Annotated in this window: 57 protein-coding genes and 1 tRNA gene (1 of these 58 cut by a window edge); 40 read left to right on the top strand and 18 right to left on the bottom strand. The window is 62.8% G+C overall.

Annotation, left to right across the window (positions count from 1 at the left end; genetic code table 11):
- The 3 genes in view from ectB to thpD are tightly spaced (at most 17 nt apart) and all read left to right on the top strand, a layout consistent with a single transcriptional unit that may run on beyond the window.
- Positions 1 to 936, top strand: partial view of a diaminobutyrate--2-oxoglutarate transaminase gene (ectB, locus tag BUB23_RS02920; protein WP_073101661.1) — the 3' portion only. The gene continues 372 nt to the left of window position 1, outside the view; only the last 936 of its 1,308 coding nucleotides appear in the window; its start codon lies beyond the left edge, outside the window; it ends in the stop codon at positions 934 to 936.
- Positions 933 to 1,328 (top strand): ectoine synthase, encoded by a 396-nt coding sequence (locus BUB23_RS02915; protein WP_073101541.1) that lies wholly within the window; start codon positions 933 to 935, stop codon positions 1,326 to 1,328. The genes ectB and BUB23_RS02915 overlap by 4 nt, the downstream gene beginning before the upstream one ends.
- 17 nt (positions 1,329 to 1,345) lie before the next feature.
- On the top strand, positions 1,346 to 2,269 hold the full coding sequence (thpD, locus tag BUB23_RS02910) for an ectoine hydroxylase (RefSeq protein ID WP_073101540.1): 924 nt from the start codon (positions 1,346 to 1,348) through the stop codon (positions 2,267 to 2,269).
- Positions 2,270 to 2,372: 103 nt separating this feature from the next.
- On the opposite strand, the gene ehuA is transcribed toward thpD, so the two are convergent.
- From ehuA to ehuB, 4 genes are read right to left on the bottom strand one after another with little or no spacing between them, the layout of a single operon-like run.
- On the bottom strand, positions 2,373 to 3,149 hold the full coding sequence (gene ehuA, locus BUB23_RS02905) for an ectoine/hydroxyectoine ABC transporter ATP-binding protein EhuA (protein WP_073101539.1): 777 nt from the start codon (positions 3,147 to 3,149) through the stop codon (positions 2,373 to 2,375).
- Complete coding sequence (ehuD, locus tag BUB23_RS02900) at positions 3,146 to 3,838, bottom strand: ectoine/hydroxyectoine ABC transporter permease subunit EhuD (protein WP_073101538.1); 693 nt, start codon at positions 3,836 to 3,838, stop codon at positions 3,146 to 3,148. The genes ehuA and ehuD overlap by 4 nt, the downstream gene beginning before the upstream one ends.
- Positions 3,839 to 3,840: 2 nt before the next feature.
- On the bottom strand, positions 3,841 to 4,512 hold the full coding sequence (gene ehuC, locus BUB23_RS02895; RefSeq protein WP_073101537.1) for an ectoine/hydroxyectoine ABC transporter permease subunit EhuC: 672 nt from the start codon (positions 4,510 to 4,512) through the stop codon (positions 3,841 to 3,843).
- A gap of 40 nt (positions 4,513 to 4,552) precedes the next feature.
- Positions 4,553 to 5,410, bottom strand: a complete 858-nt coding sequence (gene ehuB, locus BUB23_RS02890) for an ectoine/hydroxyectoine ABC transporter substrate-binding protein EhuB (protein ID WP_073101660.1) — start codon at positions 5,408 to 5,410, stop codon at positions 4,553 to 4,555.
- A gap of 27 nt (positions 5,411 to 5,437) precedes the next feature.
- Here ehuB and BUB23_RS26600 point away from each other — a divergent pair, with 27 nt between their 5' ends.
- The 8 genes from BUB23_RS26600 to BUB23_RS02855 all read left to right on the top strand — a co-directional run bounded on the left by BUB23_RS26600 (position 5,438) and on the right by BUB23_RS02855 (position 14,270).
- Complete coding sequence (locus BUB23_RS26600; protein WP_143160850.1) at positions 5,438 to 5,788, top strand: hypothetical protein; 351 nt, start codon at positions 5,438 to 5,440, stop codon at positions 5,786 to 5,788.
- Complete coding sequence (gene aroG / locus BUB23_RS02885; RefSeq protein WP_073101536.1) at positions 5,772 to 6,866, top strand: 3-deoxy-7-phosphoheptulonate synthase AroG; 1,095 nt, start codon at positions 5,772 to 5,774, stop codon at positions 6,864 to 6,866. Before BUB23_RS26600 ends, aroG begins: the two co-directional genes overlap by 17 nt.
- Before the next feature lie 53 nt (positions 6,867 to 6,919).
- On the top strand, positions 6,920 to 8,332 hold the full coding sequence (locus BUB23_RS02880; protein ID WP_073101535.1) for an FAD-binding oxidoreductase: 1,413 nt from the start codon (positions 6,920 to 6,922) through the stop codon (positions 8,330 to 8,332).
- Positions 8,333 to 8,378: 46 nt separating this feature from the next.
- Positions 8,379 to 9,872, top strand: coding sequence for an FAD-linked oxidase C-terminal domain-containing protein (locus BUB23_RS02875; protein WP_073101534.1), 1,494 nt, complete (start codon positions 8,379 to 8,381; stop codon positions 9,870 to 9,872).
- A 9-nt stretch (positions 9,873 to 9,881) separates the two neighbouring features.
- On the top strand, positions 9,882 to 10,982 hold the full coding sequence (gene glcE / locus BUB23_RS02870; RefSeq protein ID WP_073101533.1) for a glycolate oxidase subunit GlcE: 1,101 nt from the start codon (positions 9,882 to 9,884) through the stop codon (positions 10,980 to 10,982).
- 9 nt (positions 10,983 to 10,991) lie between these two features.
- Positions 10,992 to 12,242: a glycolate oxidase subunit GlcF gene (gene glcF / locus BUB23_RS02865; protein ID WP_073101532.1), complete on the top strand. Its 1,251-nt coding sequence runs from the start codon at positions 10,992 to 10,994 to the stop codon at positions 12,240 to 12,242.
- A gap of 26 nt (positions 12,243 to 12,268) precedes the next feature.
- A complete protein-coding gene (gene mnmA, locus BUB23_RS02860; protein WP_073101531.1) occupies positions 12,269 to 13,384 on the top strand; it encodes a tRNA 2-thiouridine(34) synthase MnmA in 1,116 nt (371 codons plus the stop codon).
- 67 nt (positions 13,385 to 13,451) lie between these two features.
- On the top strand, positions 13,452 to 14,270 hold the full coding sequence (locus BUB23_RS02855; RefSeq protein ID WP_073101530.1) for a sulfite exporter TauE/SafE family protein: 819 nt from the start codon (positions 13,452 to 13,454) through the stop codon (positions 14,268 to 14,270).
- Positions 14,271 to 14,276: 6 nt separating this feature from the next.
- Here the strand turns inward: BUB23_RS02855 and BUB23_RS02850 are convergent, their stop codons facing one another.
- The gene (locus BUB23_RS02850) at positions 14,277 to 14,891 is read right to left on the bottom strand and encodes a glutathione S-transferase N-terminal domain-containing protein (RefSeq protein WP_073101529.1); all 615 of its coding nucleotides are present in this window, start codon (positions 14,889 to 14,891) and stop codon (positions 14,277 to 14,279) included.
- Positions 14,892 to 15,143: 252 nt separating this feature from the next.
- Between BUB23_RS02850 and purB the strand changes: the two genes are divergently transcribed.
- The 7 genes from purB (at position 15,144) to BUB23_RS02815 (ending at position 19,927) form a co-directional block, all read left to right on the top strand.
- Positions 15,144 to 16,520, top strand: a complete 1,377-nt coding sequence (gene purB / locus BUB23_RS02845) for an adenylosuccinate lyase (protein ID WP_073101528.1) — start codon at positions 15,144 to 15,146, stop codon at positions 16,518 to 16,520.
- A gap of 135 nt (positions 16,521 to 16,655) precedes the next feature.
- Positions 16,656 to 17,108 (top strand): c-type cytochrome, encoded by a 453-nt coding sequence (locus tag BUB23_RS02840; protein ID WP_073101527.1) that lies wholly within the window; start codon positions 16,656 to 16,658, stop codon positions 17,106 to 17,108.
- A 122-nt stretch (positions 17,109 to 17,230) separates the two neighbouring features.
- Positions 17,231 to 17,306, top strand: a tRNA-Lys gene (locus BUB23_RS02835).
- 230 nt (positions 17,307 to 17,536) lie between these two features.
- The gene (locus BUB23_RS02830; RefSeq protein ID WP_073101526.1) at positions 17,537 to 17,746 is read left to right on the top strand and encodes a cold-shock protein; all 210 of its coding nucleotides are present in this window, start codon (positions 17,537 to 17,539) and stop codon (positions 17,744 to 17,746) included.
- A gap of 233 nt (positions 17,747 to 17,979) precedes the next feature.
- On the top strand, positions 17,980 to 18,345 hold the full coding sequence (locus tag BUB23_RS02825) for a YgiW/YdeI family stress tolerance OB fold protein (RefSeq protein ID WP_073101525.1): 366 nt from the start codon (positions 17,980 to 17,982) through the stop codon (positions 18,343 to 18,345).
- Between the two features lie 439 nt (positions 18,346 to 18,784).
- Positions 18,785 to 19,018: a hypothetical protein gene (locus BUB23_RS02820; RefSeq protein WP_073101524.1), complete on the top strand. Its 234-nt coding sequence runs from the start codon at positions 18,785 to 18,787 to the stop codon at positions 19,016 to 19,018.
- A 192-nt stretch (positions 19,019 to 19,210) separates the two neighbouring features.
- A complete protein-coding gene (locus BUB23_RS02815) occupies positions 19,211 to 19,927 on the top strand; it encodes a TerC family protein (protein ID WP_073101523.1) in 717 nt (238 codons plus the stop codon).
- Between the two features lie 8 nt (positions 19,928 to 19,935).
- Here BUB23_RS02815 and BUB23_RS02810 read toward each other — a convergent pair whose 3' ends face one another.
- Complete coding sequence (locus BUB23_RS02810; RefSeq protein ID WP_218598830.1) at positions 19,936 to 20,667, bottom strand: sulfite exporter TauE/SafE family protein; 732 nt, start codon at positions 20,665 to 20,667, stop codon at positions 19,936 to 19,938.
- 146 nt (positions 20,668 to 20,813) lie between these two features.
- Positions 20,814 to 20,996: a CsbD family protein gene (locus BUB23_RS02805; RefSeq protein WP_073101522.1), complete on the bottom strand. Its 183-nt coding sequence runs from the start codon at positions 20,994 to 20,996 to the stop codon at positions 20,814 to 20,816.
- 171 nt (positions 20,997 to 21,167) lie between these two features.
- On the opposite strand from BUB23_RS02805, the gene BUB23_RS02800 reads away from it, so the two are divergent.
- The 9 genes from BUB23_RS02800 to BUB23_RS02760 all read left to right on the top strand — a co-directional run bounded on the left by BUB23_RS02800 (position 21,168) and on the right by BUB23_RS02760 (position 31,567).
- Complete coding sequence (locus tag BUB23_RS02800) at positions 21,168 to 21,416, top strand: hypothetical protein (protein WP_073101521.1); 249 nt, start codon at positions 21,168 to 21,170, stop codon at positions 21,414 to 21,416.
- A gap of 307 nt (positions 21,417 to 21,723) precedes the next feature.
- Positions 21,724 to 21,954 carry a hypothetical protein gene (locus tag BUB23_RS02795; RefSeq protein ID WP_073101520.1) on the top strand — a complete coding sequence of 77 codons (231 nt, stop codon included), beginning with the start codon at positions 21,724 to 21,726 and terminating at the stop codon, positions 21,952 to 21,954.
- A gap of 285 nt (positions 21,955 to 22,239) precedes the next feature.
- Complete coding sequence (locus BUB23_RS02790; RefSeq protein ID WP_245801138.1) at positions 22,240 to 24,351, top strand: hydantoinase/oxoprolinase family protein; 2,112 nt, start codon at positions 22,240 to 22,242, stop codon at positions 24,349 to 24,351.
- Positions 24,351 to 25,337 (top strand): ABC transporter permease, encoded by a 987-nt coding sequence (locus BUB23_RS02785; protein WP_073101518.1) that lies wholly within the window; start codon positions 24,351 to 24,353, stop codon positions 25,335 to 25,337. The genes BUB23_RS02790 and BUB23_RS02785 overlap by 1 nt, the downstream gene beginning before the upstream one ends.
- A 2-nt stretch (positions 25,338 to 25,339) precedes the next feature.
- Positions 25,340 to 26,209: an ABC transporter permease gene (locus tag BUB23_RS02780; RefSeq protein ID WP_073101517.1), complete on the top strand. Its 870-nt coding sequence runs from the start codon at positions 25,340 to 25,342 to the stop codon at positions 26,207 to 26,209.
- Positions 26,206 to 27,255: an ABC transporter ATP-binding protein gene (locus BUB23_RS02775; protein WP_425439514.1), complete on the top strand. Its 1,050-nt coding sequence runs from the start codon at positions 26,206 to 26,208 to the stop codon at positions 27,253 to 27,255. The genes BUB23_RS02780 and BUB23_RS02775 overlap by 4 nt, the downstream gene beginning before the upstream one ends.
- Positions 27,236 to 28,174 (top strand): ABC transporter ATP-binding protein, encoded by a 939-nt coding sequence (locus BUB23_RS02770; protein WP_073101516.1) that lies wholly within the window; start codon positions 27,236 to 27,238, stop codon positions 28,172 to 28,174. The genes BUB23_RS02775 and BUB23_RS02770 overlap by 20 nt, the downstream gene beginning before the upstream one ends.
- Before the next feature lie 61 nt (positions 28,175 to 28,235).
- Positions 28,236 to 29,969 carry a hydantoinase B/oxoprolinase family protein gene (locus tag BUB23_RS02765; protein WP_073101515.1) on the top strand — a complete coding sequence of 578 codons (1,734 nt, stop codon included), beginning with the start codon at positions 28,236 to 28,238 and terminating at the stop codon, positions 29,967 to 29,969.
- Positions 29,966 to 31,567, top strand: a complete 1,602-nt coding sequence (locus BUB23_RS02760) for an ABC transporter substrate-binding protein (RefSeq protein ID WP_084135649.1) — start codon at positions 29,966 to 29,968, stop codon at positions 31,565 to 31,567. The genes BUB23_RS02765 and BUB23_RS02760 overlap by 4 nt, the downstream gene beginning before the upstream one ends.
- A gap of 74 nt (positions 31,568 to 31,641) precedes the next feature.
- On the opposite strand, the gene BUB23_RS02755 is transcribed toward BUB23_RS02760, so the two are convergent.
- The 3 genes from BUB23_RS02755 to BUB23_RS02745 are packed head-to-tail and all read right to left on the bottom strand — an operon-like array spanning position 31,642 to position 34,549.
- A complete protein-coding gene (locus tag BUB23_RS02755; RefSeq protein WP_073101514.1) occupies positions 31,642 to 33,222 on the bottom strand; it encodes a rhodanese-like domain-containing protein in 1,581 nt (526 codons plus the stop codon).
- A complete protein-coding gene (locus BUB23_RS02750) occupies positions 33,206 to 33,448 on the bottom strand; it encodes a TOBE domain-containing protein (protein ID WP_073101513.1) in 243 nt (80 codons plus the stop codon). The genes BUB23_RS02755 and BUB23_RS02750 overlap by 17 nt, the downstream gene beginning before the upstream one ends.
- A gap of 60 nt (positions 33,449 to 33,508) precedes the next feature.
- On the bottom strand, positions 33,509 to 34,549 hold the full coding sequence (locus tag BUB23_RS02745; protein ID WP_073101512.1) for a succinylglutamate desuccinylase/aspartoacylase family protein: 1,041 nt from the start codon (positions 34,547 to 34,549) through the stop codon (positions 33,509 to 33,511).
- Positions 34,550 to 34,728: 179 nt separating this feature from the next.
- Here BUB23_RS02745 and BUB23_RS02740 point away from each other — a divergent pair, with 179 nt between their 5' ends.
- From BUB23_RS02740 to BUB23_RS02695, 10 genes are all read left to right on the top strand, one after another.
- On the top strand, positions 34,729 to 35,568 hold the full coding sequence (locus BUB23_RS02740; protein WP_073101511.1) for a transporter substrate-binding domain-containing protein: 840 nt from the start codon (positions 34,729 to 34,731) through the stop codon (positions 35,566 to 35,568).
- Positions 35,569 to 35,645: 77 nt separating this feature from the next.
- Positions 35,646 to 36,473: a transporter substrate-binding domain-containing protein gene (locus BUB23_RS02735; protein WP_084135675.1), complete on the top strand. Its 828-nt coding sequence runs from the start codon at positions 35,646 to 35,648 to the stop codon at positions 36,471 to 36,473.
- Positions 36,474 to 36,494: 21 nt separating this feature from the next.
- A complete protein-coding gene (locus BUB23_RS02730; RefSeq protein ID WP_073101509.1) occupies positions 36,495 to 37,238 on the top strand; it encodes an amino acid ABC transporter permease in 744 nt (247 codons plus the stop codon).
- Complete coding sequence (locus tag BUB23_RS02725; RefSeq protein WP_073101508.1) at positions 37,228 to 38,028, top strand: amino acid ABC transporter permease; 801 nt, start codon at positions 37,228 to 37,230, stop codon at positions 38,026 to 38,028. The genes BUB23_RS02730 and BUB23_RS02725 overlap by 11 nt, the downstream gene beginning before the upstream one ends.
- Positions 38,015 to 38,872: an amino acid ABC transporter ATP-binding protein gene (locus tag BUB23_RS02720; protein ID WP_073101507.1), complete on the top strand. Its 858-nt coding sequence runs from the start codon at positions 38,015 to 38,017 to the stop codon at positions 38,870 to 38,872. The genes BUB23_RS02725 and BUB23_RS02720 overlap by 14 nt, the downstream gene beginning before the upstream one ends.
- Positions 38,873 to 38,908: 36 nt before the next feature.
- Complete coding sequence (locus BUB23_RS02715; protein WP_073101506.1) at positions 38,909 to 39,517, top strand: cysteine dioxygenase family protein; 609 nt, start codon at positions 38,909 to 38,911, stop codon at positions 39,515 to 39,517.
- 45 nt (positions 39,518 to 39,562) lie between these two features.
- On the top strand, positions 39,563 to 40,768 hold the full coding sequence (gene metC / locus BUB23_RS02710) for a cystathionine beta-lyase (RefSeq protein ID WP_073101505.1): 1,206 nt from the start codon (positions 39,563 to 39,565) through the stop codon (positions 40,766 to 40,768).
- Positions 40,765 to 41,751 (top strand): Bug family tripartite tricarboxylate transporter substrate binding protein, encoded by a 987-nt coding sequence (locus BUB23_RS02705; protein WP_073101504.1) that lies wholly within the window; start codon positions 40,765 to 40,767, stop codon positions 41,749 to 41,751. Before metC ends, BUB23_RS02705 begins: the two co-directional genes overlap by 4 nt.
- Before the next feature lie 16 nt (positions 41,752 to 41,767).
- Positions 41,768 to 42,229, top strand: a complete 462-nt coding sequence (locus BUB23_RS02700) for a tripartite tricarboxylate transporter TctB family protein (protein ID WP_073101656.1) — start codon at positions 41,768 to 41,770, stop codon at positions 42,227 to 42,229.
- 18 nt (positions 42,230 to 42,247) lie between these two features.
- A complete protein-coding gene (locus tag BUB23_RS02695) occupies positions 42,248 to 43,753 on the top strand; it encodes a tripartite tricarboxylate transporter permease (RefSeq protein WP_073101503.1) in 1,506 nt (501 codons plus the stop codon).
- Positions 43,754 to 43,778: 25 nt separating this feature from the next.
- On the opposite strand, the gene BUB23_RS02690 is transcribed toward BUB23_RS02695, so the two are convergent.
- The 6 genes from BUB23_RS02690 to BUB23_RS02665 form a co-directional block, all read right to left on the bottom strand.
- Entirely contained in the window at positions 43,779 to 45,398 is a 1,620-nt protein-coding gene (locus tag BUB23_RS02690; protein WP_073101502.1) for a rhodanese-like domain-containing protein, read from the bottom strand.
- A gap of 112 nt (positions 45,399 to 45,510) precedes the next feature.
- A complete protein-coding gene (locus BUB23_RS02685; RefSeq protein ID WP_073101501.1) occupies positions 45,511 to 46,446 on the bottom strand; it encodes a CysB family HTH-type transcriptional regulator in 936 nt (311 codons plus the stop codon).
- Between the two features lie 5 nt (positions 46,447 to 46,451).
- Positions 46,452 to 46,802, bottom strand: a complete 351-nt coding sequence (locus tag BUB23_RS02680) for a VOC family protein (protein WP_073101500.1) — start codon at positions 46,800 to 46,802, stop codon at positions 46,452 to 46,454.
- Between the two features lie 152 nt (positions 46,803 to 46,954).
- Positions 46,955 to 48,124 carry a YbfB/YjiJ family MFS transporter gene (locus tag BUB23_RS02675; protein ID WP_073101499.1) on the bottom strand — a complete coding sequence of 390 codons (1,170 nt, stop codon included), beginning with the start codon at positions 48,122 to 48,124 and terminating at the stop codon, positions 46,955 to 46,957.
- The gene (locus BUB23_RS02670; protein ID WP_073101498.1) at positions 48,121 to 48,699 is read right to left on the bottom strand and encodes a TetR/AcrR family transcriptional regulator; all 579 of its coding nucleotides are present in this window, start codon (positions 48,697 to 48,699) and stop codon (positions 48,121 to 48,123) included. Before BUB23_RS02670 ends, BUB23_RS02675 begins: the two co-directional genes overlap by 4 nt.
- 140 nt (positions 48,700 to 48,839) lie before the next feature.
- Entirely contained in the window at positions 48,840 to 49,607 is a 768-nt protein-coding gene (locus tag BUB23_RS02665; RefSeq protein ID WP_073101497.1) for an AraC family transcriptional regulator, read from the bottom strand.
- A gap of 114 nt (positions 49,608 to 49,721) precedes the next feature.
- Here BUB23_RS02665 and BUB23_RS02660 point away from each other — a divergent pair, with 114 nt between their 5' ends.
- Positions 49,722 to 50,930, top strand: a complete 1,209-nt coding sequence (locus tag BUB23_RS02660; RefSeq protein WP_073101496.1) for an MFS transporter — start codon at positions 49,722 to 49,724, stop codon at positions 50,928 to 50,930.
- A gap of 97 nt (positions 50,931 to 51,027) precedes the next feature.
- On the top strand, positions 51,028 to 51,366 hold the full coding sequence (locus tag BUB23_RS02655; protein ID WP_073101495.1) for a single-stranded DNA-binding protein: 339 nt from the start codon (positions 51,028 to 51,030) through the stop codon (positions 51,364 to 51,366).
- Positions 51,367 to 51,387: 21 nt separating this feature from the next.
- Here the strand turns inward: BUB23_RS02655 and BUB23_RS02650 are convergent, their stop codons facing one another.
- A complete protein-coding gene (locus BUB23_RS02650; RefSeq protein ID WP_073101655.1) occupies positions 51,388 to 53,034 on the bottom strand; it encodes a thiamine pyrophosphate-dependent enzyme in 1,647 nt (548 codons plus the stop codon).
- A gap of 224 nt (positions 53,035 to 53,258) precedes the next feature.
- Here BUB23_RS02650 and BUB23_RS02645 point away from each other — a divergent pair, with 224 nt between their 5' ends.
- Complete coding sequence (locus BUB23_RS02645) at positions 53,259 to 54,200, top strand: LysR family transcriptional regulator (protein ID WP_073101494.1); 942 nt, start codon at positions 53,259 to 53,261, stop codon at positions 54,198 to 54,200.
- Between the two features lie 193 nt (positions 54,201 to 54,393).
- On the opposite strand, the gene BUB23_RS02640 is transcribed toward BUB23_RS02645, so the two are convergent.
- A complete protein-coding gene (locus BUB23_RS02640) occupies positions 54,394 to 55,236 on the bottom strand; it encodes an IclR family transcriptional regulator (protein ID WP_073101493.1) in 843 nt (280 codons plus the stop codon).
- Between the last annotated feature and the right edge of the window lie 90 nt (positions 55,237 to 55,326).

Below are 55,326 nucleotides of genomic sequence, written 5' to 3'. Positions count from 1 at the left end.
GTAAAAGGCCGGCAGAACATCATTTCATTCACCCACGGCTTTCACGGCGTCAGCGGCGGGTCGCTGGCGGTCACCGCCAACTCCAAGTTCCGCAATGCCGCGGGAGTGGCCCTGGGCAATACCTCCTTCATGCCCTTCGACGGCTATTTCGGCCCCGACGCGAATACCATGGACTATCTGGAACGCATGCTGGATGATTCCAGCAGCGGCATTGATCATCCCGCCGCTGTCATCGTCGAAACGGTGCAGGGCGAAGGCGGCGTGAACGTCGCGACGTGGCGCTGGCTCAAGGACCTGGAAAAACTGTGCCGGCAGCACGATATGCTGCTCATCGTGGACGATATCCAGGTGGGCTGCGGCCGCACGGGCAGTTTCTTCAGCTTCGAATCGGCTGGCATCCAGCCGGACATCATCACGCTGTCCAAATCCCTGTCGGGGTTCGGCCTGCCCATGTCGCTGGTGCTGATCAAGCCCGAGCTCGACATCTGGAAGCCCGGCGCCCACAGCGGCACTTTCCGCGGCAATAACCTGGCCTTCGTCACGGCCGCCCAGGCCTTGGAAAGCTATTGGCGCGACGGCGCCTTCGCCAACGATACCCGGCGCAAAGAGCGCCTGGTGCGCGACTGGCTGGAAAACCTGGTGCACAGCTACCCCATGGCCGGCATGAGCGTGCGCGGCCGCGGCCTGATCCAGGGCCTGGTCACTCCTGGCGACGACGACATCGCGGCCCGCATAGCGAAAAAGGCTTTCGAGCACGGCGTGGTGATAGAGACTTCCGGCGCGAACGATGAAGTGCTCAAGGTATTGCCGGCGCTGACCATCGAGGACGACCTGTTGCTGCGCGGGCTCGAAATCATCGAACGCAGCGTTGGAGAGGTATTGGCGGGCAAGGGCGTGAGCGCCCATGTATTGAAATTTGGAGGGCAGGCGCGATGATAGTCAGGAATGTCAACGAAGTAATCGGCACTGAACACGAAGTCAAGACGGACACCTGGCTCAGCCGCCGGGTATTGCTGGAAAAAGACGGCATGGGCTTCTCTTTTCACGAGACCGTGATTTTTCCCGGAACCGAAACCCACATCCACTACCAGAACCACCTCGAAGCGGTATGGTGCGTGGAGGGCGACGGGGAAATCGAAACCGTCGCCGACGGCAAGAAATACGCGCTGGGGCCAGGGGTCGTCTATGCGCTCAATGAGAACGATGAGCACTGGCTGCGCGGCGGCAAGAAGCCTCTGCGCGTGATCTGCGTCTTCAATCCGCCTTTGACCGGCTTCGAGGTGCACGATGAAAAAGGCGTGTATCCGCTGGAATCGACTGCCGCTTGAACTGTAGGGAGCACGATATGAATACAGCGATGAAAGATTTGTATGTTTCACGCACGGACCGGACCTCCGCCATTATCGCGCGGCAGGACCCGGTCGTGTACGAGGGCGCGGCGTACGCCGACGCCCTGGCGCCCGGGCAGGTGGCCGACTATGAGCGCAATGGATTCCTGATGCTGGAGAACGTATTCAGCGACCAGGAAGTCAAGGCGCTGCTCGATGAAGTCGGGCGCATGAGCGCCGACCCATCCATCGTGGGCCTGGAGGAAGCCATCACCGAGCCGGGCAGCGACGCGGTGAGGTCCATATTCAGGGTGCACCAGCTCAGCGATATGCTGGCGCAGCTGGCGCGCGACCCGCGCCTGATCAATGTGGCGCGGCAAATCCTGGGGTCGGAAGTCTATATGCACCAGTCCCGCGCCAACATGAAGCCCGGCTTCAAAGGCAAGGAATTCTATTGGCATTCCGACTTTGAAACCTGGCATGTCGAAGACGGCATGCCGCGCATGCGGGCGCTGAGCTGCTCGGTGCTGCTGACCGAGAACAACGCCTGCAATGGCCCCTTGATGCTGCTGCCCGGCTCGCACCAGCATTTCATTTCCTGCCAGGGCCGCACGCCCGACAACCACTACAAGCGCTCGCTCAAGCAGCAGGAGTACGGCGTGCCCGACCCCTTGAGCCTGCAGCTGCTGGCCGAGCAGGGCGGCATCCAGGCCATGACGGCGCGCCCGGGTTCCGTGGTGTTCTTCGACTGCAACACCATGCACGGTTCGAACGGCAATATCTCCCCATGGCCGCGAGCCAATGTGTTCATGGTCTACAACAGCGTGGAGAACGCCCTGGCGCCGCCCAAGTATGGCCTGCGGCCGCGGCCGGAGCATATCGCCGCGCGCGGCAGCTTTGAGCCGCTGGCTCCGCTGGAAAGCGCGCTGGCGCTGGGCTAGCCTGGCCGCCGGCCGCGGCGGCGCGCCGGTCGCGCGTTCCGCAGCCTCCGGGCGGCCGCAGCGCGGGGGCCGCCGGCCCCGCATCCGGCGGCCATGCGCCCGCTCAGGCCGGGTTGAGGAAAGCCTTCAGGAATTCCTGGGTGCGTTCCTCGCGCGGTTCGGTAAAGACCTGTTCCGGCGGGCCTTCCTCGACTATCCGCCCCTTGTCGAAAAAACACACCCTGTCCGAGATCTGCTTGGCGAACTGCATTTCGTGCGTGACGAGCAGCATGGTCAGGTCGTGCTCCTGGGCCAGACGCTGGATCACCGTCAGCACTTCGCCCACCAATTCCGGGTCGAGCGCGGATGTGGGCTCGTCGAACAGCATGATATTGGGCCGCATGGCCAGCGCCCGGGCAATGGCCACGCGCTGCTGCTGGCCGCCCGACAGCTTGCTGGGGAATTTGTCGGCCTGGTCCGATAGCCCGACGAGCTCCAGGTATTCTTCCGCGCGCTGGTTGGCCTTTTCCTTGGACAAGCCCAGCACATGGATGGGCGCTTCCGTGACATTGCGGCGCACCGTCATGTGCGGAAAGAGATTGAACTGCTGGAACACCATCCCCATTTCCTTGCGCATCTCGCGCAGATGTTCCTGGCTCGCCGGCACCAGCGCGTCATCCTTGTACTGGTGCCATAGCGGCTTGCCCGCCACGTGTATGACGCCCTCGTTGATGGTCTCCAGCGTCATCAGGATGCGCAGCACGGTCGATTTTCCGGAGCCGGACGGACCGATGATGGTGACTTTCTCGCCTTTGCCGACCTCGAAATCGAGGGCGTCCAGGACGGTGACATCGCCAAAACGCTTGACGACCTTGTCGAATTTGATGATGGGTTCATTCATCTCAGGGGCAATCCTTGCTTGGGCAGGCGGGTGTCGAGGTACCGTATGGCCGCCGAGGCGAACAGGGTGAGCACCAGGTACAGTCCGCCCACCATAGAGAGCGGAATCAGGTAATTGAAGGTCCGGTCGCCGATGATCTTGGCCACGCTGAGCATTTCCAGGACCGACACCACCGAGAGCACGGGCACGTCCTTCATGATCGAGACCAGATAGTTTCCCAGGGCCGGGATGATGCGCGGAATCGCCTGGGGCACGATGATGATGAAGAAAGTGCGCAGCGCCGACAGGTCCAGGGCGCGGGCCGCCTCGGTCTGGCCGCGCGCGATGGACTCGATGCCCGCCCGGTACACCTCGGACATATAGGCGCTGTATTGCACGCCCAGGGCCAGGGCGCCCGTCAGGAAGGCCGGCAGCACGATGCCATAGTCCGGCAGCACGTAGTACAGGAAAAACAGCTGGATCAGCAGCGGCGTATCGCGCAGGAATTCGGTGATCAGCCGGGCGGGCCAGGAAATGATCCGCAGCCGGGCCGATTTGAGCGCGGCCAGCAGCAGGCCCAGCACGGCGGCGACCGCGAAGCCCACGACGGTCGCCTGGATGGTGGTCACCAGGCCGCGCAGCAAAATGGGCAGGATGGAACTGGCGAACAGCCAGTTGCTGGTGGTGTCCCACTCTATGCCGAATAGCATGCTCAGGCCCTCCCCGCGCGCCAGCGCCCGATGGAGCGCTCCAGCAGCTTCATGATGGCGGTCAGGACCAGGGCCATGCCAAAGTACATGAACAGCAGCAGGGTATAGACCGTGGTGCTGTCTTGCGTGAAATTGCGGATCTGTTCGGCGCGAAAGGCGAGGTCTCCCAGGCTGATCAAGGAAACCAGCGCCGTATCCTTGAGGTTTTGCACGGCAAGGTTGCCGAAGCTGGGCATCATCTCGGGAATGGCTTGCGGCAGGGCGATGCGCCACAGCACCTGCCTGGGGGTGAAGTCCAGCGACTTCGCGGCCTCGTGCTGCGAACGCGGCACGGCCTGGATGGCCCCGCGCACCACCTCGGCCCCGTAGGCGCCGATATTCAGCGCCAGCGCCAGGGTGCCGGCAACCACGGGCGGCAGGCGCAGGTCGACGCCTATGGCCTGGCCCACGACCGGCAGGGCGAAATACAGCCAGAACAGCTGGACCAGCAGAGACGTGCCGCGGAACACTTCAATGAAGAAGACCGAGATCGCTTTCGCCAGCCAGTTGCCGGACAATTTTCCTATGCCGAATGCGAAAGCGAAAAACGCCCCGAGCAGGGTGGAATACAGGGTCAGCTGTATCGTTACCCAGGCGCCCTCCAGCAGCGGTTTGCTGTAACTGATCCATTCCATCGGCGCTATGGTCCTGTTTCGTGGGAGAGGGCTTTACCGCTCATTCAGCGCAAAGCTGCGCGCTGGTTTTGCTGAAGGATGCCTTGGCGTCCTCCGGGCTGAAGCCGTATTGGGCCATGGTTTTTTCCCAGCCCTCGGTTTTCTTGTACTTTGCCAATTCGGCGCTGACGGCGTCGCGCAATTCCTTGGACTCCGGCGTGAACGTGAAGGCGCCCCAGCTGCGCACCGGCTGGCCACCGATGACCGGGTCGGTGAAGTCCTGCGCGGCCTCCACCTTGCCGGTCTTGCTGGCCAGCTGGCCCACTGTGGGGCTGGTTGCGGCATAGGCGGCGGCGCGGCCGGTCGATACGGTCGAGATGGCGTCCGCATTGGTCGCGATGGTCACCATCCGGTCGGCCGGCACGCCCAGGGCCTGGAGCATTTCCAGCTGGTCGGCGCCCGCCATGATGGCGATTTTCTTGTCGGATTTGGCAAAGGCTTCGAAACTGTGGAGATTGTCCGGGTTGCCCTTGGCCACCAGCAGCCCTTCGCCGTATGAGCTATTGGGTTCAGAAAACAGCACTTCTTTGCAGCGCTGCGGCAGTATGGCCATTTCGGCCGCCACCATGTCGAAGCGATCCGCCCTCAGGCCGGGAATCAGCGAGCCGAAATTGGTGGTCACCCATTTGATCTCGGGGATGCCCAGCTGCTCCATCACATGCCTGGCGACATCCGGCCCTATGCCTTTGACCTGGCCGTCGAGGTCCGTGTAGCCATAGGGAATTTCATTGGCGACGGCGACGCGTATGTGGCCGCGATCCTTGATTTCCTTGAGGCTGGCCGCGCCGGCCTGGCTGGCCAGGCCCAGGACCATGGCCGCTGCGAGGGCGCCCAGGGCGGTGCTATGGATTTTGTTCATGTGCATGTCCTTTTCTGAAGATGAGGTATGACGAGGACTCGCTTACGAAAGATATCTGCAAAAATCATACACTATAAAATCATTTCAACTCAAATCGATATGGCGCGACAGATGGGATGCTGTGCCGCAACATTCTGGGCAATTTCTTATTGGCAGGATAAGAACTCTGTGCTAGGATTGGTCCATGTCTCGCGTACCTTTCTTCGCTTCCTTTTATTTTTTTATTTTTCCAAAGCCGCCGGTGGAGGAAGGGAAGCGTTGTACGCAGTAAAAAAGAACCAAATTCCCAAAAAGCCGCCAGCGACGCTAGGCGGCTTTTTTTGTACCGCCTGCCAAGCTGAAATTACTCTGGAGTCAAGCTGTGTCGCACAATACTGATGATTTACGTATCCGGGAAATCAAGGAACTCAGCCCGCCGGCTCACGTCATGCGCGAGTTTCCCTGCACCACCGGCATCTCGGCAACGGTTTATGGCGCCCGCCAGGCGCTGCACAATATTTTGCATGGTTCGGACGACCGCCTCGCGGTGGTGATCGGGCCTTGTTCCATCCACAACACGGCGGGCGCGCTGGAATACGCCCAGCGCCTGCTGGGGCAGCGCGAGCGCTTCAAGGGCGAACTCGAAATCATTATGCGCGTCTACTTCGAGAAGCCGCGCACGACGGTGGGCTGGAAAGGGCTGATCAATGATCCCGGCCTGGATGGCAGCTTCAATATCAACCAGGGCTTGCGCACGGCGCGCGAATTATTGATAGACGTCAATGAACTGGGCATGCCCGCGGGCTGTGAATTCCTGGACATGATCACCCCCCAGTACATTGCCGACCTGGTTTCCTGGGGCGCCATCGGCGCGCGCACGACGGAAAGCCAGGTGCACAGGGAATTGGCCTCGGGGCTGTCCTGCCCGGTCGGCTTCAAGAACGGCACGGACGGCAATGTCAAGATCGCCATCGACGCCATCAAGGCGGCTTCGCAGCCCCATCATTTCCTTTCCGTCACCAAGGGCGGCCATTCCGCCATCGTTTCGACCGTCGGCAACAATGACTGCCACGCCATTCTGCGCGGCGGCAAGGCGCCCAACTACGATGCCGAAAACGTCGAGTCCGCCTGCCAGACCCTCAGCAAGGCGGGCCTGCGGCCGCGCCTGATGATAGACGCCAGCCATGCCAACAGCAATAAGGATTACCGCAACCAGCCGCTGGTGATCGACGATGTCGCAGCCCAAATGGAAGCCGGCGACGAGCGCATCTTCGGCGTCATGGTGGAAAGCCACCTGGTCGGCGGCCGCCAGGACCTGGTTCCCGGACAGCCGCTGGTTTACGGGCAGAGCATCACCGACGGCTGCATCGATTGGGAAGCCTCGGTCAAGGTGCTCGAGCGCCTGTCGCAGGCCGTGAAAAACCGCCGCCAGCTGCTCGCGCAATCGGCAAATGCCCTGATCGGCAGCCAGGCGTAAAAGTCGTAGTATCGTAGCGGTCAACATACCGACCCGGTATAAGGAGTTATTGCATGAATGCCCCCGCTCTCGCCCAGAATCTGCGCCGCGCGATTCCGGCTGGTTTTCTCGACGCGCTCAAGCAACGCTTCGGCGACCGATTCTCGACGGCCCTTGCGGTTTGCGAGCATCATGGCCGCGATGAATCGCCATATCCGCCCATGCTGCCCGACGGCGTGGTGTTCGCGCTGAGCACGGACGATGTCGCCTGGGTCGCGCGGCATTGCCACCAGCACAAGGTGGCCCTGATCCCTTATGGCGTCGGCTCGTCGCTGGAAGGGCACTTGCTGGCCATCCAGGGCGGCATCAGCCTGGATCTGTCGGGCATGAACAAGCTGGTGTCGGTCCACGCCGAGGACTTCACCGCCACGGTGCAGGCGGGGGTGACCCGCAAGCAGCTCAACGAAGAAATCCGCAATACCGGCCTGTTCTTTCCCATCGATCCCGGCGCTGACGCCAGCCTGGGCGGCATGGCGGCCACCCGGGCGTCGGGCACCAATGCCGTGCGTTACGGCACCATGCGCGAGAACGTCATGTCGCTGAAGGTCGTGACCGCCGATGGGCGCGTCATCGAAACCGCCAACCGCGCCCGCAAATCCGCGGCCGGCTACGACCTGACCCGTATTTTCGTGGGCAGCGAAGGCACGCTGGGCATCATTACCGAAGTCACCATACGCCTGTACCCCCAGCCCGAAGCCATTTCGGCGGCCATCTGCAACTTCGGCACCCTCGATGCCGCGGTGCAAAGCGTGATCGAGGTCATCCAGATGGGGGTGCCGGTGGCCCGCGTCGAATTCATGGACAGCGCCGCCGTAAAGGCCACCAATGCCTACAGCAAATTGAGCCTGAAGGAATCGCCTTTGCTGCTGTTCGAATTCCATGGCAGCCCGGCGGGCGTGAAAGAGCAGGCCGAGATCGTGCAGGGCATCACGCGCGACAACGGCGGCATGGACTTCGAATGGGCCGAGCAGCCGGAGGATCGCAGCCGACTGTGGACGGCGCGCCATAACGCCTATTTCGCCGGCCTGCAGTTGCGCCCGGGCTGCCGCTCCAGCACCACCGACGTGTGCGTGCCCATTTCACGGCTGGCCGAATGCGTGTCCCAGACCGCCGCCGAACTGGACCAGGCCAGCTTTCCCTACACCATCGTGGGCCATGTCGGCGACGGCAATTTCCACGTGCTGATGCTGCTGGACCCCGACAACCCGCAGGAATGGGAAGAGTCCGAGGCGCTGAACCACAGGCTGGTCGAGCGCGCCATTCAGATGGACGGCACCTGCACCGGGGAACATGGCGTGGGCCTGCACAAAATGGAATTCATGCTGGCCGAGCACGGCCGCGACGCGCTGGACCTGATGGCCAGCCTGAAGAAGGCTTTTGATCCGCACAATATCCTGAACCCGGGGAAAATCATTCCCCTGCCTTGAAAGCCGGACGCCGCCAGGCGGCGTGAAAATATAATAAAGAGAGACAATGAACCATTCCACGATAAGTCCGGCGCCGGTGTCGGCGCCGGATTTCGCAGGGCTGCTGGCGCGGCTGCGGCCGGCCATTCCGGAGCACTGCATTCTGTCCAAGGTCGAGGATACCCGCCCCTACGAATGCGACGGCCTGTCCTTGTATCGCTGCCTGCCTCCGGTCGTGGTGTTGCCTGAAACCGAGGCGCAGGTCATCGCCGTGCTGCAGGCCTGCAAGGCATTCAATATTCCCATCGTGGCGCGCGGCGCCGGCACGGGCTTGTCGGGCGGCGCCATGCCGCATGCGCAGGGCATTTTGCTGGGGCTGGCGAAACTCAATCGCATAAAAAAGATCGACCTGGAAGCGGCTACGGCGATCGTCGAGCCGGGCGTGCGCAACCTGGCGATTTCCGAAGCCGCCTCCCCCTATGGCTTGTACTACGCGCCGGACCCCTCCAGCCAGATCGCCTGTTCGATCGGCGGCAATATCGCCGAAAACTCCGGCGGCGTGCATTGCCTGAAGTACGGGCTGACCATACACAACGTCTTGCGCGTGCGCGTGATCACCATAGACGGCGAAATCCTGGAGCTGGGCTCCGAAGCGCCCGACAGCCCGGGCCTGGATTTGCTGGCCGCGTTCATCGGTTCGGAAGGCATGCTGGGCGTCGTCACTGAAGTGACCGTCAGGCTGATTCCCAAGCCGGCGTGCGCCCAGGTCGTCATGGCAAGTTTCGCCAGCGTCGAGGCCGCCAGCCTGGCGGTCACCAATATCATCGCGGGCGGCATCATTCCGGCCGGCCTCGAAATGATGGACAAGCGCGCCGTGCATATGGTCGAGCCCTTCGTCAAGGCGGGCTACGACCTCGACGCCGCCGCCATCCTGCTGTGCGAATCCGATGGCACCGCCGAAGAAGTCGCCGACGAAATCGCCCGCATGGAGGACGTCTTCCGGCTTGCCGGCGCGACGCGCCTGCAGGTGTCCCGTTCCGAGGCCGAGCGCCTGTTGTTCTGGGCCGGCCGCAAGAATGCGTTTCCCGCAGCGGGCCGCGTTTCGCCCGACTACTACTGCATGGACGGAACGATACCGCGCCGCCATCTCGGGCGCGTCCTGGGCGCGATCGAACAAATGGAGGACGAATACGGCTTGCGTTGCGCCAATGTGTTCCACGCGGGCGACGGCAATCTCCACCCCCTGATCATGTTCGATTCCAACGTCCCCAACGAGGTCGAACGCGCCGAGAAATTCGGCGCCGCCATACTGGAGCTGTGCGTCGAGGTGGGCGGCACGGTCACCGGCGAACACGGGGTGGGCATCGAGAAAATAAATCAGATGTGCGTCCAGTTCACGCGCGAGGAGCTCGACTTTTTCGTGTCCTTGAAAAGGGGCTTCGACCCCTATGGCCTGTTGAATCCGGAAAAAGTCATTCCCACCCTGGCGCGTTGCGCCGAATACGGCAAAATGCACGTTCACAGCGGTGAACTCCGCTTTTCCGATTTGCCCCGCTTCTAAGAGCCGCCCATGGAATTCGCATTATCCGAGATCTGCCAGCAAGTGATGACAGCCCGCGCCGGCGAGCGCCCTGTGTGCATACGGGGCGGCGGCACCAAAAGCTTTTATGGCGAACCCGGCGACCGCGATACGCTCAGCGATATCGCGATGCTCAACCTGTCGGGCTACCATGGCGTGGTCAATTACCAGCCATCCGAACTGGTGATCACGGCCCGCGCCGGCACCTTGCTGAGCGACATTGAAAAAACCCTGGACGAGCAGAACCAGATGCTGGCCTTTGAGCCGCCCCGCTTCGGCCCGGCATCGACCATAGGCGGCTGCATCGCAAGCGGGCTGTCGGGGCCGCGGCGCATGGCGGCCGGCAGCGTGCGCGATTTCATCCTGGGCGCCAAGCTGCTCGATTCGTCCGGAAGCGTGCTGTCCTTCGGCGGCGAGGTCATGAAGAACGTGGCCGGCTACGATGTGTCGCGCCTGCTGGCCGGTTCCATGGGCATTTTCGGCGCGCTCACGGAGGTCTCCATCAAGGTGGCCCCCAAGCCCTTCCAGGAAAGGACCCTGGTGTTCGAGGCGGACGAGGCGGGGGCGCTGGGCCTTTTCACCCTGTGGCGGGGGCAGCCCCTGCCCATCTCGGCCACCGCATGGTGCGCCGGCCGCGGCGCTGCCGCGGGGCTGCTGCATGTGCGTCTGTCGGGCAGCGAGCCGGCGGTGGAGAACGCCACGGCAAGGCTGGGCGGCCAGGCGCTGGGGCCGCCCGAGGCGCGGGCTTTCTGGGACAGCCTGCGCGACCAGACGCATCCCGTGTTCCAGGCGCGGCCCTTGTGGCGCGTGGCGCTGCCGCCACAGACCCCGGCGTTCGGCGCGGGCTGCGCCCTGATCGAATGGAATGGCGGCTTGCGCTGGCTGGCGGGGGTGGAATCGGGGCCCGAGCTGCGCAGCGCCGTGTCCGGGCTGGGCGGCCATGCGGCCCTGTATCGCTATGACTCCAAGCCGGCGGACCTGCCTGTGTTCCACCCCCTGCCGCCGGCGGTCAAGAACATCAGCCTGCGCCTGAAGCAGGAACTCGATCCCGTCGGCATTTTCAACCCCAAACGCTTGTTCCCGGACTTCTGAGACGACATCATGCAAACAAATCTGGCACCATGGGCGCGTGATACCGATCAGGGCCAGGATGCCGACGAAATCCTGCGCCGCTGTGTGCATTGCGGGTTTTGCCTGGCCACCTGTCCCACCTATCAAATCCTCGGCGACGAGCGCGACAGCCCGCGCGGGCGCATTTACCTGATGAAGCAGGTGCTGGAAGGCGTCGAGCCCACCCAGGCCACCCAGGAGCACCTGGACCGCTGCCTTACCTGCCGCAATTGCGAGACCACCTGTCCGTCGGGCGTCGAATACGGCGCCCTGGTCGATATAGGGCGCAATCTGGTCGACCAGAGGGTCCAGCGCCCCTGGTTGCAGCGGCTTACCCGGACGCTGCTGCGGCGCCTGCTGAATTCGCCGCTGTTCGGTCCGGCCATGAAGCTGGGCCGGCTGCTGCGCCCCGCGCTGCCCGGCGTCCTGAAGAACAAGATTCCTCCCGCCCGCGTGGTCGGCGCCTTGCCGGCCAACGGCGCGAGGCATCCGCGCCAGGTGCTGATATTGGCCGGCTGCGTGCAGCCCGCCATGATGCCCACCATCGACGCGGCGACCATACGCGTGCTGGACGCGCTGGGCATAGGCACCCGGGTGGCGCCCGACGCGGGATGCTGCGGGGCCATCAATTTCCACCTCGACGCCCAGGAAGCGGCCCTGCAGCAAATGCGCGCCAACATCGATGCCTGGCTGCCCCTCATCGACAGCGGGCAGGTCGAGGCCATCATCATGAATGCGTCGGGCTGCGGCGCCATGGTCAAGGAGTATGCGCATCATCTGCGCCACGACCGCGATTATGTCGCCAAGGCGCTGCGGCTGGTCGATAAAGTGCGCGACGTGGCGGAAATCGTCGCGCCCCATGCGGCGCAGCTCAAGGCGCTGATGAAAACCCCGCCCGCCCCGGCGGCCTTTCATCCCCCTTGCACCTTGCAGCATTGGCAGGGCCTGCGCGGCGTCAGCGAGCGCATGCTGCTGGACCTGGGATTCAGGCTGCAGCCGTTTGCCGAATCGCATTTATGCTGCGGTTCCGCGGGAACCTATTCCATTACGCAGCCGGAACTCGCCAAATCATTGCGCGACCGCAAGCTCGGCGCCATAGCGGCGGCGCAGCCCGAATGCATAGTCTCGTCCAATATCGGCTGCATTACCCATCTGCAAAGCGGCACGGCCACGCCGGTGCGGCACTGGATAGAAATTGTCGATCAGGCGCTGGGCGCGCAGCCGGGCGATTCCCTTTCGTGAGCGGCGGAACCGTCTAAAATACCCGCATGGCTAAAATATCCGCATCAAAAGGGCGCGTCGTGGTGGGCATGTCGGGGGGCGTCGATTCCTCGGTGACCGCATGGCTGTTGAAAGAGCAGGGCTACGAAGTCGTGGGCCTGTTCATGAAAAACTGGGAAGACGACGACGACTCGGAATACTGCTCGACCCGGCAAGACTGGCTGGACGCGGCCAGCGTCGCCGACCTGATAGGCGTCGATATCGAGGCGGTGAATTTCGCGGCGGAATACAAGGACCGCGTATTCGCCGATTTCCTGCGCGAGTATTCGGCCGGGCGCACTCCCAATCCCGACGTGTTGTGCAATGCCGAGATCAAGTTCAAGGCCTTTCTCGATCATGCGATGTCGCTGGGCGCCGAGCACATCGCCACCGGCCACTATGCCCGCGTGCGCACGGTGGGCGCCGGAGCCGGCGAACGGCGCCAGTTGCTCAAGGCCCTGGACCTCACCAAGGACCAAAGCTATTTCCTGCACCGCCTGAACCAGGAACAACTGGCCCGGACGCTGTTCCCGCTGGGCGAAATACCCAAGACCGAAGTGCGGCGCATGGCGCAGGCGCTGCAACTGCCCAATGCGGCCAAGAAGGACTCGACGGGCATCTGCTTCATCGGCGAGCGGCCTTTCCGCGAATTCCTGAACCGCTATCTGCCGACCCAGCCCGGCCCCATCAAGACGCCGGAAGGCGTGGTGGTGGGCGAGCACCAGGGCCTGTCCTTCTACACTTTGGGCCAGCGCAAAGGCCTGGGCATAGGCGGCATAAAAGGGCGGCAGCGCGACGACGGCACGGCCGACGCCTGGTACACCGCGCGCAAGGACATCGCCCGCAATACGCTTTATGTGGTGCAAGGCCATGAGCACCCATGGCTGCTGGCGCGGGACCTTCAAGCCCAGGACGCCAGCTGGGTGTCGGGCCACGCGCCGCCGCCCGGCGCCTACGCCGCCAAGACCCGCTACCGCCAGGCCGACTCGGCGTGCACGCTGCAAGAGGCCGGGTCGGGCCGCTTTTCCCTGTCGTTCGAGCAGGATCAGTGGGCGGTCACGCCGGGGCAGTCGGCCGTGCTGTATTCGGGCGATGTCTGCCTGGGCGGCGGCATAATCGTGTAGGGACGCCTGGTGTTACCCTACGGCCTGCTTGTCTTGCATTCCCTTTACCTCTCTTTTCAAGGTCTTTATGGATCCGGTTTTTATTGTCAGCCTGGCGTGTCTGGGCGCCGCGGTCGGTTTTGCAGCCGGCCTGCTTGGAATCGGGGGCGGGATGATACTCGTGCCATTTCTGACCATGCTGTTTCCCCTGTACGGGGTGCCGGATCCGCTGGTGGTGCACGCGGCGATCGCCACGTCCATGACGACGATCATTTTCACCTCCATTTCCAGCATGCGCGCGCATCACGCCAAAAGCGCCATACGCTGGGACATCGTGGCCGTCATGGCGCCCGGCATGGTGGTCGGCGGCCTGGTCTCGGGCGGAGCGGTGTTTTCCTACCTGAGCGGGGCGTGGCTGGCGGTGATATTCGGCCTGTTTGTCGCCTATTCGGGGGTGAAAATGCTTAGCGGCAAGCCGCCGGTGGCCGGCAGGACCATGCCGGGCAAGGCCGCGACGGCGAGCGTCGGCGCGGGAATCGGATTCGCATCGGGCCTGCTGGGCGCCGGCGGCGGTTTCCTGTCGGTTCCCTTCATGACGCGCAGCAATGTGTCGGTGCATAAAGCCGTGGCCACGTCGGCCGCCTTGGGCTTTTTCATCGCGGTGGCCAATAGCGCGGGCTATATCTATTCGGGCTTTCACGAAGTGGCCGGCCAGGACGGCATGCTCGGCTATATATATTGGCCGGCCTTGATCGTGCTGTCGGCCATGAGCGTGCTGACGGCCCCGTTCGGCGCGCGCTGCGCGCATCGCCTGCCGGTGGCTACCTTGAAGCGGGTGTTCGCCTGCCTGCTGTTCGCCCTGGCCGCGTACATGCTGTTCGAGGCCTACCAGGCGTTTTCGGGATGAGGGCTTTCAGCTTTTGGGCGGGAGCGTGGCGCTGAACGAAGGGCGGCTTTGCAGCTTTTCGTCCAGACGCTGGAGGTTGGCGTACTGCGAGCGCCAGTTCACGTGGTCGAAACGCAAATCGAGATAACCCAGGGCGCAGCCCACGGCGACATCGGCCAGGCTGAAATTGACGCCCATGCAAAAAGGCTGGTCATCCAGGCTTTTGTCCATGGAGTCGAGCGCGGCCGAAATCTTGCCGTATTGGCGATCTATCCACGCCTGGCTGCGCAGTTCGGCGGGGCGGCGATTGATTTCGATATTGATGGCCAGAGCGGCGTCGAGCAGGCCATCGGCTATGGCTTCCCAGCATTTGGTGGCGGCCCGGTCGCGGCCTTGCTGGGGAATGAGCCGGCCTACCGGCGAAAGGGTATCGAGGTATTCCACGATGACGCGGGAATCGAACAGGCTGCCGTGGTCATCCATGATCAGACAGGGCACTTTGCCTAAGGGATTGTGGCTTTGTATTTGTGTATCGTCGGCCCACACATTTTCGAGTACAAATTCGTAATCGAGTTTTTTCTCGGCCATAACGACGCGCACTTTGCGGACGTAAGGGCTAGTTAGCGAACCAATAAGTTTCATGGCAAAGTTTATGAGTTTCAGGCAAAAAAAGTATAGCAGGATACCGCCGCTTATTTGCCGCCACGCGCGGACAAAACCGGTACGGCCGCCGTCCCGCGCGGAATGTGTCGTTTATATGCGCATTCCGCTCAAGAGGCTTGACGGATTCAATATGATGGCATCCCGAATTCGTTCAGTTGCGCTTCAGCTGGCCGGGGACCGCCGGGCCGCGGATGTTAGAATTCGAGCTAATTTTCCTTTACGTGAACCGCCATGTTAATCGCCCCGCAATTAAGCCATTTGAACGCCCTGTCCCCCCTCGACGGCCGCTATGCCGCAAAAGGGCAGCCGCTACGCGCAACCTTGTCCGAAGCGGCATTCATGGCGCATCGGGTCGAAGTCGAAGTGGCATGGCTGCTGGGGCTGTCCGAAGCCGGGCTGCCGGAACTGCGGCCTTTCTCGGCATCGTCCAGGGCCGCGTTGAAGCAGCTGGTGGATGAGTTCTCGGAAGAGGACGCCGCGCGCATCAAGGCAATCGAGAAAGTCACCAATCACGACGTCAAGGCCGTGGAGTACTGGCTGAAAGAGCGCGTCGCCGACAATGCCGAACTGGCCGCCGCCGCGGAGTTCATACACTTCGCCTGCACTTCGGAAGACATCAACAACACCTCGCACGCCCTGATGCTGACGCGGGCCCGCGCGCAATTCATCGTGCCCAAGCTGGCCGAACTGTGCCAGCACTTGAAGACCCTGGCCCGCCAGTTCGCCGACCAGCCCATGCTGTCGCGCACCCACGGCCAGCCCGCCAGCCCCACCACGCTGGGCAAAGAATTCGCCAACGTCGCCGCCCGGCTCGAGCGCGCCATCGCCGCCATCGAGGCTGTCGAACCGCTGGCCAAGCTCAATGGCGCCACCGGCAATTACAACGCGCACATGTCGGCCTATCCCGAGATCGACTGGCCCGCCTTCAGCGCCGGCGTGCTGGGCGGGCTGGGCCTGACGCAGAATCCCTATTCCATACAGATCGAGCCGCACGACTGGATGGCGGCCCTGTTCGACGCCGTGGGCCGCGCCAACACCATCATTCTGGACCTCGACCGCGACATCTGGGGCTATGTCGCCCTGGGCTACTTCAAGCAGCGCCTGAAAGAGGGCGAAGTCGGCTCGTCGACCATGCCGCACAAGGTCAACCCCATAGACTTCGAAAATTCCGAAGGCAATCTGGGGCTGGCCAATGCGGTGCTGCGCCATTTGTCCGAGAAACTGCCGATCTCGCGCTGGCAGCGCGACCTGACCGACTCCACCGTGCTGCGCAACCTGGGCGTGGCTTTCGGCTATTGCGCCGTGGCCTACGATGCCTGCCTGCGGGGCCTGCAAAAGCTGGAACTGAATGCCGCGGCGATCGACGACGATATCGACGCATGCTGGGAAGTGCTGGCCGAGCCCGTCCAGACGGTAATGCGCCGTTATGGCCTGCCGCAGCCCTATGAGCAGCTCAAGGCCCTTACCCGCGGCAAAGGCATCAACCAGGTGGGCCTGACCGAATTCATCAACGGCCTGGACCTGCCGGCCGAGCCCAAGGCCCGCCTGCTGGCCTTGACGCCGCGCACCTATATAGGCCTGGCCGCGGACCTGGCCAGGAAAATCTAGGGAGATGCCGCAAAGGCCTTGTTCAAAGGCCTTGCTGCTCATTGCCGCGCTGGCCGGCTTCCGGCCAGCAATCGAATACTGTCTTCGCTTTTCTTCATGTCCTTTTTATTTGCTGTTTTGAATCAAGGAGCTTTTATGAAAACGAAACTGGGCTTGTTTGCGCTTGCCGGCTTGATGGCCCTGGTTGCGACGCCTTCCATGGCTCAATTCGCCAAGGCGCAAGACGCCGTCAAATATCGCGAATCGGTCATGACCCTGATGGGCTCCCATTTCGGCCGCATGGCCCCGGTAGCCAAGAAAGAGGCGCCCTACGACAAGGACAAGATCAAAGAAAACATAGGGCTGCTCAACATTCTGGCCGCCTTGCCCTGGGCGGCGTATGGGCAGGGCACGCAGGGCGGCGAAGCCAGGGCCGAGGTCTGGAGCGATCCGGACGGCTTCAAGCAGGCCCAGGATAAATTCCAGGCCGAACTGGGCAAGCTGACCGTGGCGGCCGATGCCGGCGATTTCGATGCCTTCAGGGTCGCGTTCGGCGAAGTGGGCAAGAGCTGTAAATCCTGCCACGACTCTTATCGCAAAAAGAAATAGCCTCTGAGCGCTGCGCCTGGCTGCTCTTCATTGCGCGGCCGGCGGCGTTTTTTCAGTTTTTTTTGGCGTTTGCGTGGCGCACCGCCGTTTTTCGAGGTAGAATCTTTTTCTTCGCAGGACACGGGCTGTTAGCTCAGTTGGTAGAGCAGCGGACTCTTAATCCGTAGGTCGGGCGTTCGAGCCGCCCACAGCCCACCAGAATTACCCGTGAAATCAGTAAGTCAAGGCCGCCTCTCGGGCGGCCTTTTCCTTTTTAAGCGAATACGTGCGCATTGAGCATTGATCAAGGCCGTGCTGTTTGGCGGTGCCGCAGACAGTGGCATGCCTTCAGGTCCTAGGAGTATTGCTTGGCAACTGTTCTGGTATCGTGGAACCTTGACCCCCATAATTATTGCGGGGTTATTTCTCCCTTTTACTTAGGATTTATATTGAAAACAGAATTTGGCATCGTGAAATGGTTCAACAATGACAAGGGATTCGGCTTCATCTCGCCTGAAGCCGGCGGCAAGGATCATTTCGCACACTACAGCGACATCCAAGGCGATGGTCATAAAAGCCTCGAAGAAAACCAGCGCGTGTCGTATGTATCGACAGCCGGGCAAAAAGGCCCCCAAGCGACCATGATTCAAGTGGTTTGATCGCTCCGCTCGCCAAAATTGGTGAGCAGACAGGGCGATTGAATAACTGGTCGAGCCCTTTTAAGCATTGGGTTCGGCCTTTTTATTTTGGGGTGCCGGTTACGTTCGTCCAGCGCCGGATGTTCATGCCAGACCCCGAAAGCACACTCATCGACACCAGCCATCCTCTGTAACGTACATTGCAGGCGTTTGCTGCTATGGTTGCTTCTCACGCACTAGTTTTTGGAGACGGCATGCCTATACATGTAAAAGCACGACATCTGATAACTTGCGCCGTGGCGGCAGGTGTTTTTGCCTTGCCCGCTTATGCGCAATACTCGGGGCCCTCGGAAATTGGCCGGACGACTGTCGCTGAAATCCTCAAAAATCCAGTGGATGACCAGGATGTACAGGTCCAGGGGCATCTGTTGCGGCAAACCGCGCATGATAAATTCATTTTTTCGGACGGCACCGCCGAGATTGTCGCGGAGATAAAAACCAAGCATTTCGCAGGGCAGTCCGTGAACGAAAAAACGAAGGTGGAGCTTACCGGGGAAGTCGATACCAGCTCGAAGCGGCCGCCCGAAATCGAAGTGGAATCCGTTCGGATAATCGAATAGGGGAAATCACCGCTATCGACTCTGCCGTTGGCACCATGCCGCGGATTCAGCGCTCGAAACAGGCATATGCAACTGAAGATGAAGCCAATCGCGCCGGTGAAATAGCGCTTGAAGATTTTCATCCGGAATAGTCTTCGCCTTTTTCGCTAGTCATGCGGTCCAGGCGCCGGCACGGATGCGGATGGGCTGGTCGACGCTGACAGTTTCGGGGATAACGGGGAATTGGACGGGCAGCGTTCCGTTCGTGTCAGGCGTCAAGCTTGCGTGAATCCGCAAGAGCCGCAAGGCGCGATTTTGCAATGCTTGACGATTTGAAGCCGCGATTTTACAGTCCTTGACTATTGAGCCGTGGCGCGCGCCGCGTTTACAAGCAAAATGAACCCAGCTCAACGCGGAAGCGCAGTCGCTCCAGCCAGTCGCTCCGCAGGGGGATTGGCTTATGCTCGATCGGATCAACTTTGTGGGCGGCCCAGGCATCTACGTATCGCGCGCCGGGCGGCTGGTGTTCATCACCAGCGTGGAAGAGGGCGGGGACGCCCTTGAAAAGCCCTGCACCGGCTATATCGTCACCGGGACGAGCGCCCAAATCGTCAATGTATGGGGCCGGTGGTTCGCCACAGGCGCCTATGCGGACGACGGGACTCATGACAACGACATCGTGGCGCGGCTGTGATCCATGGCCGCTTATGCGGCGGCGACGTGCCGGCGCAGGGCCTTATAACCCTAGTGCTTATGGATGTATTCGGCAGCTGACGCGAAACTGAATGTAGAATAGAAAAAGTTTTTCTCTCGACTTCCAAGGACTTTTACTGCGCATCGTTCTGTCAGGCGGCGCCGAAAGGCCTGACTTAATTGGAAAATGCAAATGTTAGAGTTTGTCGAGACGCTCCACTGGGGCGCCGTATTGCAGATCATCCTTATCGATATCCTGCTGGGGGGCGACAATGCCGTGGTCATTGCGCTGGCCTGTCGCAATCTTCCGCCGGGCCGGCGCATGCAGGGGATTTTATGGGGCACGGCGGGGGCTGTCGTCTTGCGGGTTCTGCTGATCGCTTTTGCGCTTGCGCTGCTCGACATTCCATTTCTCAAAGCCGCGGGCAGCCTGCTGCTGCTCTGGATCGGCATCAAGCTCCTCGTTCCGCAAGAGGACTCCCATGGCAGCATCAAGAGCGCAAGCTCCATCTGGAGCGCCGTCCGGACCATTCTGCTGGCCGACCTGGCCATGAGCCTGGACAATGTCATTGCCATTGCCGGCGCCGCGCAAAACGCCCATCTCGATCACCAACTGTATTACGTGATCTTCGGCCTGCTCGTCAGCGTCCCCATCATCATCTGGGGCAGCACGCTGGTGCTGAAGCTTATCGACCGCTTTCCCTTGGTCGTTACGTTCGGCGCCGGCCTGCTGGGCTGGATAGCCGGCGGCATGCTGGTCACCGATGTGTTCGCGGTCGAGCTGTTGGGCGTACCGAGTCCGTCGGCCAAGCTGGCTGCCGAAATCATCGGCGCGGTGCTTGTGATCGGGACGGGCAAGTTGCTGGCGTCGCGCAAAAGGGTTTCCGAGGAACAGAAATCCGCGGCTTAGGCAGTTCTTCAGAACTGACGCGCGGCCGACCAGATCAAGGCCGATCCTGACGCAAGCAGGGCAAGGTCCATCAGGCGCCTGAAATCCGTGCCGCTCAGCCGTTTTACATAGACCTTGCTGATGAAGGTGCCTGCCGCCAGGCTCAATCCGACGATGGCCCCATTCAGGATCACGGTGCCGGGCAGCGCGCCCAGGGACTGGAATGTCGCGGTTTTGCTCACATATAGCATGAATGCGCTCGCGGCCTCTGTCGCTATGAATGCGCCGCCCGTAAGCCCATAGGCCAGGAAGGCGGGAACGCTGAGCGGGCCTGTCGAGATCACCAGCCCGGTCAGGAAGCCGACAAACAGCCCGATGAGCGCAAGCTGGCCAAGGGTCAGCGTATATTCGCGCCGCGCGAGGGCGCGGCGCGCAGGGATCATGAGCAGGAAGAAGCCGCCCAGGATGAGATCGATGACAGCGTTCGGCAGGCTTATCAAGGTTCGCGCGCCAAGCGCCGCGGCGGGGACTCCGGTGGCGGAGTAGGCCAGCACGGCCCGCCAGTCTATCTCCCTGAACCACACCAGCACTCGGGAGATGTTTCCCAGGATGGCGGCGATGGCCATTATGGGCACCGCCTGCTTGGGGCCGAATGTGATGGCGAGGACCGGCAGCAGGATGATGGACGAGCCGGTGCCGATAACGCCGCTGATGGCGCCGGCAATCAGTCCAAGCGCCAGTACCAGGCCATAGGAAATCATAGTGCCATTGCTGGGGTCATTGCTATTTGTTTTATATTTGAATTATAGGGATGGATGGCTTATTGGCGTTTTTATAGCATGGATGAGCCGCCAGAAAAAAAGCCCTCCGCGAGGAGGGCTGCAAGCCAGCCTTGCGGCTGCCGGGGCTATTTTTTTACGGCGTCGCGCACCGCGTCTTTCGCTTCGCCTATCTTGCGCTGCACGGTTCCGCTGGTCTTTTCCACCTTTCCTGCGGCTTGCGTGTCGCGATTACCGGTGACTTTCCCGGCGGTTTCCTTGACGGCGCCTTTGACTTCCTTGCCGGCGCCTTTGATTCGATCTTTGTCCATAACGCTTCCTCTCGGTTAGTGGGTCGAATGCGCAGGCGCCACCCCCTGATGGACTAGGCCGCCTGTACTATTCGCAGGGGCGGCAGCAAGTTTGGTGCCCAGGGCGCCAGTGCGCGCTGGATTCCGGGGGAAATCGGGTACGATGGCTGTCCCGGAACCACAAGGAAGCGTATGACCATCCGTCGAGAATATGAGTACAACGGCAATTGGATTGAAGTCACCGAAAAAGAATCGGATGGCCTCTTCCTGGCGAATATCCGCAGGACGCCCCACGGCCCCGGCTCTTCGCGACGCAAGTGGACCAGGGTAGACACCGAAATTGCGGTGTATTTTGATTTCGAGACGGCATGCGCCGAAGCGTTGGCGCAGGCAAGACAGCATATCGATAAAGAGCGCGACGGCTTGCGCGAGCCAGGCTGACTCCGGCCGTGGCCCGTGCCTGATCAAAGAACCCGCAGCCCCGCCTTTGCTGCCGCTGCGCGGCAAGCCCCAGGGTTTCCCCCAGGCTTATGCACAGATTGTGGGGATAAGTCCCGGCATCCCATCCATGATGGTCCGCCCCGCGCCGCTGGCCGCCGGGCGGCCGAGCTAAACGGCCCATTGACGGCGCCTCGCGTTTTTATCAGCATCGACCCTATGCGCCACGCATGCCACATGCGGGCAATTTTCGGTCAGAAGCTGGCCCCGTCGACTTAACTCCCTGGCTTGAGGAAAGGAAGGTATCCAATTGAACCCCGAGCAAATTGTCACTGGAGTCGGCATATACACAACCCGAGGCGGCAAGCTCGCTTTTGTTACCGAACTGGCCCCGCCGCTTGAGTCGGCCGAGATCAACTGTGTGGGTTATGTGCTGATCCACGACCAGCGGGCCGTGGCAAGCGAATGGCACCGATGGTCGCTGGACGGGCGCTGCCGCACCGGAGACGACCAGGAGTACCACCTGATCGAGAGGGTTTAGCCTGGGGGCGGCGCGCCGCCCCGATGGCGCGCGATCTTGCCCTCGTGCCTGTCATGAGTGAAAAACAGGAAATCGATCGCTTCAGGCCTGCTATCCGGCCAGCGCAGCGCTTCTTGTCAATAATCAGATATCCAAAGTTGGAAACATTCGTTTGAACCGGCGCGGCGAGTGCCTACCATTCCTGTTTGTCCTCAGCGCGCCAAGACCGTGCCGGGGAGCCGATCGGGAAAAAGCATCATGCGCAACGAACTGCCTGCAGCAGGCCCAAAAGGTACAAACCATCGCGTGCGTCTCGCAGTGGATGTCGGCGGGACGTTCACGGATATTGTCCTGCTCCAGGGGGCACGCAAGCACACGGGCAAGGTGCTGACTACGTCTAGCGCGCCTGAAGCCGGCGTGGTGCTGGGCATCGGCGAGATCCTGGGCCAGGCGCAGCTTGAATGGGGCGACGTCGACCTGTTGATTCTAGGCACGACATTGGCTACCAACGCGCTGATCGAGCGCAAGGGCGCACGCACGGCATTGATCACGACAGCCGGTTTTGGCGATCTCGTCGAAATAGGGCTCGAAGACCGATTTGCGCAATACGATATTTTCCTTGATAAAGCCGAACCGCTGGTGCCCCGTCACCTGCGGTTCGGGGTGAAAGAACGTGTGAATGCCGCCGGCCAGGTATTGACGGATCTGGATGAGGCGCAGGTGCAATCCCTGGCATCCAGGTTCAAGCAAGAGGGTATTGAAAGCGTGGCGGTCTGCTACCTGCATGGCTATGCGAACTCTCGGCATGAGCGCCGCACGCGCGAATTGCTGCGCGAACAATTGCCGGACCTGTGGATTTCTCTGGCATCCGATGTCTGTCCGGAAATCCGCGAGTACGAGCGTTTGTCCACGATTTGCGCCAATGCCTATGTGCAGCCTTTGATCGCGGGGTATTTGAAGCGGTTGACCGGGCAGGTGGCCCGGCTTGGGTTGCGCGCCGAGCCATTCCTGATGACTTCAGGCGGTGCCATAACAACGTTGGACAACGGTATTGCCGAACCCGTCAGGCTTGTCGAGTCCGGGCCGGCGGGCGGCGCGGTGCTGGCGCAGCGGGTCGCGGCACAATCCGGCGCGCGGCGTGCATTATCGTTCGACATGGGCGGTACCACGGCAAAGATCTGCTTCATCGACGACTACCTGCCCCAGATAAACCGCAGCTTTGAGTTCGGACGGGTGCATCGCCATCTCAAAGGGTCGGGGCTGCCCATCCGCATCCCGGTCATTGAGATGGTCGAGATCGGGGCGGGCGGGGGCTCCATCGCGCGCGTCAATCATTTAGGGGTCATTCAAGTGGGGCCGGACAGTGCAGGGTCGAATCCGGGCCCCGCGGCATATGGGAACGGGGGCGGGCTGGCCACCGTGACAGATGCCAATGTGGCGCTCGGCGTCACGGATCCGGGACGGTTCGCGGTTGGTAAGGTCGCACTGGATGTTACGCTGGCGCGCGACGCGCTGTCGTCGTCGCTTGGCGCGCAAACAGGCATGAGCATCGAGTCCAGCGCCGTGGCGGTGGTCGAGATCGTCACCGAAAACATGGCAAACGCCGCCCGTGTTCATGGCTCCGAATTGGGCAAGTCGATTGAGGACTACACCGTGATTGCCTTTGGCGGCGCAGCGCCGCTGCATGCCGCCAGGCTGGCGCGAAAACTGGGCGTGGCCCGGCTGATTATTCCGCGTTCCGCAGGCGTAGGTTCGGCCCTCGGGTTCCTGTGGGCGCCGGTAGCTTATCAAACGGTGCGCAGCCTACTCCAGCGGCTGGACAATATCGACATCCCCGCTGTGCAACGGTTGCTGGACGAACTCTCCGCCACGGCGCAAGGCATAGTCGAGCGGGCCTCGGCAGGCGCGCCGCTCAAGCAGAGCCGGCTGGTTTACATGCGCTACGCAGGGCAGGGCCACGAGATAGCCATCGACCTGCCGGTTGCGCCGATCACGCAGGCTACGGTCCGGTCGCTGAAAGACAGCTTTGAGACCAGGTACGCCCAGCTATATGGCCGCCACTTGCCGCATATTGCAATCGAGACCGTCAACTGGTCGGTGTCTGTCGAGGCTGTGGCGGACATAGCGGTTGCTCCCGACACGCTGCGCACCGGCGGCGCGCCGGCCGTTGCGCACCATGCCCGTTCCGTATTCGATGCGCAAGCCGGCGAGTGGCGCTCGCTGCCGGCCTACGAACGTGAAGAGCTTAATCCAGCGCAGCAGGTCGTGGGGCCGGCGCTGATCGTCGAAGACGAAACCACTACCTATGTCGAGGACGGATTCCGGGCCGCAGTCAGCGAACTGGGCTACCTCGTGCTGGACAATCTGCGGGTAGGCCGGGTCGCGCCGGAGGCGTCGTTGGCGCAAGCGGAACAATGATGGCGATGCCCGTCCGCGTGGGGCAACGACTGGCCTGGACCTTGCTCCAGGCGATACCTACCGCGCTGGGCATCATCATTCTGAACTTCCTGTTCCTGCAGCTTGTTCCCGGCGACGCGGCCGAAGTGATGGCGGCGGAGTCCGGCTCGGCTACGGAAGCCACCATGGCGCTACTGCGCCAGCGTTTCGGGCTGGATCAGCCCATGCTTGCCCAGTTGCTCTCCTATCTGACCAAGCTGGCGCATTTCGACCTGGGCTTCTCGCCGCGCTACAACGCGGCGGTCATGGAGCTCGTGATGTCCAGGCTGGGCAATACTCTGGTCCTGATGCTGGCTGCGCTGGGCTTGGCGTTCGTCGTCGGCGTCGCCCTGGGCGCGGTCATGTCGGCATTTGCGGGGAAGTGGCCGGACCGGGTGCTCTCGGTGTTTGCGCTGCTTCTGTATTCCACCCCGAGCTTTTGGGTGGGGTTGATGGCCATAGTGTTCTTTTCGGTGCATCTGGGCTGGCTGCCCATCGGTAGCAAGGAAACCATAGGCGCATCTTTATCCGGCCTTGACCTGTTGTTTGACCGGCTGCGCCACCTGCTCCTGCCGGCCGTGTCGCTCGCCACATTCTACGTTGCCATCTATGCGCGCCTGACTCGCGCCGCCATGCTCGAGGCGGGCCATCAGGACTTCGTGCGGACTGCGCGCGCCAAAGGCCTGCCGGCATGGCGAGTGCAACTGGTCCATATCCTGCGCAATGCGCTGATTCCCATCACTACCCTTGCAGGCCTGCACTTCGGCCATCTGCTGGGCGGCGCCGTTGTCATAGAAACCGTTTTCGAATGGCCGGGCATGGGCCGTTTGGCGCTGGATTCCGTGATGGCCCGGGATTTCAACGTGTTGCTGGGCATCCTGCTGCTGGCTTCCCTGCTTGTGATAGCGGCCAACGCATTGATAGATGTCTTGCATGCGCTCATCGATCCCCGTATCAAAGGCCGCTAATCGTGTCTGCCATCTCTATTCCGAAAATCAGCGGCGCCGGGCGCAGCGGCGGCGGCAGGGGCTTTGCCGGCAACATGAATGCCGTGGCCGGCCTGGCGCTGCTGGTTTTTTTCGTCTTTGTGGCGCTGGCCGCGGACTGGCTCGCCCCGGGCGACCCGCTTGATATGGTTGGCCCGGCGCTTCTGTGGCCCGGGCAGGATGCCGCCTTTCCCCTCGGCACGGATTCGATGGGGCGCGACATCCTCGCGGGCCTGGTGCATGGAGCGCGCGCGTCCCTGGCCGTGGGTGTGGCTTCAACCGCCATCGTATTGCTGATCGGCCTGCTGGTTGGGGCGGTGGGCGGCTATTTCGGGGGCTATATCGACGATGTGCTGAGCCGGCTTACCGTAATCTTCCAGACGATGCCCACCATGCTGCTCGTGATCGTGATCGTCGCGATTGCGGGTTCGTCGATAGGCGTCATCGCCCTGGCGATCGGGCTGGGTTCGTGGCCCACCATTGCCCGCCTGGTGCGGGCGCAATTCAGGTCATTGCGCGAGTCAGACCTCGTCATGGCGGCGCGCAGCCTGGGCTATTCGGACACACGCATTATTTTCCGCGAGATCCTGCCCAACGCGATGGCGCCGGTCGTCGTGACGGCCTCGGTCATGGTCGCGACTGCCATCCTGATCGAATCCGGGCTCTCCTTTCTTGGCATGGGCGACCCCAATATCGTTAGCTGGGGAATGATGATCGCCGACGGCCGAGAAATGCTGCGCACCGAGTGGTTTCTGACAGCCTTGCCCGGCGCGGCGGTTTCCTTGGCGGTCCTGTCTTTGAATTTGCTGGGCGATGGCTTGAACGACGCGCTGAATCCAAGGCAAAGCACATGATGACGCATATCGACAACGTGCTTGAAATCCGCGGGCTGCGCGTCGCGTTTGGCCAGACCGTTGCGGTACGTGGCCTGGACCTTTCCGTGCGTTCGGGTGAAACGCTGGCGCTGGTCGGCGAGTCGGGCAGCGGCAAATCGGCGACCGCGCTGGCGTTGATGCGATTGCTGCCGCAGGCCGCGCGCATTCAATCCGGGCAAGCGTTTTTTGGCGATATCGACCTTTTGCAGGCGGGCCAGGCCGCCTTGCGCAAGCTGCGCGGTAAAGCGCTGTCGATGATATTCCAGGAACCCATGACATCGCTGAACCCGGTCATGCCTATTGGCGAACAGATCGCGGAGGTATTGCGGCAGCATGAATCCTTGTCTCGCAAGCAAGCGCGGCAGCGGGCAACCGAACTGCTCGACCTGGTGCGGATCGCTGAACCGGACCGCCGCTACAAGGACTATGCGCACAATCTGTCGGGCGGCATGCGCCAGAGGGTGATGATAGCGATTGCCGTGGCCGGCAACCCCAGGCTGCTGATAGCCGATGAGCCCACTACGGCCCTCGATGTCACCATCCAGGCGCAGGTGCTCGATCTGATCGACCGCTTGCGGCGCGAATTGTCGATGGCCGTGCTTCTGATTACACACGACCTGAGTGTGGTGGCGCAATGGGCCGACCGTGTCGCCGTCATGTACGCGGGCGAGATTGTCGAGCAGGCTTCGGCTGTCAAGCTGTTCCACAAGCCGGGGGCCTTCCACCCGTATACGCGGGGCCTTCTGAAGTCGACGATCTCCGATGCGCCCGGCAGCCATTATCGCAATGCGCCGCTATATGAAATTCCGGGCGTGGCTGCCTCGGCGGTCGATGAGTCCGGATGCCGGTTTGCTCCTCGTTGCGCGCTTGCGCTTGATTCATGCCGCAAGACGCCGCCATTGCCGGAGTTGATTTCTCCCGGCCACCTCGTTTCATGCCCTGTCGTGCAGCCGCGCAAGCATCAGAATTCATCGCCTTCATCCGCCGTTACTCATGGGAATCACGATGCCTTTGCTTTGCGTTGACAACCTTCACGTCCGGTACGCTTCGGGCGGCAAGATCCTGCGAACGGTCGATGGCGTGTCGTTGCGCATCGAAAAGGGAGAAACAGTTGGCCTGGTGGGCGAGTCGGGCTGCGGGAAAACCACCCTGGGCCGCAGCCTGCTGCGCCTGGTCCCTTCTTCCGAGGGGGAAATCCGGGTGGACGACGTAGACATCAGCCGTTTCAATGCCAAGGCAATGCGGCCTTATCGCAAGCGTCTGCAGATGGTTTTCCAGGACCCCGGCGGTTCGCTCAATCCCAGGCAGACCATTCTGACTCTGCTCGATACCGCCCTGAAAGCCAACGGATTTCCATCGCGCGGCGAGCGCCGCGAACTGGCGCGCGACATCATCGTCCGCGTAGGGCTGGCCGAAAGCGCTCTCGATCGCCGCCCGCATGAGTTCTCCGGCGGGCAGCGCCAGCGGATCGCCATCGCGCGCGCCCTCGTTCTCAGACCCGAACTGATTGTTTGCGATGAGCCTGTGTCGGCGCTCGATGTGTCGATCCAGGCCCAAATCCTGAATCTGCTCCTGCGGGTCAAGCGCGAGCTGAATTTGTCATATCTGTTCATTTCGCATGACTTGTCAGTGGTCCGCTATTTTTGCGACCGAGTGATGGTGATGTATCTCGGGCGTGTTGTGGAAAGCGCAGACGTCCATGTGTTGTGGCGCGAACCCTGCCACCCCTATACCCGCGCCCTGATCGAAGCCGTCCCGAGCACCGACCTGGCGAGGCGCAGGCTCGGGACCAGCATCAAGGGCGATTTGCAAAGCGTTGCGGAGCAGCCGCAGGGATGCCGTTTTCTATCGCGGTGTCCGCAGGCTGCCGAACGCTGCGCGTGGGAGAGTCCTGCGCTGCGCCCGGTCGCTGAAAACCAATACGTGGCATGTCATTTTGCCTAGGCTGGCCGGCGCGGCAATGGTCTCTTTCACTCCATAGCTATTATTTTTTTCAGGAACTGTCATGAGCAATCCACTTGTTTCGAGTCACGAATTCCTGCGCAAGCAGGTCATGTGGACCCGCCTGCTCTCGGTGGTAGAGGAGCAGGCGCAAGTATTGATGCGAACGGCATTCGGCACGTCGACCCGCGAGGCGGGCGATTTGTCCGCCGGCATTTTCCTGCCGGATGGCAGGATGATAGCCCAGGCGGTTACCGGCACTCCGGGCCATGTCAATTCGATGGCCGAGTCGGTCAAGCATTTTCTTGACGCCTTCCCGGCCAGCGGCATGAAGGGCGGCGATGTCTACCTGACCAACGATCCATGGAAGGCGACAGGCCATCTGTTCGATATGACGATGGTCACGCCGGTTGTGGTGCAGGGCCGCGTCCTCGCGCTGTTTGCATCGACGCTGCATGTCGTCGATGTGGGCGGCATAGGGTCCAGTTCGGATGGGCTGGAAATCTATCACGAGGGGCTGTTCCTGCCGATCCTGCGCTTCATCCGCCAAGGCGAGGTCGATGCCGGGGTGCTGGCCATCGTGCGGGCGAACGTGCGCGAGCCGGAACAGGTGGAAGGCGATCTTTTCGCCCTGGTGGCCTGCAACGAAGTCGGCGGCCGACGTTTGCTCACCATGCTTGATGAATTCAGCCTGGCCTCGCTGGAGGACCTGGGCGGTTTCATTATCGAACGCTCTGCGGCCGCGATGGTGCAGGCTCTGAAAGAGTGGCGCCACGGCACATACTCTAGCAGCATGGTGATAGACGGATACGACGAACCCATTGAATTGCGGGCATCGGTAAGCATCGGGGCGGAGGGCATAGATGTCGATTTCGCAGGCACCTCGCCTTCGGTGGCGCGCGGCATCAATGTGCCCAAGGCTTATACCGACGCTTACACATCATTCGGTATCCGCTGCCTGATAGGCCAGGATATTCCCAACAACGCAGGCTCGCTGGACCCCATCAGTATCCGGGCTCCGGAGGGCAGCATCGTGCATGCCTTGCATCCGTCGCCAGTGACGGCGCGCCACGTTATCGGGCAAATGCTGCCGGACGTCATGTTCGGGGCGCTGCGCCAGGCGCGGCCTGACCGCGTGCCGGCGGAAGGGTCGTCTTCCTTGTGGAATATTCATTTAGTTGGCGGGACACCCATCGCCGACGGTCCCAACCGGGATCTGCTGCGGGGGCCGCGATTCAATGTCACGAGCTTTTCGACTGGCGGCACGGGAGCCCGCCCCCGCAAGGATGGGCTTTCCACCACTTCCTGCCCGAGCGGGGTGCGCAATGTTTCCCTGGAGGTTCTCGAAACCCTCAGCCCCCTGCTTTTTCTGCGCAAGGAATTCCGTACGGATTCTGGCGGCATCGGCGAGCTGCGCGGCGGGCTGGGCCAGACCATCGAAGTCCGGCACGCCGACCCTTCGGCCGCAATGATCGTGGCCGCCGCGTTCGACCGTATCCGCTTTCCCGCGCGCGGCGCCCTGGGGGGTGGTCCCGGAGCGCCCGGGAACTTGCTTCTGGGCTCGGGCGCGGTTCTGAAAGGCAAAGGCCGCCAGGTAGTCCCCGCCGGGGACTACCTGATCGTCCAGACGCCCGGCGGGGGAGGCCTCGGCAGCCCGGCCCTGCGGGACCCGCTGCGCCTGGCCAGCGACCGGAATAAAGGGCTGGTCAGCGCGGCGGGCGCTGCAAGCTACGGGGCCGCCGGCGCCGAAGATTCATCCGATGTTCCAACCAATGACCTGGAGAGTGCCTCCGTATGATTTCTTTCATCCATTTTCATAAAATGATGGGCCGGGCAATAGGCGCGGGCCTATTCCTTGCCGTATCGGCGGCGATGGCGTCGACACCCCCGCAAGGAGGGACGCTGACGCTTTTGCTGACGGGCGAACCGACTACGCTGGTGTCGGTCGCCAACACCGCGACGCCGTCGTTGAGCGTTAGCGCCAAGGTAACCGAAGGCTTGCTCAAATACGGCTACGATCTCAGCCCCCAGCCACAGTTGGCAACGGCATGGGAAGTGGCACCGGATGGAAAAACGTATACATTCAAGCTGCGCCAGGGGGTCAAGTGGCACGACGGCAAAGCGTTCACAGCCGAAGACGTCGCTTTTTCGATAGGCCTGGCCAAGACGGTACACCCGCGCGGCCGAAGCACTTTCGCCAACGTAACCGCGGTTGAAACGCCTGACCCGTATACGGTGATCTTGCGGCTTTCCAAGCCAGCCCCTTACTTGATCAAGGCATTCGTGGCCACTGAAACGCCTATCGTGCCCAAGCACATATATGAGGGCACCGACGCGCTGGGCAACCCGAATGGCAATGCGCCCATCGGCACCGGGCCATTCAAGTTCAAGGAGTGGGTGCGGGGCAGTCACATTGTTTACGAGCGCAACGCGCAATACTGGGACCAGCCCAAACCCTACATCGACCGCTTGATCGTGCGGTTCATAAGCGACCCTGCAGGCGCTGCCATTGCGTTCGAAAGCGGCGCGGTCGATCTGGGCTATCGCACGCCGGTGCCGCTGTCCGACCTGAAACGATTGCAGGACGTGCCCACGCTGGCATTCGAGACCAAGGGCAACAGCTATTCGTACAACGTCACCCGCCTTGAATTCAATCTGGACAATCAATACTTCAAAAATGCCAAAGTGCGCCAGGCCGTAGCGCACGCCATCGATCGCAACGTGATAGTCAAAACCGTCAACTACGGCTATGGCAGTGTCAGCTATTCTCCCATTGCGCCCGGGCTGGCTTCCTATCACGATCCGGCGCCCACGCCGTATCCGTACGATGTCAAAAAAGCCAATGAGCTATTGGACGAAGCGGGCTACCCGCGCAATGGGCAGGGGACGCGGTTCGCCGTGGTGCTCGATTTCAATCCCATCGGACAGGATGGCCCGCGTCTTGCCGACTACCTGCGCTCGGCGCTGCGGCGAATCGGCATCAATGTAAGCGTGCGATCGCAGGACGCGGCTGCTTTCATCAAGCGCATCTATACCGATAGGGATTTCGCGTTCACGACGAACGGAGCGAGCAATCTGTTCGACCCGACGGTGGGCGTGCAGCGTTTGTACTGGTCGAAGAATTTCATTAAAGGCGTTCCCTTCTCTAACGGCACGCACTATGCAAATCCGAAGGTGGATCAGTTGCTCGAAGATGCGGCGGTCGAGAATGACGCGGACAAACGCATTGCCTTGTTCAAGGAATTCCAGCAGATCGTGGCAAACGAGATTCCCGATCTGAACCTCTACCAGCCGGAATTCATCACCATCGCGAACAAGCGTGTGCGCGACCACTCCCTGACCGCGGATGGCGTGGAATCGAATCTCGCGGATGTGTATCTGGCGGGCGATAAATAGCCAGGGGCAGCCTTGCCCCTGGCTATTTCGAGAACTCGAAAACGCACAGCTGGGCTGTGCGCAATGCCCCGGATTCAGCGGCGGGCGGCAGGCCCGGAAGCGGCTTCGAATGCCGCCAGTTCGCCCGCGGAGCATTGGTCCAGCAAGCCTGTTTCCCATTCCAGGTAGCGCCGCGCAGCCTCCAGGTTGCCCTCATGCCTGTCATGGGTGAAAAACAGGAAATCGATCGCTTCGGCGTCGGCGGGTTCCGAAGAGGACGATACCTCGGGCCGCCCGAGCTGCCGCCAGGTCGACCAGCGCGTCCATGCCAGTTCTGGAATGGCATTCTCGCGCAGGTCGATGGCGGCTGCCCGGGCGGCGCCGGCATCGTCGGCAATCAGGACGACGGACCGCGCGTCGGGCGTGAGCGCGCGGTCCAGGCGCGGCCGTATGGCCCATGCCGCGCTGGGATCATGGCCGCGGCGAAATTCCTGGCTGGGGCGCAGATCCAGCAGCGCGGGCTGCGCTTCAAGGCGGCGCCGCAAATCATGGAGCTGCAATTCCTGCAGGCCGGGCAATTGCGGGCCGGCCGCTCGTGTAATGGCGAGGCCGGCCCGCAGCCCCTCCTGCACGGCGGCGGCTTCGAATCCCAGGCGCTTGAGCCAATGCGCGATGACCACGGCGCGGCCATCGCCGTCATCCAGGAGCAATATACGGCTGTTGCGCACCCAGACATGCAGATCCGCAGCCTGTATCAGTTGGCCGCCGGGAACATGAATGGCGCCGGCCAGGCTGCCCGCCGCGTATTCTTCATGCGTCCGGATGTCGAATACATAGGTGTTGCGGTCTTGCTCGTCCAGCCATTGCTGGGCCTGCGATGCGCCTAGCGTAGCGACCCGCCAGCGCGCGGCCAGGCCTTCGACGCGCCTGGCGGCAAGCTCCCGGCCGTCGCCCCGGGTGAGCGCGGGCAGTGTCCGCCGGCTGCCGTGTTCGAGATCGAATCCGGCCAGGCGCCAGCCCTGGGTTCCGTCCTCCAGGGCGAGCACGGGATTAGGCACGCCGAGTTCGATCAGGGTTTGGGCGCCGATGATGCTGCGCGTGCGGCCGGCGCAGTGCACGACAATAGTCGTGCCGGCGTCGGGCAGCAAGGCATCGATGCGCGCGGCCAGCTCGCCATTGGGCACGGGCGTGGCGCCGGGTATGGTCATTCTGCCGTGCTCTTCGAGGGTGCGCCCGTCGACCAGGACGAAGGGCTCGCCGGCGCCGCGGCGGCGGAAAAATTCCTGCGCCGAGATGGACGGCGTGTGGCTGCTTTGCTCGATGAACTCGCCGAATGTCTTCGACGGCAGGTTGACCCCCTGGAAAAGCGTGTGGCCCGCCGCCCGCCAGCCCGGCGCGCCATTCTCGAGCACAGCGGCATTGGTGTAGCCCGAATCCCGCAGGCGTCGTTGCGCGCGCATGGCCAGGCCGTCATTGTCGTCCAGCAGGACGATGCGTGTATTCAGGCGCGGCACGCGGGCCGCTATGTCGAGTTCCAGGCGGCTATAGGGGGCATTGACGGCAAAGAAGGGATGGCCTTCGCCATACTGGCCATGCTCGCGCACGTCCAGCAAGGCAATTTCCTTGCCGTCGGCCAGCCAGGCCGCAAGAACGGCTGCATCAATCGCGCCTGTCATTGCCCGGTCCTTGCAGCGTCGCGATCGAGACTTCAGTGGACTTGATCAGGGCCACGACTTCGCGCCCGGGGGCCAATCCCAGCTCTTTGACCGATCTGGTGGTGATAACGGAAGTGATGATGCCGCCCGCCGTTTCCACATCGACTTCCGATACGACGGGGCCCTCGACGATTTCCTTGATGACGCCGCGGAACTGGTTGCGTACGTTGATGGCTTGAATGCTCATGGTGGATTCCTTTGGATGGAGAGTGTTGGAAGAGGCCGGGGAGCGGGCCCGGATGAGGGATCAATCGAGCTGCGGTCCGGGGCGGGCGTGGGCGAGCTGGAAAAGGCAGTCCCCGCGCCGCGCCCGCGCCGGCACACGTTTGCAGATGACCTGCCCCGCGCCCGCGAAATAATAGGCGGCCGGCTCGCGCTGCGGGTTTTCGGGGTCGTGGAGCAGGGCGGCCGCCTGTCCCGCGGCCACTGACGCTCCCAGCTCCACCAGCGGTTCGAAGATGCCGTCGCCGAGCGCATAGACATGATGCGAATCGCCATCGATACGCATCAGCCGTGTGAGCGCGGGCGGCCCGCCCGACCCGGCCAGCGGGCCGGCGCGGAGCACGCCCACTTCCGCCAGCAGGCTGTTCACGCTTTGCCAGGCGGATTGCAGCACGGCCGGCGTGACCATGCCGGCTCCGCCCAGTTCCGCCAGAAATGCCACGGAGCCCTGGCGCCGCGCGGCCGCGCCTATGGTTACCGGATTGGGCGCGGCCCGCAGGCAGGCCCGATCCAGCCCGAAGGCCTTTATCCAGCGGAATATGCGCAGGGCTTCCGCTTCGTCGCGGGGCTCCGCCGTCATCAGCGTGGAGCCGTGATAAAGCAGGGAGCTGCCGCCCGAGTGCAGATCGACGATCAGATCGCTGCGGGGCGCCAGCGCGTTCTCGATATAGTGCGCGATGACATTGGTCGGCCCGCCGGAGGGGTCGCCGGGAAAGCTGCGGTTCAGATTGCCGTCATCCAGCGGCGATGTGCGCAGCCCGGCCAGGGCGGCCGGGTAATTGGCCATGGGCAACAGTATCAATTGCCCGTTCAGCATGTCGGGTTCGATTTCGCGCATGAGCCGCGAGACGATGATCTGCCCTTCATATTCATCGCCGTGGTTGCCCGCCATGATCACCACGGTAGGTCCGCTGCCCCGCCTGATGGATGCGACGGGGAAGGGCAGCCAGCCGTATGCGGAGCGGTGCACTGAATGGGGTATGCGCAAGAAGCCATGGAACTTGCCCTCGGCGTCGAAATCCACTTCGCTGACGACGGGCGTGGCCAGGCGTGCGAGATCACTCATGATGCTCCATTCTCAATATCAAAGCAGTGAGCCTACGCAAACAGGATGGCTTTCTTAACGAATATTTCCGGCTATGGATATGAAAAAAATAACTCATAAGCACAGGCGTTTTTCTTCCTTAGAAAAAACGGCGGCCGCCTGTAGAGTAGTCCGATTCACTCTTTCGGCCTTGTTCCTCCATGTCCTGGAAAAAAAGCAATCTCCCCGCCGCAATGCTGGCCGCCGGCATTGCAAGCCTGTCTTTCATGCACGCAGCGCTGGCGGACCCCACCCTGGACCGCATCAAGCAGCGCCACAAGATCGCCGTGGGCATTGGCCTGACGGGCGAAGCATTCGGCACATTGGATCCCGCCACGCAGGAACCCATAGGCTATCAGGTCGACCTGGCCAGGGACCTGGCCCGCAGGCTGGGCGTGGACCTGGACATTGTCCCGGTGGCTACGCCTAACCGCATCCAATTCCTGCAGTCGGGCAAAGTCGATTTGCTGATGTCCAGCCTGGTGTGGACCGAAGAGCGCAGCAGGCTGCTGGGCCTGGTCCCCACGCCCTACTACCATACCGGCGGCGTTGCCTTGACGCGCAAGGACAGCGGCATTCATGAGCTCGAGGACCTGCGCGGCAAGCCGGTATGCATGTCCCAGGGCAGTTCATTCGCAAGGCCCTTGACGGTCGATTATGGAATTGTGGTCAAGGGCTACCGGACCATCGCCGAATCCGTCCTGGCGCTGCGCGGAGGCACGTGTGTCGCCGCGGTGCACGCCAGTTCGGCGCTGAGTCCGCAGCTTTCCGGCAAGGACCCCGCCTGGAGCGATTATCACGCGCCCATCACCCAGATCGATCCGTCGGCCTGGGTGGCCGCGGCGCGCAGGGAAGACAGCGACACGATCGCGGCGGTCGATGCGGTGATCCAGGAGTGGCACCGCAATGGTTTCTTGATCGCGACTGAAGCCAAATACCATATCGAGCCCAAGGCCCAGGCGCTGGTCGAGCTTCACGACAAATATTCCCGCGCCCGCTAGAAAATCCCGGGCCTGTCCTTGCGAGCCGTGGCGCAAGAGGCCCTCCGTCATCACTGTATGGAAGATTCGACATGAAAATGCCTGTTAAATATTATCTCGGCCGGCTGGCTTTATTCGGCGCGGCCGCGCTGCTGTCCCTGCCCGCGCTTGCGGATGCCACGCTGAACAAGGTCAAGGAGCGCGGCGCCCTGATCGTCGGCGTGACCGTCAACGGCAGCCATTTCGGCAGAGTGGATCCGGCGACCCGCAAGTACCAGGGGTTCAACGTGGATCTGGCGGCGCAGATCGCCAAGGAACTGGGCGTGGCGCTGGAAGTCGTGGAGGTGCAGCCTTCCACGCGGGTACAGTTCCTGCAGACCGGGAAAGTCGACATCCTGATCGCCAACATGGAGCTGACCAAAGAGCGCAGCGAAATCCTGAACCATGTCCCCACCTCTTATTACTGGGTGGGCGGCACCGCGCTGTTCCGCAAGGACAGCGGCATCAGCAAATGGGAAGACTTGCGCGGCAAGCCAGTGTGCCTGTCGCAGGGCAGCAATTACGCGCGCCCGCTGGCCACCGAGTATGGCGCAATTCCCAAGGGGTTCAAAGGCTCGTCGGAGTCGCTGCTGGCCCTGCGCGGCAATAACTGCGTGGCGGCCGTCCACGACGGCATCCTGATCAATCCCCTGCTGCGCGACAACGCCGAGTGGAAGGATTACAGCGCCTTGCCGAACGAACTGATCCCGTCTCCCTCGGTCATCTGGGCGCGCAAAGGCGAGGACGACACGGTCAAGGCCATCGACCAGATTGTGCAGGGCTGGCATCGCAGGGGATGGCTGATCGAGACCGAGAAAAGCAACAATATCCTGCCGCCGTCGCCCGCTTTGGTGGAGTTGCATGAAAAATTCAAGAACGGCTCCTGAGCGCCGGAGAGACAGTCTTCCATGATAGATATGTTCCTGAATGGCGCGCTGGCGCTGGGCGCGCGTCTGGGCCTCGACTACAGTTTTCTGCTCGATGCCTATGACCGCAATATTTTTGTCGAGGGCGCCGCGACGACGGTAGTGATCGCCGTGCTGTCCATGGCCGGCAGCCTGCTGGTGGGCGTGGTGGTGGCCGCCATGCTGACCCGGGGCCGCTGGCTGCGGGCGCCGGCGCGGGCCTTGGTGGAGGTGCTGCGCAACACGCCCACCCTGGTGCAGCTGTATTGCGCCTTTCTGGTCTTCAATATGCTCGTCACCCAGGCATTGAAGGAATATGGCATCGACAATCCCTTGAGCCCGTTCCTGTGGGTGGTGGTCGTGCTGTCCGTGCACAAGGGAGTCTTTCACGCCGAGGCGCTGCGGGCGGGCATCGAGGCGGTCCCGGCGGCGACCCTGGATGCGGCGCGGTCGCTGGGCTTCAGCCGGCACGATTTATTGTGGCGGGTCGAGCTGCCGCTGGCGCTGCGTTTCGCCCTGCCGTCGCTGGTCAACAACCTGATAGACCTCGTCAAAGGATCCGCGGTCGCCTCCGCGGTCGCGGTGGGCGACATCACTTACGCGTCCATCATGATCTGGACCAATCGCGACAATGTGCTCGAACTCATGATCCTGATCCTGCTGTTCTTCGGCGCGCTCACTTTCGCCGTCAATCAAACGGGCCGCTGGCTGGAAGAGCGCTTGAGGATGCCCGGCTATGGCCAGTGACCAGAACATCCTGGCGCTGCCCGCGCGGGCGCCGGGGTCTGCCATCGTCAGGCGCCTGGTCTTCTGGGCCTGCCTGGCCGCGCTCCTGGCCCTGGGCTGGTCGGCATTGTCGATCGAAACGCGCCGGTCCCTGCTATTGTGGGCGCCGGCGCTCGCCAGCGGGTTCGGGCTGAATATCGCGATCAGCGTCCTGGCCATCGCCCTGGGTACGATAGGCGGTTTGATGATAGGCGCGCTCGGCGTGTCGACTGCCCGCTGCCTGAGGGCGGCGGCCCATGTGTACGTGCAGTTCTTCAGGAACGCGCCATGGCTGGTGCTGATCTATTTCGCCACTTATGTCTTCCCCTTCGAGATCGCCGTGGGCCCGTGGACCGTGCCTTTTCCGGACTGGCTGAAAGTGACCCTGGGCCTGGCGCTGCCTGCCAGCGCCAACGTCGCGGAGATCTTCCGCGGCGCGCTGGCGGGCATCCCCAGCACGCAATGGGAAGCGGCCCGCTCGCTGGCCATGACGCGCGGCCAGATTCTGCGCTGGATCATCGTGCCGCAGTGCTTGCGGCGCATGCTGCCGCCCTGGATGAACCTGTACGCCATCGTCACGATGGGAACGGCGCTGGCCTCGCTGGTGGGCACGCACGACTTGCTGGACATGGCCCAACTGGCCAGCAATACGGTCAGCCGCAGCGAGTTCACGGTGCTGATCTACCTGACGGTGCTGCTGGTGTTCTTTCTTTACTGCTACCCCATTTCGCGCTTGACGCAAATACTGGAGCGCTCTTATGGCCACGCTTGATTCCGCCGTCGCAGGGGCGCCCGATATCCCACAGGTCAGCCTGCGCAATGTCCACCTGTCCTTCGGCAGCAATGAGGTCCTCAAGGGAATAGACCTCGACGTCGGGCGGGGGAGGGCCGTTTCCATCATCGGTCCATCCGGTTCCGGGAAGTCCACCATTCTGCGCTGCCTGACCGGCTTGCTGACTCCGCAGGGCGGCGCCATTACCGTCAGCGGCACGCGCGTGGACCTGCTGCGCGCCGAGCCGGAAAGAATCGAACTGCGCAAGCGGGTCGGTTTCGTCTTCCAGCAATACAACCTCTTTCCGCACTTGACGGTGCTGCAGAATCTGGTGGTCGCTCCGCTGCGCGTATTGGGCCGCGATCGCGCCGGGGCGGAATCGGATGCGCGCCGGCTGCTGCAGCGCGTGCGCCTGGAAGACAAGATCCACGCCTATCCCGGGGAACTCTCGGGAGGCCAGCAGCAGCGGGTTGCGATCGCCCGCGCCCTGGCCATGCACCCGGAATTGATACTGTTCGACGAGGTCACTTCGGCGCTGGATCCCGAAACCGTGGGCGAAGTGCTCACAGTCATCCGCGAATTGGTCGACGAGGGCATGACCTGCGTGCTGGTGACTCATGAAATGCAGTTCGCCGAGGAAATCAGCGACGAAGTGTATTTCACCGAGGCCGGGCGCATCGTCGAGCACGGTCCGGCCCGCCAACTGTTCCGCTCGCCGGCCAGCGACCGCACGCGCGCGTTCCTGGCGCGGGCGCTGAACAATCCCGGCAAGGGCGAGGCCTCGGCCCCGCTCCATCCCTACGACCGGCAACAGGCCCTGCGTCTGAAGCTGTTCGCCGTCTAACGTTTGTTGCGGTTCATCTTTTATCAGGAGCATTCCATGAGTCTTGCTGCCACTCGCCAATTGGCCATTACCGAAACCATAGACCAGATACTGGGGATCCAAGCGGCGCAGGGGATTACCCGGGCATCGCTGGCCCGGATCGCCACGGCGCTTGCCGCGCTGGCCGATCGCGAGGAATTGTTTTCGTTCGCGGATTTTCCCGCGCCGGCTGGCGGCGGCGCCGACGCTTCATCGCGTTATGAGCTGTATCGCCAGGCCGGCGACGGCGCGACGCTGTATCTGAATTCCCTCAATCCCGGCAAGAATACCGTGCCGCACAACCATACGACATGGGCGGTGATCGTGGCGGTGCGCGGCGTCGAACTCAACCGCGTATATGCGCGGGTCGATGACGGCAGCAAGCCGGAATACGCCAGCCTGGCCCTGGAACGGGAGGTGAGCGTCGCCCCGGGCACCTCCATCCAGTTCCTGGGCGACGACATTCACAGCATACACGTCCAGGGCGATCAGCCCATCCTGCACTTCCACCTTTATGGCAGGCCGCTGGAAACGCTGAGCGGGCGCATCGGCATCGATCCGGATACCGGAAAGATCGTGCATTACAACAAGGTCCATTTTTCGCCCTCTATTGTGGCGACCGCCTGAACACCATCCCTTTATTGGCGGCGCGCAAGCGCTGCCTGGCGAGCCATGAACCATCATTACGACACACGCCTGCTGCAGGCCGGCAAACCCGATTTCTTCCAGGGCACCGCGCCCGTGAATGTGCCGGTGGTGCGCACCAGCACCGTGCGCTACCAATCTACGCAGGTCCAGCGCGAGCTGCATGAGCGGCGCGACAACGGCGAAGAGGTCGCGTCTTATGGCCGGCACGGCACCGACACGCACCGCGCGCTGGAACAGGCGTTCAATACGCTGGAAGGCGGGCATCGCACATTCCTGACCCCGTCCGGCCTGAGCGCGATCGCCACGACACTCCTGGCGCTGCTGTCGCCCGGCGAACATGCGCTGGTGGCTGACAGCGTCTATTCGCCGCTGCGGCGGATCGAGGCCCGGCTGCTTGAACGCCTGAACATCACGCTGACCTATTTTTCGCCGGCCCGCGACGATATCTCCACCTTGGCGCGTCCCAATACCCGCCTGCTGTATCTCGAGTCGCCCAGCTCGCTGCTGTTCGAGGTGCTGGACCTGCCGGCGCTGGCCGCGGCGGGCCGCGCCCTGGGCCTGACCGTAGTGGCCGACAATACGTGGGGCGCCGGCTACCTCTATCATCCGCTGCAGCTGGGCGCGCATGTGTCCGTGCATGCCGCCACCAAGTATATAGGCGGGCACTCGGACTTGATGATGGGGGCTATCGTCGTCGCCGATGCGAGCCGCGCGGAAAGCCTTGCGCTGGCTTACGATACGCTGGGGCTGGCCGTCAGCGCGGACGATGCCTACCTCGCCTTGCGCGGTCTGCGCTCTTTGCCTGTGCGCCTGGCCCAGCACGGGCGCAATGCCCTGGCCGTGGCGCGGCATCTGCAGGCCCATGCGGAAGTCGCCAAGGTGTTCCATCCGGCATTGCCCGAGGATCCCGGGCATGCCTTGTGGCGCAGGGATTTCAGCGGCGCGAATGGACTGTTGTCCATCGAGTTTTCGCGTTTCGGCGCCGCGGCGGCCGACGCCTTCATCAACGCCTTGACCTTGTTCGGCATCGGCGCTTCATGGGGCGGCTACGAGAGCCTGGTGCTTGCGGCGGCCCCCGGCCGGCTCGCCGAACATAGCTACTGGCAAGGCACCCGTCCGGTGGTGCGCCTGCACATCGGGCTGGAAGATCCCGATGACCTGATCGCGGACCTGGACCAGGCGCTGGCCGCGGCCAGCCGGCAGGAAATTGATTCATGGAGCCAACGATGAAGCGGCGTATCTTGTTACAGGCGGGTCTGGCGGGACTGTTCGCGCCGGCCCTGGCCGCCAGGGCGGCCGCCGGCGATCCGCCGCCATCGTTTCCCGTCCGGAATGTCCGGCTGGTCGTGCCGGTCGCGGCCGGCGGCAGTTCGGACAAGCTGGCGCGCACCCTGGCGCAGCGCTTGTCCGAACTGTGGGGGCACACGGTCGTGGTGGAGAACCTGCCTGGCGCCAGCAGCGCGATAGGCAACGGCCACGTGGCGCGTTCAGTTCCTGACGGCTACACCTTGTTGCTGGGCGGCGATTCCCTGTCCCTGGGCGCGGTGCAGGGTAAGCTGCTATCCTACGACCCGACGAAAGATTTCACCGGCATCACCAAAGCGGTCGTCAACCCGCAGCTGCTGGCCGTCGGCGCGTCTTCAGGCATAAAGACCTTCCAGGAGTTTGTCGCGCTCGCCAAAAGCAGGCCGAACAAAGTGACGCTCGGCCTGCCCAGTGGTCTAGGCAGCCTGCAGCATCTGGCCGTGGAACTGCTGGGGCAGCGCGTGGGCATCCGCCTCAACAACATTCCTTATCCGGGGGGAGGCCCCGCGATGCTGGACGTGCTCGGCGGCCATATCGATTCCACCCTGATTACTTTGGCTGCGGCGACGCAGAATGTGCGCGCGGGCAAGCTGGTGGCGCTCGCCGTGACCACCTCCTACCGCTCCGACGCATTGCCGGAAGTGCCCACCTTGCAGGAACTGGGCCTGGATGGCTATGCGATCGAAAGCTGGCAGGGCATAGTCGCGCCCGCCGGCACGCCGCAAGCCATCGTGGACAAGATCCATCGCGATACGGTATCCGTCCTGCGCCAGGACAAGGTTGCGTCGCAGCTTGAAGGGCTGGGCTTCAAGATCGCCGCGAGCACGCCGCAGGAAGTCAATGACACCATAATCCGCGATATCGGGATTTATAAAAAAATCGCCGCGGACGCCGGCATCACTCTCTGACGGCGGGGATATGGCGATACGCATACGCAGTCCCAGGGATTTCGCGGTCGGCCTGGTCTACATCGCGACAGGCGCCGCGTTTTCCTTCGCGTCGGCCCAATACGAGATGGGTACGCCGGATCACATGGGGCCTGGCTATTTCCCTTTCTGGCTGGGCATCGTGCTGGTCCTGCTGGGGGCGACGATAGTCCTCCGGACGCTGCGTCCGAATGCGGGCGCGGCGGCGCTGGCGCCATGGGATTGGCGCCTGCTTTTGTGGACGGTGGGTTCGGTCGCGCTGTTCGGCGCGGCATTGAAGCCGCTGGGCCTGGTGCTCGCCTTGCTGCTCCTGGTGATGCTGTCCAGCCTGGCCAGCCGCGAATTCACCTGGCGCGGCGCGCTGCTCAACGCGGTAGTGCTGGCCGCCCTGAATCTGGGCGTGTTTGTGTACGGCCTCGATCTTCCCCTTCCGGTATGGCCCAGCTGGGCCGCCGGTTAATTTTCGTATCGGATTTTTATGGAATGGCTCGACAATCTGGCCCTGGGATTTTCGGTGGCGCTTTCCTGGCAAAGCCTGAGCTATGCGCTGATCGGCTGCCTGGTGGGCACGCTGATCGGCATCCTGCCGGGCCTGGGGCCGGTGCCTACCATCGCAATGCTGTTGCCCGTCACCTATGGCTTGCCGCCGACGGCGGCTTTGATCATGCTGGCCAGCATCTATTATGGCGCCCAGTACGGCGGCTCCACCACAGCCATCCTGTTGAAGCTGCCGGGCGAGTCCTCATCGGCGGTGACGGTGATCGACGGGCACGCCATGGCCCGCAAGGGCCGCGCGGGCGCCGCATTGGCTGCCGCGGCGATAGGCTCATTCGTCGCGGGCAGCGTGGGCATACTCTTGCTGGCGGGGCTGGCCATACCCCTGACGGAGGTCGCGTTCCGCTTCGGCCCCGCGGAATATTTTTCCCTGATGCTGCTGGGCCTGGTGGGTTCCATCGCCCTGTCGCCCGACTCCATCGACAAGTCGCTGGGCCTCATGGTGATCGGACTGCTGTTGAGCCTGGTCGGCACCGACATCAATTCCGGAGCGGTCCGCTTCGCCGCCGGGGCGGCGGACTTGATGGACGGGATAGAAATGACGGCCCTGGCCATGGGGGTGTTCGGCATCGCCGAAATCGCCGCCAATCTTGAAACACGGAAAGCTTCGCAGAGCCCGGTGGCGCTGGCGAAAGTATCGGGCTTATGGCCCAGCCGCATCGAGTTGCGGCGCATGGCGCCCGCCATCGCCCGGGGCACCGCGATCGGCTCGCTGCTCGGCGTGCTGCCCGGCGCGGGGGTCACCATCGCCTCGTTCGCCGCTTACACCCTGGAGAAGAAATTTTCCCGGCATGCGCATGAAATGGGCTCCGGCGCGATAGAAGGCGTGGCGGGACCGGAGTCGGCCAATAACGCGGCGGCCCAGACCAATTTCGTCTCCTTGCTGACCCTGGGCATTCCAGGCAGTCCGACGATGGCGCTGATGCTGGGAGCGATGGTCATTCACAATATCCAGCCCGGTCCGCAAGTCATCTCCAGCCATCCGGAGATCTTCTGGGGCCTGATCGCTTCGATGTGGATCGGAAACTTGATGCTGCTGGTATTGAATCTGCCGCTGGTGGGCGTCTGGGTCAAGCTGTTGAGCGTCCCCTACCGTTTTCTGTTTCCGGCTATCCTGGTTTTCTGCTCGGTGGGCGCATTTTCGGTGCGCGGCTCGATATTCGACGTCTATCTGCTGGCCGCGTTCGGGGTATTCGGCTATGGCCTGGTCAAGCTGGCGCTGTCGCCGGTGCCGTTGTTGCTGGGTTTTGTGCTCGGCCCCATGCTGGAAGCCAGCTTCCGCCGGACGCTGATGGTGTCGGGGGGCGATTTCAGCGTGTTTTTCACCCGCTCGCTGTCGTTGGCATTGCTGGCGCTGGCCCTCGCGCTTGTCATTGTTGCCATCCTGCCCGGCATCCGGAACCGCCGGGCCGTGGCGCTCGCGGAATGACCCGAAAAAACCCCGGCCTGTGCGATCAGGCTATCAGCCTTATATCCGGGCTTCCCTCGCGGTCCAGTTGCGCCACCAGGCCCAGTTCCCAGTCCAGATAATCCAGGAAGCCCTGATCGCGCGCTTGCTGGTCGGCGTAGTTGTAGGGGCTGATATTGCGGTCGTCGTCGCCCGTCAGCACGCCGTCGGCGCCGCTGCCGGTGGGCAGCCCCGCAGCCGCCCAGGCATGGGTGCCGCCGGTCGCCGCCCTGGCGTCGCGGCCGGTCTGCCAGCCCAGTTCGGCGGCGACGGCCTGCGCCAGCACGCCATCCGCGCTGAACAGCACGATGGTGGTGTCGCGATTTTCGGGCAGGAATTCGGGCAAGCGCTCCGGAGTGGAGAAACGCGCGCCCTGGGCATGCCGCCGTTCATAGGCGGCGCGGTATTCGATGTCGAACAGCACGGCTTTTCCGGTCCGGGCCAGCGCCAGCGCCGCCTGGGCGGAAATTTGCGGCGCCGGCGGGCGGTAGCGATGCGTGCGTATGGGCTCGGCGCCGGTCTCCAGCACGGACGGCTGGCTGGGCTGATACAGGAAAACCTCCACAGCGCCCAATTGCGCCAGCCATGCTGCGGTCGTCAGCGCGCGCACGCCATCCCAGTCGGCCAGGACGACGCGGGCGCGGCGCGTCGCCAGGTATTCGTCCGTGGCTTGCACCAGTTGCCCGCCCGGCGCCCAGCGCCAGCCCGGCAGGTGCCCGGCCAGGTATTCCTCGCGGCTGCGGATATCGAATCGATACAGCGTGGTCTGTTCCTGTTCCGCTTCGAATCGCCGCAGCTCCTCGTCGCTGATATGGCGGACGCCGGCTTTGCGCGCCACGCGGCCGGCCTGCCCGCGGGCGGCCAGCAGCGCCGGCCCGCCGGGCTCGGCAAGCGCCGCGGGGCGCCCGTAGGCCAATTCGCGGCCTGACAACAGCCATGCCATGGTGCCGTTCTTGAGCGATACGACGGGGTTCGGGATACCGGCATCGATCAGGGTCTGGGCGCCGACTATGCTGCGGGTGCGCCCCGCGCAATTGACCACGACCAGCGTTTCCGGATCGGGAGCGATATTGCCGATGCGATAGACCAATTCCGCGCCCGGCAGGCTATGGGCGAAAGGCAGGCTGAAATTCCGGAATTCCTCGGGTGTGCGGCTGTCGACGACGACCAGATTGTCGCCGCGCTCGATGCGGGCCTGCAGTTCGTCCGCGTCTATCCACGGCGTATGTTTTTGATGTTCGATGACTTCGCCGAAGGCTTTGCCGGGTATGTTGGTGCCGGTGAAGATTTCCAGGCCGGCGGCCTGCCAGGCGTCGATCCCGCCGGCCAGGACGGCGATATTGCTCCATCCGAGGCGGGTCAGCTTGGCCGCGGCGGGCTGCGCCAGGGATTCGTCGTCGTCGATCAGCACGATGCGTGTATCGCGGCGCGGCACAAGACGGTCCACGAGAATTTCCAGCCGCCACAGCGGGGCGGGCACGCCATACAGAATGCCGCGCCGGGCGATGCGGCCGGCTTCCCGCACGTCCAGCACGGCGATTTCCTGCCCGTCGCGCAGGGCGGCGCGCAGGCCGGATGGCGTCAGGTATTCAGCGGCGGAGGTTGGGCTTGCGAGGGAAGGGCTCATTGTGGTCTTCAAGTCATCAAGTCGATAAAGCTTGAGGCTACGGTGTGGGCGGCGGCGCATCAACGCAGATTTTCTTCTATCGATATGCGTTTTGCGCCGCGGGCAGGTGGCGCTAGTCCTCGTCCCGGCTCCCCATGGCGGCTTCGACGACATCCCGCGTCAGGGTCGGCACGAACATTTCGATCAGGTGGTAGGCATAGCCGCGCAGCCAGGCTCCCCTGCGCATGGCCAGCCTGGTCAGATTCACCTCGAACAGATGGCGGGCGTCGATGCCATGCAGGCGGGTGTCGCGTTCGCCGTCCCAGGCGATAGACGCCACTATGCCCACCCCCATCTCCAGTTCGACATAGGTCTTGATGACGTCCGCATCCATGGCGGTCATGATGATGTCGGGCTTGATGCCGGCGCGGGCGAAGGCTTCGTCGATATGCGAACGGCCGGTATAGCCCTGGCCATACGTGATGATAGGGTGCCTGGCCAGGTCCTCCAGGCTCAGCGGCGCCTGTTGCGCGGCCAGGGGGTGATGCGCAGGAACGATGACGGCGTGGCTCCAGCGGTAGCAGGGCAGGTTCACCAGGCCGGCGCAATTGGCCAGCACTTCGGTCGCCACGCCCAGGTCGGCCTCGCCTTGCAGCAGCATATCGGCGACCTGGCGGGGAGAGCCCTGGTGCAGGTTCAGGCTGACAGAGGGGTATTGCTTGCGGAATTCCTTGATGACTTGCGGCAAGGCATAGCGCGCCTGCGAGTGCGTGGCCGCGATGGTGAGCTCGCCCTTCTTGCTGTCGACGAACTCGGCGCCCGCATAACGGATGTTGTCGGCGTACTGGAGGATTTTTTCGGCCAGGGGCAGGATGGCTTCCCCTGGCGGCGTCAGGCCGGTCAGGCGCTTGCCCGAGCGCACGAATATTTCCACGCCGAGTTCGTCTTCCAGCTCGCGTATCTGCCTGCTGACGCCAGGTTGCGAGGTATGCAGGCTTTCAGACACCTCGGTCAGGTTGAAATTGCAGCGTACGGCTTCGCGCAGGGCTTTCAGTTGCTGGAAATTCATGCGGCTCAGGCGTCCAGCAGGGCCAGCTGGTTGCCGCTGGGATCCTTGATGTACATGACTCGTTCCGTGGCCGAGCGCCGGGCGCAGACCGGAAAGTAACCCGCGGCGGTCAGGCGCTCGAAGATGGCGTCAAAAGACTGGGTCTTGATCGCCAGATAGTCCGCCCTGACCGTGTCCTCGACGCTGTCGACCGGCGTCAGCGCAATATTGGCATTGCCCAGGGAGAACCTGATCTTGTGGTCGTGATCCGTGTTTATCTCGCACAGGCCTATGACCTTCCGGTAGAAAGCCCGCACGTCTTCGGCATGGTCTCTCAGGAAGGGAATCTGGACATAATCAAGAAAAAACGAGGGCATAAACGCTTTGCTGAAGCAAAGAACCCAATTTAACTGGCTTTCCCCATCGATCAAAATACATTTTTATATTCTCGTTATTCGACTTAGGGGTGGTCTGGCCGCGCCCATGCGGCGGCGCGCGGTCGCCGGCGGGCACGAGGGCGATATGCATTTCAAGGCGCGACTGGCTGCGCGGCCTTGTGCCGCAGTGATTCCTGCTGCAAGGCCAGCAGCGCGGCCAGAAACAACACCGCGGCCGAGGCGGCCAGCCCGCTCGACAGCGAGCCGGTCAGGTCGCTGATCCAGCCGCAGGCCACCGGCCCGATGGTTTGGCCGATGGCGAACAGGCTGGTTGCCACCGCCAGGGCGCCGCCCCAGGCCGGCGCGGGCAAATTGGCCTTGACGAAGCCGGTGACGGCCGAAGGCACCATGAATACGCTGCCGCCGACCAGCATGGCGGAAAGCCAGATGCCGGCCAGGTTGGGAAGCAGCAAGGGCAGCGCGGCGCCCAGCGCCAGCACGAGCAGGGCCAGGCCCATGGGGCGGCCGTCGCGGCGCCCGCTGAACAGGCGCCGCCAAAGCAGCGGCGCCGCCAGCGTCATGGCTCCCAGGATGATCCACATGACGCTGGTGGCGGCCGCCAGATGCGCCGATTCGCCGATATGGCGGTTCACCCAGGCGATCATGAAGGTCATGTAGGCGATGTAGCCCAGGCCAAAAAAGAAATACGCGATGAATTCGGCTGCGCAATGCCGCCATGGCCAGCTTGCCTGCGTGCCCGGGACGGACGGCTCGGCAATGGCGCGCGCGGCAAGCGCGGCGGCGATGGCCAGGGGAACGCAGATGGCGCCGATCGCCAGCCACGCCACTGGCCACGCCGCGGCCCCGGTGAGGCTGAACAGCCATGGCAGCGCGGCGCCGCTCAGCAGCATGCCGATGCCGCCGCCGCTAAAGAAAATCACGATGGCGCGCGCGCCCAGCACGCCGGACAGCACGCCGCCGCAAATAAACGTCCCCGCGGCGCCCAGGCCCGCCAGGAAGCGGAACAGGGTCAGCCACTGGAAATCATGCGTCATGCCGTTGGCCAGCAAGGACAGCGTGGTCAGGGCTATGCCCCAGACAAATAGCGCCCGATTGCCCAGCCTGGCGACAAAATAGATAGCCAGTACGGCGCCCAGCAGGTAGCCCAGGGAATTGGCGGTATTCAGCCAGCCCGCCTGGGCGTAATTCAAATGCAGATCGGTTTTCATGGCCGGCAGGATGAGCGCATAGCCAAAGCGGGCAAAGCCCACCGAGACGGCCGCCCCGCCCGATAGCGCCCAGGGCGCGAGGGCGGCCTTCATGCCTGCGCCGCCGCGATCAATGCCGCGGCGGCAAGGCGCGCCGCGCGCGCCGGCTGGCCGCTGCGCATGACCTGGGCCGCGGCGACGGCGCCATCCCACAGCAGCTGGCACTGCAGGCCGAACAGTGCCGGATCGCGCCAATGCGCCTCGCGGGCCACCTGTTCGAATTGAAGAGTCATCCAGCGCTTGTGCAGCGCCGCCAGCGTCGCGCCGGGATGGGCGGGATTGGCCAGTTCGACCGTGGCGTTGATGAAGGCGCAACCGCGGAAATCCTTGGCGCCGATGATGCTGGCCAGGTAATCGAAGGCCGCCAGGATTTTATTGCCGGCGGTTCGCGGCCTGCGCATCGCGGCCAGCAGGCCCGCCTGCCTTTGCTCCATTCTTTGCTGCAGCACGGCGCTCACGATGTCGTCCTTGGACTTGAAATGATGGTAGAGCGTCATGCGCGCAATGTCGCTGCCGGCGATGATTTCGTTGATGCCGACGTTATTGATGCCTTTCTGGTAGAAAAGGGCGGATGCGCAGGACAGGATGCGCTCGCGCGCGGAGGGCGCCGATTCGGTGGGGCGGGCCATGATGCAAATGCTTCCCTGTGGGGCCGGTGCGCCGGAGCGCCAGCCCGACGCCAATGCTATATAGACCGATCAGTATATTTATCGGCTGTGCCGGCGTCAAGCGGCAACCGCCCGGTTCTAGCCCTGGCGCGGGCCTGGCCTCAGATCGAGGCCTTGCGCGCATACAGGCTCGGCGCGGCGCCCATCGATTTCTTGAACATGGTGGAAAAGGAGGAGGGGCTTTCGTACCCCATGTCCAGCGCGATGCCGGTTATGCTCTCGCCCAGCGACAAGCGCGACAGGGCGACGAAAACACAGGCCTGCTGGCGCCATGCGATGAAGGTCATGCCTGTATTGGCCAGGAAGCGGCGGTAGAACGTCCGCGTGCTGATATGCAATTGCCCGGCCCATTCGGCTGGCGTGGACATCTGCGTCGGCGCGTCGAAGAAGGCGTGGCAGAGTTGCGCTAGCTGCGCATCGCGCGGCATGGGCAGGTGCAGGGGAACGGCAGGCTGGATGCGGGCCTCCTGCAGCAGCATCTTCATCAATGACTCGTCGCGCGAGTCTTGCTGGTAGAGCAGGGGCACCTTTATGGCGGCGCTGATCAATTCCCTCAGCAAGGGCGGCACTTCGATCACCTGGCACTCAGACGGAGGGCGCATGAATGCGCCGCTCTGGAAATACAAGCTGTGCGTTTTTACCTTTATCGTGCGCAGCTGATGCGGCATGCCGGCGGGAATCCAGATCGCGAAGCCGGGTGGAACGACCCATGTGCCGGACTGCGTTTCCAGCCGCACGATGCCGGCGACGGCGTACAGCAGTTGCACGCGCCGGTGAGTATGCGTGGCGACGACATGCCCGTCGGGGTAGATCGACTCCAGGGCGATGACGTCTCTATCGGTTTTTTCCAGCTGGTCGATTTTTCTCATTACAGCCGTGGCCGAAATTCAATGATGGTTGTCTCATATTATAAAGCCAGTCACGCCGGTATTCTTTATATTTGAAGCACCACATCACGCCGCAAGGCCGACGAGAGCTTCGAAATGAATGGAACAGCAGCGCCCGCCTTGAAAGCATCCCGAACTTCCGGCGTCGCCTATGGCGTGCTGGGCGCCATCAGCGTGGCGCACCTGCTCAATGACATGATGCAGTCCGTCCTGCTGGCGATCTATCCGGTCTTGAAGGGCAGCTTCGATCTGAGCTTCGCGCAGGTGGGCGTGATTACGCTGGCCTTCCAGTTTTCGTCTTCGCTGCTGCAGCCCCTGATCGGCCATTTCACCGACAAGCGTCCCAAGCCATATTCCCTGCCGGTGGGGATGGGCTTTACCCTGCTGGGCCTGCTCCTGTTGTCGCAGGCCTGGAATTTTCCCAGCGTGGTCGTCGCGGCATCGCTGATAGGCATGGGCTCTTCGGTGTTCCACCCCGAGTCCTCGCGCGTGGCGCGCATGGCCTCGGCCGGCCAGCACGGCTTGGCGCAATCCATCTTCCAGGTGGGCGGAAATCTCGGCTCGTCGCTCGGCCCTCTGCTGGCGGCCCTGATCATCGTGCCCTTCGGGCAAGGCAGCGTCGCCTGGTTCTCCCTGGCGGCCTTGCTTGCCATGCTCATCCTGTTCCAGGTCAGCCGCTGGTATTCATACCACCTCAACAGCGTGCGCGGGCGCTCCACGCTGGCCAAGACAGACACGGGGCTGACGCGCCGGCAGGTCGTGCGCGCGCTGGCGATATTGCTGGTCCTGGTTTTCTCCAAGTATTTTTACCTTGCGGGCCTCAACAGCTATCTGACCTTCTACCTGATGCACCGCTTCGGCGTGTCCATACAGGACGCGCAGTATTGCCTGTTTGTCTTTTTGTTCGCCGTAGCCCTGGGCACTATCGTGGGCGGCCCCGTCGGCGACCGCATTGGCCGCAAGCGCGTGATCCTGGGCTCCATCCTGGGCGCGGCGCCGTTCGCCCTGATGCTGCCCTACGCCAATCTGTTCTGGACCATCGCTCTGGTTTTTGTCATCGGCATCGTGATCGCGTCGGCGTTCTCCGCCATATTGGTCTATGCCCAGGAACTGGCGCCCGGCAAGACCGGCACGATATCCGGCCTGTTCTTCGGCCTGGCGTTCGGCATGGCCGGCATAGGCGCGGCGGCGCTGGGCGCGCTGGCCGACGCGACCAGCATCGAATTCGTGTATCACGTTTGCGCATTCCTGCCCTTGCTGGGCATCGCGGCCTTCCTGCTGCCGAATCCCAGGCACGCCAGGTAGCGGCCCGGCCGCGGCGCGTGAGCGAAAATGCCCCCATAATAGGCGCTGCCGGCGGATACCGCCGGTTCGATTGGCTATTGATGGATGGGAACGACAAATGATAGACGCTCTGATAGCGGGCCGGCTTTACGGCGCGCCCAGGCAAGGCACCGGGAAGACGGGCGACACCTACACCACCGCGAAGGTGAAGGTGCTGGCCGGCAACGGCGACACGCTTTTATGCAGCGTGATTGCTTTCGACGACAAGGCGCAGGCCGCCTTGCTGGCCATGGATGACGGCGATTCGGTGGCCTTGTCGGGCAGCCTCACGCCCAAGGTGTACCAGGACAAGGCGGGCGATTATCGGCCCACCCTGGATCTGGTGTGCCATGCCGTGCTGACGCCTTATCACGTCCAGCGCAAGCGCCAGGCGGTCAGCGGCAATGACTGCGGCTGAGATCCGCCGGCGGCGCAGGGTCTAGGCCTTTGGTGCCGTTTGCGCAGGCAGGACCGACGCGAGGTCGCTGCGTACTTCGATGAAAAAGGGTTCGCTTGCGGCTATCCCCTGTTCAATGGCTGACTCGATTTGCGCGTCGTTTTCGACCAGCACCGCCTTCATGCCGAAGGCCAGGGCCAGGGCATGGAAATCCGGATTGAAAAGCGAGGTTCCGCTGACCCGCCCGGGATAGCATTGTTCCTGGTTGATCCGGATCGATGCATAGCAGGCGTTGTTCGAAAGTATGAACAGGACAGGCAGCTTGCGCTGGACGGCGGCGATCATTTCGTTGCCGGTCATGAGAAAGCCGCCGTCCCCGACCATGCATATCGTTTTGCTGTTGGCCATGCGCAGGGCGCTGGCAATGGCTGCCGGCGTGCCGTAGCCCATGGCCCCCGACAGCGGGGCCATCAGGCGCTGCCGGCCGGCAAAGGGGAAATGCCTGTACACCGGCGCGGCGAATGTGCCGGCATCCAGGCAGATGATGGCATCTTCGGGGGCATGCTCCGAAACGCTGCGGACGACTTTGCTGAAGTCGACCCCGCCGCGAGTCGTATTCGAGGGCCATTTCACATGCGCCGCATGGATTTGACGCAGCCGCTGCAGCCAGGCGGCGCGCGATTCTTGAATATCGCCGGCGCCGGGCAACAGCGCTTGTACAAGTTCCCGCGGCTCGCACACCAGGCCGAAATCCGCAACGTAATGCAGGCCTACTATATGGTCGTCGGGATAGCAATGCAGCAGCGTCTGAGAGGGGCGCGGCAGTTGCGGAAAAGTATAGCCCTGCGTTGGAATGTCGCCCAGCCGGGTCCCCAGCGCGAGGATGAAATCGCTTTCCGCGAATGCATCGATTTGCGCCTTCGAATTCGCCAACCCTAATTCTCCGACGTATAGCGGGTGCGTGCCGGGAAAGACATCATGGCGCCGAAAGGAGACCGCCACCGGAAGCTGCCATGCTTGGGCGAATATATGGAGCGCCTCCCGGCCCCCGGGCTTTTCAAACATGCCGCCGGCGATGACCAGGGGACGGCTGGCCTGGCGTAATCTGTCGCGTATTTCGTCCAGCGTATGTTCATTCGGCAGCGTCTGGACGGCGGGAGTATTCTTCCAGGCAGGCTGGTCGGTCTCCTGCTGTTGAATGTCTTCCGGCACCACCAGCACGACAGGTCCAGGGGTCCCGCTGGCTGCAATGCGTATTGCCTTGAAAGCCGCTGCGGCGAGCTGCTCGGGGTCGGTCGGTTCACTGACCCATTTGGCGATGGCGCCGAACATTTTCTGGTAGTCGATTTCCTGGAAGGCTTCGCGGCGCAGATCCCGCTTAGGGATCTGGCCGATCACCACTATCAGCGGGACGGCGTCCTGTTGCGCGGTATGTATGGCGATCGCGGCGTTGCTGGCCCCCGGCCCGCGGCTGACCATCACGACGCCGGGGCGGCCCGTCAGGCGGCCGTCCGCGACGGCCATGTATCCCGCGCCGCCTTCGTGGCGGCAGACTACCGTATCGATGCCGGGAAAGTCGACCAGCGCATCGAGGATGCCCAGGTAGCTTTCCCCGGGAACCAGGAAGACGCGGTCGATGGCGTTGGCGGCAAAAATATTCAATAGCGCGTGGGCGGATGTTCTTTTCATTGAGATGCTTTTCAGTTGGATGGGCGGCGGAATCACTGTTCCCTGCCTTATTCTGGGCGAGCGCCAGGGCGCCGACAATGGCCGCCCGAGCATATCAGCTATACTTTCTTTCAAGTTTTTCCAGGACCTGGGCTTGGGAATGCCTTCATGTCCAAGGCGAGAAGCAACCATAAAAACGTCCGGAAGAAGGGAGTCAAAACAATGCTGACCGGAGAGCGAACGCGGTGGACCTGAAGCGCCTGGAGTACTTTCTTTTGGTTGCGGACCATGGCAGCTTTTCGCGCGCATCAAGTGTCATCGGCATAGCCCAGCCCGCCCTGGGACGGCAAGTGCAGCGGCTGGAAGAGATATGCGGGGCGAAGCTGCTTTATCGTCATGGGCGCGGGGTCTCGCTCACCCCCGAGGGGCAGGTTTTTGCAGACCGGATTCGGCCACTGGTCGCCGAACTGGCATCGGCCACAGAAGGCCTGAGCGCAGGCGAACGTCCCTTGAGCGGCGTCGTGACTATCGGCATGACGCCGACCGTCATGTCCCTGATGGGTTTGCCTTTGCTGCAAAGGCTCAGGGAGCTCGCGCCAGGCGTAAAGCTCAACTTCCTGACCGGATACAGCGGCTACGTCCACGAATGGCTCGTCGACGGCCGGCTCGACATAGCCATATTGCACGATGCAAGACGCTCGCAGCATATTGCGGTGGACTTTCTCGCGAGCGCCCGCCTCTTTCTCGTATCCCATCCCGGACAGGCGCAGAAAGCCGGGATAATGCGCCGGCAAAGCCTTTCCGTTCGTAGTCTCGCCGGACTGCCTCTTGCCCTGCCCAGCCGCACGCACGGATTGCGGCGAACGCTGGAGGCCGCGGCGACCAAGCTCCAGATCGCGCTCGACATCGAATATGAACTCGATACGCTTACTTTGCTGAAAGACGTCGCGCTTGCGGGTATCGCGCACACGGTGCTCGCGCTGCCGGCGGTGCTAGCCGAGGTCAAGAGCGGAGCGCTCAAGGCCACCGCGCTGACCGGCCCGCAAGTGGAGACTCGGTTGATGGTCGCCACATCGCTGAATCGGCCATTGACGCAGGCGGGGAGGGCTGTTCTGGATGAAATTCGTCCTGTGCTGATCGACTCGATAAAACTCGCCTCGATTCCTCTTTACATCCAAGTGGCATAGATTCCACCTGGCGCGCTGTCTATCCCGCAGGCCGGAGATAGAGCAACTTGGCATGGCTGATACAAGCCCGACGCTATGGAACTACGGATGGCTACAAGCGGATAATCCAGCCACCTGGCCATCGCATGCGACCTTGTGCTGGCCGCCGCCACATTCCTTCTCGCATGGACGGCCTGGCGGCGTCTGCCTGCGCTTAGTCCCCGTCGCCGTCCTCGCTCCACTGGGGATCGAAGCCTACGCGCGTCGATAATCGGGCGCAGATGTTCGCCATGATTTCCTTGATCTGTTCGATGTCGGGGCGCGGGGTGCCGTCGATGCGGGCGATGTGGGGGATATTGATCGCCGCCACGACGCGGCCGCCGATGCCGCGTATCGGGAAGGCGATATTGGTCACGCCCTGGATCTGGATGCTGGGCATGGATGCATAGCCCTTGGCGCGCACTTCCTTGAGCAGGGCGAACAACTGGCCGGGGTCCATATAGAGTTCGCCCTCGACCCGGATATGGCTGCTGAGCATGCGGGTGCGCTCGACCTCGTCCTGGTAGGCCAGCAGCACGTGGCCCGACGAGGTATCGGTCAGCCCCATCACGACGCCCATTTTCAAGCCGAAGGACCAGCGCTCGGGGCCGTCCACTTGCGCGATGACGACCACGCGGCCATTCTGGAAAATCGACAGATGGCAGGATTGCCGCGAGCGTTCCGCCAGTTCGTGCAGCAGTGGCAGGGCCGCGCCCACCAGGGACTTGATGGGCTGCTGGCGATGCGCCAGCCGGAACATCTTCAGCTTCAGGGTGTAGCGGTCGTTCTGGTCCGCCTGGATGTAGCCGCGGCGCTGCAGGGTCACGGTCATTCGGAATATCTCATTCACATTGCGTCCCAGCGCCTGGCACAGCTCATTGAGGGTGTAGCCTTCGGTGCTTTCGCTGAGCGCTTCCAGGATATCCAGCCCTTTTTCCAGCGCGGGCGCCGCATAGCGTATGCCTTTTTTCTCGGGCGCCTGGATCGGGTCCAGGATTTCGTCGGGCGTGGTGCTCATATGTGTATGTGTTCCAAATAGATTTCATATAAGAAATGTATTTTTATATACAAAAAACAATAACAGGATAATCTCCTTCGAATTCTATGC

This window comes from Pollutimonas bauzanensis (genome assembly GCF_900129885.1).
In the GTDB taxonomy this organism is placed as follows: Bacteria; Pseudomonadota; Gammaproteobacteria; order Burkholderiales; family Burkholderiaceae_B; genus Pollutimonas; species Pollutimonas bauzanensis.
This window is presented reverse-complemented; position numbering and strand designations above follow the sequence as displayed.

Bases quoted from the DNA above. Each gene is read 5' to 3' on its own strand.
- BUB23_RS02915 (WP_073101541.1), top strand. From the start codon at position 933: ATGATAGTCAGGAATGTCAACGAAGTAATCGGCACTGAACACGAAGTC.
- thpD (WP_073101540.1), top strand. From the start codon at position 1,346: ATGAATACAGCGATGAAAGATTTGTATGTTTCACGCACGGACCGGACC.
- ehuA (WP_073101539.1), bottom strand. From the start codon at position 3,149: ATGAATGAACCCATCATCAAATTCGACAAGGTCGTCAAGCGTTTTGGC.
- ehuD (WP_073101538.1), bottom strand. From the start codon at position 3,838: ATGCTATTCGGCATAGAGTGGGACACCACCAGCAACTGGCTGTTCGCC.
- ehuC (WP_073101537.1), bottom strand. From the start codon at position 4,512: ATGGAATGGATCAGTTACAGCAAACCGCTGCTGGAGGGCGCCTGGGTA.
- ehuB (WP_073101660.1), bottom strand. From the start codon at position 5,410: ATGAACAAAATCCATAGCACCGCCCTGGGCGCCCTCGCAGCGGCCATG.
- BUB23_RS26600 (WP_143160850.1), top strand. From the start codon at position 5,438: ATGACGAGGACTCGCTTACGAAAGATATCTGCAAAAATCATACACTAT.
- BUB23_RS02880 (WP_073101535.1), top strand. From the start codon at position 6,920: ATGAATGCCCCCGCTCTCGCCCAGAATCTGCGCCGCGCGATTCCGGCT.
- BUB23_RS02875 (WP_073101534.1), top strand. From the start codon at position 8,379: ATGAACCATTCCACGATAAGTCCGGCGCCGGTGTCGGCGCCGGATTTC.
- glcE (WP_073101533.1), top strand. From the start codon at position 9,882: ATGGAATTCGCATTATCCGAGATCTGCCAGCAAGTGATGACAGCCCGC.
- glcF (WP_073101532.1), top strand. From the start codon at position 10,992: ATGCAAACAAATCTGGCACCATGGGCGCGTGATACCGATCAGGGCCAG.
- mnmA (WP_073101531.1), top strand. From the start codon at position 12,269: ATGGCTAAAATATCCGCATCAAAAGGGCGCGTCGTGGTGGGCATGTCG.
- BUB23_RS02855 (WP_073101530.1), top strand. From the start codon at position 13,452: ATGGATCCGGTTTTTATTGTCAGCCTGGCGTGTCTGGGCGCCGCGGTC.
- BUB23_RS02850 (WP_073101529.1), bottom strand. From the start codon at position 14,891: ATGAAACTTATTGGTTCGCTAACTAGCCCTTACGTCCGCAAAGTGCGC.
- purB (WP_073101528.1), top strand. From the start codon at position 15,144: ATGTTAATCGCCCCGCAATTAAGCCATTTGAACGCCCTGTCCCCCCTC.
- BUB23_RS02840 (WP_073101527.1), top strand. From the start codon at position 16,656: ATGAAAACGAAACTGGGCTTGTTTGCGCTTGCCGGCTTGATGGCCCTG.
- BUB23_RS02825 (WP_073101525.1), top strand. From the start codon at position 17,980: ATGCCTATACATGTAAAAGCACGACATCTGATAACTTGCGCCGTGGCG.
- BUB23_RS02820 (WP_073101524.1), top strand. From the start codon at position 18,785: ATGCTCGATCGGATCAACTTTGTGGGCGGCCCAGGCATCTACGTATCG.
- BUB23_RS02815 (WP_073101523.1), top strand. From the start codon at position 19,211: ATGTTAGAGTTTGTCGAGACGCTCCACTGGGGCGCCGTATTGCAGATC.
- BUB23_RS02810 (WP_218598830.1), bottom strand. From the start codon at position 20,667: ATGATTTCCTATGGCCTGGTACTGGCGCTTGGACTGATTGCCGGCGCC.
- BUB23_RS02805 (WP_073101522.1), bottom strand. From the start codon at position 20,996: ATGGACAAAGATCGAATCAAAGGCGCCGGCAAGGAAGTCAAAGGCGCC.
- BUB23_RS02800 (WP_073101521.1), top strand. From the start codon at position 21,168: ATGACCATCCGTCGAGAATATGAGTACAACGGCAATTGGATTGAAGTC.
- BUB23_RS02785 (WP_073101518.1), top strand. From the start codon at position 24,351: ATGGCGATGCCCGTCCGCGTGGGGCAACGACTGGCCTGGACCTTGCTC.
- BUB23_RS02775 (WP_425439514.1), top strand. From the start codon at position 26,206: ATGATGACGCATATCGACAACGTGCTTGAAATCCGCGGGCTGCGCGTC.
- BUB23_RS02770 (WP_073101516.1), top strand. From the start codon at position 27,236: ATGCCTTTGCTTTGCGTTGACAACCTTCACGTCCGGTACGCTTCGGGC.
- BUB23_RS02765 (WP_073101515.1), top strand. From the start codon at position 28,236: ATGAGCAATCCACTTGTTTCGAGTCACGAATTCCTGCGCAAGCAGGTC.
- BUB23_RS02760 (WP_084135649.1), top strand. From the start codon at position 29,966: ATGATTTCTTTCATCCATTTTCATAAAATGATGGGCCGGGCAATAGGC.
- BUB23_RS02755 (WP_073101514.1), bottom strand. From the start codon at position 33,222: ATGACAGGCGCGATTGATGCAGCCGTTCTTGCGGCCTGGCTGGCCGAC.
- BUB23_RS02750 (WP_073101513.1), bottom strand. From the start codon at position 33,448: ATGAGCATTCAAGCCATCAACGTACGCAACCAGTTCCGCGGCGTCATC.
- BUB23_RS02745 (WP_073101512.1), bottom strand. From the start codon at position 34,549: ATGAGTGATCTCGCACGCCTGGCCACGCCCGTCGTCAGCGAAGTGGAT.
- BUB23_RS02740 (WP_073101511.1), top strand. From the start codon at position 34,729: ATGTCCTGGAAAAAAAGCAATCTCCCCGCCGCAATGCTGGCCGCCGGC.
- BUB23_RS02735 (WP_084135675.1), top strand. From the start codon at position 35,646: ATGCCTGTTAAATATTATCTCGGCCGGCTGGCTTTATTCGGCGCGGCC.
- BUB23_RS02730 (WP_073101509.1), top strand. From the start codon at position 36,495: ATGATAGATATGTTCCTGAATGGCGCGCTGGCGCTGGGCGCGCGTCTG.
- BUB23_RS02725 (WP_073101508.1), top strand. From the start codon at position 37,228: ATGGCCAGTGACCAGAACATCCTGGCGCTGCCCGCGCGGGCGCCGGGG.
- BUB23_RS02720 (WP_073101507.1), top strand. From the start codon at position 38,015: ATGGCCACGCTTGATTCCGCCGTCGCAGGGGCGCCCGATATCCCACAG.
- BUB23_RS02715 (WP_073101506.1), top strand. From the start codon at position 38,909: ATGAGTCTTGCTGCCACTCGCCAATTGGCCATTACCGAAACCATAGAC.
- metC (WP_073101505.1), top strand. From the start codon at position 39,563: ATGAACCATCATTACGACACACGCCTGCTGCAGGCCGGCAAACCCGAT.
- BUB23_RS02705 (WP_073101504.1), top strand. From the start codon at position 40,765: ATGAAGCGGCGTATCTTGTTACAGGCGGGTCTGGCGGGACTGTTCGCG.
- BUB23_RS02695 (WP_073101503.1), top strand. From the start codon at position 42,248: ATGGAATGGCTCGACAATCTGGCCCTGGGATTTTCGGTGGCGCTTTCC.
- BUB23_RS02690 (WP_073101502.1), bottom strand. From the start codon at position 45,398: ATGAGCCCTTCCCTCGCAAGCCCAACCTCCGCCGCTGAATACCTGACG.
- BUB23_RS02685 (WP_073101501.1), bottom strand. From the start codon at position 46,446: ATGAATTTCCAGCAACTGAAAGCCCTGCGCGAAGCCGTACGCTGCAAT.
- BUB23_RS02680 (WP_073101500.1), bottom strand. From the start codon at position 46,802: ATGCCCTCGTTTTTTCTTGATTATGTCCAGATTCCCTTCCTGAGAGAC.
- BUB23_RS02675 (WP_073101499.1), bottom strand. From the start codon at position 48,124: ATGAAGGCCGCCCTCGCGCCCTGGGCGCTATCGGGCGGGGCGGCCGTC.
- BUB23_RS02670 (WP_073101498.1), bottom strand. From the start codon at position 48,699: ATGGCCCGCCCCACCGAATCGGCGCCCTCCGCGCGCGAGCGCATCCTG.
- BUB23_RS02665 (WP_073101497.1), bottom strand. From the start codon at position 49,607: ATGAGAAAAATCGACCAGCTGGAAAAAACCGATAGAGACGTCATCGCC.
- BUB23_RS02660 (WP_073101496.1), top strand. From the start codon at position 49,722: ATGAATGGAACAGCAGCGCCCGCCTTGAAAGCATCCCGAACTTCCGGC.
- BUB23_RS02655 (WP_073101495.1), top strand. From the start codon at position 51,028: ATGATAGACGCTCTGATAGCGGGCCGGCTTTACGGCGCGCCCAGGCAA.
- BUB23_RS02650 (WP_073101655.1), bottom strand. From the start codon at position 53,034: ATGAAAAGAACATCCGCCCACGCGCTATTGAATATTTTTGCCGCCAAC.
- BUB23_RS02640 (WP_073101493.1), bottom strand. From the start codon at position 55,236: ATGAGCACCACGCCCGACGAAATCCTGGACCCGATCCAGGCGCCCGAG.